This is a genomic window from Bradyrhizobium sp. SEMIA (genome assembly GCF_014844175.1).
In the GTDB taxonomy this organism is placed as follows: Bacteria; Pseudomonadota; Alphaproteobacteria; order Rhizobiales; family Xanthobacteraceae; genus Bradyrhizobium; species Bradyrhizobium arachidis.
In genome coordinates this window covers 8,591,479-8,648,071 of the sequence record NZ_CP046601.1, presented here as the reverse complement: position 1 = coordinate 8,648,071, position 56,593 = coordinate 8,591,479, and the positions used below count along the sequence as shown (strand labels likewise).

Here is a 56,593-nt window from a genome sequence, read left to right as displayed (position 1 = left end):
GCGTTATAATTCGCGTCGAATTTGAGCTTCAGTTGCGGCGGTGCTGCGATGGAACGGGATACCGTACTCGTCGACCTCGCGCTTCAGGGCGGCGGCTCGCACGGCGCCTTCGCCTGGGGCGTGCTCGATCGCCTGCTGGAGGAGAAGTGGCTCAGCATTGCCGCGATCTCCGGAACCTCGGCGGGCGCGATGAATGCGGCGGTGCTGGCGGACGGCTGGACCGCCGGCGGCGCCGAGGGCGCGCGTGAGGCGCTCGAGCAATATTGGCGCCGGGTGTCGAGGGCCGCGGCCTTCAGCCCGCTGCAGCGTTCGCCGCTCGACCGGCTGATGGGGCGCTGGACGCTCGATACCTCGCCGTTCTACATCTTCACCGACCTGATGTCCCGGGTGCTCTCGCCCTACGACCTCAATCCGACCGGGTACAACCCGCTGCGCGCGGTGCTGGCCGAGAGCATCGATTTCGAGCGGCTGGCGCGCTCGCCGATCATGCTGTTCATCACGGCGACGCGGGTGCGCACCGGGCGCGGGCGCATCTTCCGCAACGCCGAGATCACGGCCGACGTGCTGCTCGCATCGGCCTGCCTGCCGACCATGTTCCGCGCCATCGAGATCGATGGCGAGCCCTATTGGGACGGCGGCTTTGCCGGCAATCCGACCATCACGCCGCTGGTGCGCGAAAGCGACGCGCACGACACCATCCTGGTCCAGATCAATCCGACCGAGCGGCCGGAGGCGCCGCGGACGGCCGCGGAGATCCTCAACCGCCTCAATGAAATCTCCTTCAACTCGCCGCTGATGAAAGAGCTGCGCATGATCGCGCTGCTGCGCCAGGCCGCCGATCCCGGCAGCGGCGAGGGCGCGCGCTGGGCCAAGATGCGGACGCACCGGATCAAGAGCGACATGCTCGCAAAGTTCGGCGCGTCGTCCAAGCTCAATGCGGAGTGGGAGTTCGTCTCGATGTTGCGCGCCGAGGGGCGCCTCGCCGCGGAGGCGTTTCTCGATGAGCATGGCGCGGATATCGGCCGGCAATCGACCGCCGATCTCGACGTACTACTGGCGGAGTGCTGAGGCATGGGTCTGCTCGGCCTCCTCGTCGGGCTCGGTCTGCTCGTGCTGTTTGCGTTTCGCGGCTGGAGCGTGCTCCTGCTTGCGCCGTTCGCCGCGCTCGTTGCTGCGCTGTTCGGCGGCGAGCCGCTGCTTGCGAACCTGACCCAGGTCTTCATGGTGAATGCCGGTGGCTTCCTGGCCCAGTTCTTCCTGATCTTCCTGCTCGGCGCCGTGTTCGGCAAGCTGATGGACGACAGCGGTGCGGTCACGTCGGTGGCCGGCTTCATGGCCCAGCGCCTCGGCGAGCGCCGCGTGATCCTCGCGGTCGTGCTGGCCGGCGCGGCCGTGACCTATGGCGGCGTCAGCCTGTTCGTCGCGTTCTTCGTGATTGTCCCGATGGCGCGTTCGCTATTCCGCGCGGCCGCGATTCCGCGCCGTCTGATCCCGGCGGCCATCGTGCTGGGCACGTCCACTTTCACCATGTCGGCGCTGCCGGGCACGCCGTCGATCCAGAATGCGATTCCGATGCCGTTCTTCGGCACCACGCCGTTTGCCGCGCCGGGCCTCGGCATCATCGCGTCCCTCATCATGTTAGGTGCGGGATTGTGGTGGCTGCATCGCGCCGAGGCCGCGGCCAGGCGCGCCGGGGAGGGCTATGGCGATGATGTCGAGGATGCGGCCGAGCGCGCGGCTGCCGACGAGCTCGTGCGCGAGCGCGCGACCACGGCGCGCGAGTTCGATCCGGCGGAATTGAGTCGCGGGCAACGCAGCAGCGGACCCTCACCGGTGGCGAGCGCGATCCTGCCGTTGGTCGTCGTCGTCGTAGTCAATCTCGTGATGTCGCTCGTCGTGCTGCCGCGGCTCGACGTCTCCTACCTCGCCGAGCAACGCTTTGGCGGGACGTCGCTCGCCGCGGTCGCGGGCGTATGGTCGGTCGCGGTCGCGCTGGCCGCGGCCATTGCCACGACGATCGCGCTGAACTGGGCGCGCCTACCGGCATTGCGGCAGACCATGGATGCCGGGGCCAATGCCTCGGTGCTGCCGGCATTCAGCGTCGCCAGCCTCGTTGGGTTCGGCGCGGTGGTCGCCGCGCTGCCGGCCTTCACTATTGTGCGCGACTGGGTGCTTGCGATCGAAGGTGGTCCGCTGGTCTCGCTTGCGGTCGCGACCAACATCCTTGCCGCACTGACCGGGTCGGCGTCAGGCGGCCTGACCATCGCCCTCGACGCGCTCGGCCCGACCTATGTCGAACTCGCCGCGCGCAGCGGTATCGACCTTGCGCTGATGCATCGTGTGGCCGTGATCGGCTCGGGGACCCTCGATATCCTGCCGCACAATGGTGCGGTGGTCAGCCTGCTCGCGATCTGCGGCCTGACGCATCGCGACAGCTATTTCGACATCGTGATGGTCGGCATCGTGACGTCGCTCGTGGCGCTGGTGGCCGTGATTGCACTCGGCAGCGCACTTGGATCGTTCTGAACGAACTGTCTAAGCCGCCAGCCGGTCGAGCAGGGCCAGCATGACCGGCGCGTCGGGCATCGGCAGCACGGCGTCGATCCGCTCTAGCAGGCGCGATTGCAACAGCGCGTTGCGCGCCTTGCCGATGGTGCCGAGCGGACCGCGAAATCCGTGATCCTCCCAGGCCATTTCGAGCAGGCTCTCGCTGATCAGGGCCTCGATGAGGTCGTCGGCCTGGCGCTCGATGCTGATCAGCGGATGGGCCGAGAACACGGTGGGCTGCGGATAGAGGATGACGGGCTTGGCCGGCGCATTAGCCTCGAGCCGTTTCCAGCGGTCGGCGTCCTGGAGCACCCATTCGACCAGCTGGTTCTCGTAGCCGACGATCAGCGGCTGCGCGCCCGCGCCGCCTGCGACATAATCGTCGAACAATTTGCCTGATGACGGCGGCTTGAAGCCCATGCGGCGGAACACGGTGGCGACATCGCCGTCGATTCTGCTTAAAGTCTCGGGCATCACCACGTCGCCGGACAGCAGACTCGCGGCAAGACCGGCGAACATGAAGCCGGAGTTGGACTTGTTCGGATCGGTGCAGACCACGCGGGCGCGACCGAACAGATCGGCGACGCCGATCGCCGACCAGTTCTCGCCGGCGATGATGGCCTTGAGCAGCTTCGACAAATCCACCGTGTAGCGCGGCCCGCCGGCGGGCTGCGCGATGCCGCCCTTGACCAGGCCGTCGGCGATGCGATCCCAGGAATACAGCACGATCGGCGAGTTGAAGATCACCTGGTCGCGCGTGATTTTCACACCCGAGGATCGTGCGACTTCTACGAGCACCGAAGATGACGGCCACAAAAATTGCGGCTTCTGGTCGAGCAGCGCGCGCTCGCGCACCATTTCCACCGAGCCGGCACGGCGGCCGTCGAGGACGAGGCCGAAACGGCGCTCCAGCGTGTTCTTGACCCGGGCGTTGGCCAGAAACCCCTCCTTCTCACCGCCGGCAAAGCCGAACAGCCGCTTGGCTTCGCCGAAGCGGCCGGCAATTTCAGGATGCTCGCGCAGATAAACATAGCCGCCGGTCGCCGCTGCACTCGCAGCGACGAGGCCGATGCCGAAGGCGCGGCGCGAGATAGCCATCAGGGCGTTCCTCTCTTGGTCTCAACTGGAGCTGCCGGCGGCGTCGGGCCGATGTCCTCGTCGAGCGAGCTTTTGAGCAGTTTCAGCTCGATATCAAGCTTGTCGAGGTCGGCGTCCCTCAGATTGGCGGCATAGCGGGTGAAGGCGCCGTCGAGCCGCTCGATCATGTCGCCCGTGGCGGCGAGCCGCGCGGTGTCGGGCACGGCGCTCTTCTCGAGCGAACGGTAGGCCTCTGCGATCTCGGCCGCGCGCGGCAGATAGTAGGTCAGGAACCGGCGCACCCGGTCAAGCCGCAAGGGATCGCTCTCGATCGCCGCAAAAATGTCGCGGGCGATCTGCACGAGATGACGGATGCGATCGGCGACCGCGCGGGTGCGGATCGCGGATGCGGTATATTCCATCCGCTCGGCGAGCGGCTCGGCTTCGGCCAGCAGCTCGTTTGCAAACTCGATCTTGCCGCGCGCAATGCCGCTAGCTTCGAGCGCGGCGAAGCGGTTCCGCGGCGCCAGCGCCACGACGATGCCGCCGCCGGCGACCGCGCTGATCGCGAGTGCGATCAGGAACGGCATGCCGAGCCCGATCGCCAGCGACGGCAACAGCGCTGCGGCTGTCACCCCACCCGCGATCCAGCCAAGCCCGGACGGCATTGCGGCCATTCAGTTGTACCCTCGTACGGCGCGGAACGCGTCGGTGAGACTCTTGCTGCCGTCGAACACGCGGCCTCCGGTCAGCTTCGCCAGATTGTCGAGCTGGCCCCGGTCGACCTCGGAGCCGAACGTCACGCCGAACACCGGCACGCGATGACCGTCCGCACGCCAGGCCGACTCGAATGTCGACATATATCCCTGACTCTTGCCGTCGGTCATGATGACGATGGCCGGCAGATGCTGGCCGTCGGCGAGCCGCGGCTTCATCAAGGCGAGCGCCTGCGCGGCACAGGTATAGAAGTCGGTGCCGCCGCCGGCGCGCAGTTCGAGCGCGCGGGCGAGCAGGCCGGTCTGCTCGTTCTCGTCGCCGGTGGCCCGCGCCGTCCAGAGGATGTGATCGCTGAACGGCAGCACCAGGATCTCGTCCGACTTCGTCCACTGCACCAGCACCTCGCGCGTGCGTGCCGGCGTGAGCAGGAAGCGTATGGCATCGAGCAATTGGGTCTCGCCCGGGCCCTGCATGCTGCCGGAGACGTCGAGGCAGAGCGCGGTCAGCGAGGGCCGGCGCAGCGCTTCCTGGTAGATCAGCAGCGCTTTCTGGATCACCGCCGGCTCCGGCGGACGGATCACGGTCACGGGACGCGACGGATCGAGATTGGTCTTCGGGTCCGCGGCAAGCGGCGTGGCGCGGCCGATCTCGACGCGCCGGCCGGTCTTGGCGATCTTGCCTTGCGTATCGCCATTGAGCAGGAACGCCTGGAGGTCGGTGAAGAAGCTCTCGACCTCCTTGCCGCGGCCACGGTCGACGAAGCCGAGCGGCGAATCGGCGACCGCCACGCCATCGGCGGGATAGATCGCGTAGAGCGGCTCGTGATTGTCGGCGATCAGCTTGTCGTTGGTCTCCTTGATGACCGCCTCATAGTTCCAGATCGCCTGGTAATGCGCGCCGCTGCGCTCGCCGTCGCGGTAGAGGTCGGCGAGCCAGCCGCTGGAGCCGGCGCTGCGCTCGACGCCCTTCAAGAGTCCGCGTGCCGTCGCCAGCACCTCGGGCTTGTCGAGATCGCCGGCCTCGATCAGATCGGGCTTGCCGATCCCCGCCGCGAGCATTGCAAGATAGGCGGCGGCTCCCGAATTCGATTGCGTCGCCGACGTCATCAGGAATTTCAGCTTGCCGGCCTCGACGGCGGCGAGGATGTCCTTGGCGGTCACCTTGGCGCCGATCCAGCCCAGCTCCTGCGCCTTGGAGCGGCGCACGCCGAGAATGACCGGCATCTGCACGATCGACTTGACCATCTTCACGCGCCGCGTGGTGTCGAACATGTCGATCCAGATCGAGGCGGCCGGCCACACGGCATCGGTGCCGGGATCGCCGGCTTTCAGCGCGAGGGCGATGTCGAGCGAACCCTGATAGCGCATGGTGCAGGTCGCGTTGCGCGACTTGCAGAACTCCTGCACCAGCGGCTCGAGGATGTCGTTCTCCGAGCCCGAGAGGATGGTGAATTGCGGCCCCGGCCCGCCGCAGCCCGACAGCAGTGCGGCCATCAAAGGCACGGCGAGCAACGCCAACGAACGCCGCAGGAAACCGAAAATCCTCATGCGCGAGCCTTCATGCAGCAGCCCTTATGCAGAAGCTTCATGGAGAAACCGCTACAACGCACGCATCAAGGCGCAGCCTTCGCGATCGCGGTCTTCAACTCATCCGTCAGCTGCGACATCCGCTGCTCGATCTCGGCGCGCTTGGTGCGGCCCTGCTCCTGCACGGTGAGCACGCCGGAGATGGTGTCGATCAGGTCGCGGTTGGTCTTCTCCAGGGTCTGGATGTCGACGATGCCGCGCTGCGACTGCTTCTCGATCTCGATCGCCTGGGTCTTCATCATCTCGGAAGCTTGGCGCATCATCTCGTTGGTCGCATCCGTGACCGTCTTCTGCAGCTCCAGCGCCGACTTCTGCCGGTTGAGGCCGAGCAGCAGGATCATCTTCTGCTTCCACACCGGGATGGTCAGCTCGGTGGTTGCCTGCAAATTCTCGATCAGCGTCTCGTCGCCGGACTGGACGATGCGGATCTGTGGCAGCTGCTGGATGCCGATCTGGCGCGCCTGCTGCAAATAGAACACGCGCTTCTCGAGCCGGTCGAGCGCCTGGAGCGCATCCTGATAGGTCTGCGCGGCGAGCATGGCATCGCTGCCGGCGCCTTGCGCCTTCGCGTTTCGCTCCATCTCGATGAGCTTGCCGCCGCGGAATTCCTCGGTGAACGCCTTGCCGGCGGCGATGTGCATGTCGAGCTGACCGAGCGCACCCCTTGTCTGCTCGTAGAGATCGTCGAGCAGGGCGATGTCGCGGCGCAGGACCTCCTTGTTGCGGTCGAGCTCGACGCAGACGCGGTCGACCTGCGAGGCGACGTCGTTGAACTGCTCGGTGAAGCGGCGCAACCGCGCCTCCGCCGACGAGAACAGGCGGGTGAGAAAGCCCTTGTCCTTGAGATCGGCCGGATCGAGCCCGCGCGCCTTGCCGAGGATATCAGTCAGCAGCTTGCCGGTGGCGCCGAGCTCGCGGTTCTGGGTCTGGGCGAGGATGCGGTCGGCGAACTCGACCACCGAGCGCTGGGCCCGCTCGCCAAACGTGACGAGGCGCGAGCGATCCGAAATGTCGATCTCGGACTTGATCCGCGCGACCGCGGATGCGTCGGTCGGAAGTGCCGGGACATTGATGGTTTCGCTCACCATTTGCTCCTTGGTTCGTGCCGCAGCCAGGATCTCGACCTGCCGCTTGGGCAGGAAAGCCCGGCTCGTCTGACAGATTGATGACAGCCCTGTGGACTTGGTCGGTGCACAGGCCGTCCGAGTTCGGTGGTGGGACAAAATTTCACATTGGCTTCAATTCGTTAGGACGGCGGCGCGCGCTCCGGTAGGCAGGCCGCGATCTTCCTTGGCGCGATTGGTTCAGGCTGTGGCAATTGACGGGGGGCGGTCAGTTGCATTGAATTGGTCGGCCTATCGGCTGAACGATATCAAGACAGTGGGGATGGAAACGATGGCGCGCAAGATTGCGAAGCTGTGTGCGTGGCTCGCCGGTGCTGCGGCCGTAATGGGTGCAAGCGCCGGCTCGGCGGCGACGCTGGCGGAGGATGCGGACACGGTCTGCAAGGGGCTCACCGGCGGGACGGATGTCGTGAAGATCGATTCCGCGACATCGCTGGCGCCATCGCAGCTCGCCCTGGCCGAGCGCGGACCGACGCCGTCGGGGCGCATCACGCCGGCCAATCCCGCCTTCTGCAAGGTGCTCGGCCGTATCGATCCGGTCGATCCCAAGGCGCCGCCGATCAAATTCCAGGTCAATCTCCCGGTCGAATGGAACGGCCGCTCGCTGCAATATGGCGGCGGCGGCTTCAACGGCGTGCTGATCACGGGCCTCAGCCTGCCGCCGGCCTATCCTTTCGACAAGCCGTCGCCGCTGGCGCGCGGCTTCGTCACCTACGGCACCGATTCAGGCCACGAATCCAAGCCGGGCGAGCCGCCGCAGCTGTTCGCGCTGAACGACGAAGCCTTCGAGAACTTCGCGCACCGCGCCTACAAGAAGGTGCGTGACGCCGCCATCGCGCTGATGCAGCGCGCTTATGGCAAGAAGCCGGAGAAGATGTACTTCATGGGCTCGTCCGAAGGGGGCCGCGAGGGCCTCACCATGGCGCAGCGCTATCCCGACGATTTCGACGGCATCTTTTCGCGCGTGCCCGTCATCAACTGGGTCGGCTTGCAGCATGCCGGCACGCGTTCGGGCCTTGCGACCATGGGCGAGGGCTGGATCAACCCGGCGCAGGTCAAGCTCGTCGCCGATGCGGTGCGGACGGCTTGCGACAAGGCCGATGGCGCTGGCAATGCGCTGGTGCGGGATCCCGTCGCCTGCAAGGCCGCCTTCAAGGTCGAGACGCTGCGCTGTGAGGCCGGCAAGACGGGCGATCAATGCCTCACCGAGCCGCAGGTCAAGGCGGTGCACACGCTGCATGGGACCTACAAATTCCCGTTCGCGCTGGCCAACGAGCTCGACGATTATCCGGGTTGGGGTATCTCAGGCGAGGACACGCCTGCCATCGGGCCGACCGGCGGCTGGACCGCGTGGTGGCTCGGCACCGCGCCGCCGGCACAGCCGCCTGCACCCAACAACGGCATCGCCTGGATCTACGGCGCCGGCGGCATTCAATATGTGTTCGCGCGCGATCCCAAGCTCGACGTCGCGACCTACAAGGTGGAGGACCACAAGGCGCGGCTGCTCGAGGTCTCCAGCCTGATGGACTCGACCGATCCTGATCTGAGCCGCTTTCGCGCGCGGGGCGGCCGGCTGATCATGCTCGAGCACATGGCCGACTACGCGCAGAGTCCCTATGCCGGCATCCGCTATTTCGAGAGCGTCGAGCGCAAGCTCGGCAAGGCCGAGACCGCGGAGTTCGCGCGGCTCTACACCGCGCCCGGCGTCGACCATGTCGGCTCCGGCGCGCCCGCCAATATCGACATGCTGAGCGTGCTGGTCGATTGGGTGGAAAAGGGCAAGGCGCCGGGCGATCTGGAGGTCAGCGAGCAGAAGCTCAAGGCACCGTCATTTGCCGTGCTGCGCGCACTGCCGCTGTGTCGCTGGCCGGCCTGGCCGCAGTACAAGTCCGGCCCGGTGACCGAAGCGGCGAGCTTCACCTGCGCGCCGTAACCCTTCACCTCTCCCCGCTTGCGGGGAGAGGTCGGATCGCTCTTGCGATCCGGGGTGAGGGGGTACGGGTCCCTCGGCGATCTCACGTGTGGAGAGAGGCCCCTCACCCTGATCCTCTCCCCGTAAGAACGGGGAGAGGGGAAAGAAAGAGCCCAGCTCACTTCGCGTAATTCGTCATCCGCCGTCCCGGCAGCAGCTCATACGCCGATTTCCAGCCGGGCAGGGCGGCCATGCGGCCGAGCCAGGCATGGATGGCGGGATGGCTCGCCGCGAAATCAAAGCCGTGCTCGTCGCTCGGATAGTGCAGATAGGCCATCATGGAGATATCGGCGACCGTCGGCTTCGCGCCGATCGCGAAGGCGTTGTGCTGGAGATGGCCGTCGAGAATGCCGAGAAAATCGTCGAGCCGCCGGCGGAAATGCTTCAGCACCTGCGGATCGTTCTTCTCGGTGAAGGCCCGCATGAAGCGATAGGTCGCCATGTAGCCGGTGAGCTTGTGGTTGTCCCAGAACAGCCATCGCAGCAGCTCGAACTTCTCGTCCTCGGTCTCGGCGCCGAAGCGGCCATATTGTTCGGCGAGCATGAGCAGCAGCGGCGCGGTCTGCGTCATCTTCACGCCGTCGATCTCGAGCACGGGAATCTCGCCCATCTCGTTGATGGCCTTGCGCCACTCCGCCGTGCGCGTGACGCCGCCGCCGAAATCGGTCCACACCGGCTCGAACGTCTCGCCACACAGCGTCAGCATCAGCGCCAGCTTGTAGCTGTTGCCGGATTCCGGGAAGTAGTGCAGGCGGTAGTTGGGCATGGGACCTCACGACGAGCGGTGTTGTCGTGAGTATATAGCGAGATCGCTCCACATCGTCATTGCGAGCGCAGCGAAGCAATCCAGCAATGCATCCGCGGAAAGACTCTGGATTGCTTCGTTGCGCTCGCAATGACGGAGTTTGCGGAGACGATGGGGCTAACCCACCGCCCCCGAACCTCGCAGCTCTTTGATCGCCTGCTCGTCGTATCCCGCCCCGCGCAAAATCTCGTCACTGTGCTCGCCGACGGCTGGCGGCTTGCGCGGCTGGACCTTCTTGGCGCCGTCGATCCAGATCGGGCTGGAGATGGTGAGCATGGTGTCGTTCTCGAACGGCACCAGCACCTCGTTGTCGAGCATCTGCTTGTCGTTGGGGATGTCATCGAGAATGCCGACGATGCCGAACACGAGCCCGTTGCCGTCGAGAATTTTTCGCCATTCGGCGAGATCCTTGGTGGCAAAGGTCTCATCAAATATCTTGATCAACTCCACCGAGCGGGCGTGGCGGTCGGGCTTGGTGGCGAAGCGCGGATCGGTGATGAGGTCTTCGCGTCCCAGGCATTTGGCCAAGGTTGGAAACTGCCTCTCCTCGCTCAGCAGCGACAGGATCAGCCAGCGGCCGTCCTTGCATTGATAGTGATTGGCGACCGCGTTGAGCGCTCGCTCGCGTGGCCGTCGCTCGGCGAATTTGGCGCCGCTCAGCTTTGCCTGTGCCAGCACGCTCGCCGCCCAAATGCCGTTTGCCATCAGATTGGAGGCGACATGCGAGCCCTTGCCGGTCTTCTCGCGCTGATAGAGCGCCGTGACGATCGCGCTGTAGAGCGCCATGGCGCAGGGGTGGTCGCCCATGCCGGCGACCGAGCGCGCCGGAGTGGTCTCAGTGTCGGCGCGGACGAGGTCCATCAGGCCGGAGCGCGCCCAATAAGCGTTGCTGTCGAAGCCGGGCTTGTTGGCCTCTTCGCCCTTTTCGCCATAGCCGGTGAAGGAGGCGTAGATCAGCCGGTCGTTGAGATGGGCGAGATGGTCATAGGTGATGCCGAGCTTGGCGCGCACCGGCGGCGGCATGTTGGTGATGAAGACGTCGGCCTCCTCCACCAGCTTGTAGAGCACGGCCTGCGCTTCGGGCTTGGAAAGGTCGAGTGCGATGCTCTTCTTGTTGCGGGCCTCCAGCAGCCAGGCGTAATTGTGCTCGCTGCTTGGATAGCCCGGAATGTTGGGCAGATTGCGATAGGGGTCGCCGGCGCCGGGCGGCTCGATCTTGATGACGTCGGCGCCGAAATCCGACAGCACGGTCGCGGCCGCGGGCGCTGCGATGAAGCTCGCGCAGTCCAGAACCTTCAGGCCCGCAAAAATGCCCTTTTCCATCGCGGCGTTGCTCCCTCGTTCTTGTCGTTTCCCGCGCGCTGGAATTGGCGCGGGCGGATCATGGGAGCATTAGACCGATGTTTCGCCGGGATGCAACGGCGCCAGGCGCAGGGCTTGCTGTGTCCAGCGCGCGTCCGCCACCGACCCGAAACCATCTCCGTCACCCTGAGGTGGCCGCTTCTTCAGCGGCCCTCGCACCTCAGGATGACGGAGCTGCGATTGCGCGCCGATGCGAGCCGTGAATTCAGAAGCGTCCTCACTCCTCCCCCGCGAGCAGCGCCGCATTGCCGCCCGCTGCCGCGGTGTTGATCGTCACGGTCTGCTCGGTCGCAAACCGCGCGAGATAATGCGGGCCGCCGGCCTTGGGGCCGGTTCCGGAAAGGCCATTGCCGCCGAACGGCTGCACGCCGACCACGGCGCCGATCATGTTGCGGTTGACGTAGATGTTGCCGACCTGGACGCGGTCGATGATCGCCTCGATGGTGTCGTCGATGCGCGAGTGGACGCCGAGCGTCAGCCCGTAACCGGTGCGCGCGATCGCCTGCAGCACGCGCTCGAGGTTCTCGGCGCGGTAGCGCACGACATGGAGAATCGGGCCGAACACCTCCTCTTTGAGCTGGCCGGCGTCCTTGAGCTCGAAGATGTGCGGCGCGACGAAGCAGCCTTCGGGCGCCTTGCCGGCAAAGTGCAACTTCGCCTCGCTCTTCATCCGCGCGACGTGCGCATCGAGCCGCTGCTTGGCCTCAAGGTCGATCACCGGTCCGACATGGGTCGCGACATCTGCGGGATCTCCGATCCTCAATTCACGCGCAGCGCCCGCGATCATCTCGATCATGCGGTCGGCGACGTCCTCCTGCACGAACAAGAGCCGCAGCGCCGAGCAGCGCTGGCCGGCGGAGCGGAACGCGGAGGTGACGACGTCGTCGGCGACCTGCTCGGGCAGCGCGGTCGCATCGGCGATCATCGCATTGATGCCGCCGGTCTCCGCGATCAGCGCACGATCGGCCCATCCTTGGCGGCGAGCGTCCGGTTGATCGCCCGCGCGACCTCGGTCGAGCCGGTGAAGACGACGCCTGCGATGTCTTGATGCGCGGTGAGCACTGCGCCGATGCGGCCGTCGCCGGTGACGAGATGCAGTGCGCCCTTGGGAATGCCGGCCTCGTGCAGCAGGGCGACCGCCTCGCGCGCGATGCGCGGCGTCTGCTCGGCCGGCTTTGCCACCACGCAGTTGCCGGCCACCAGCGCCGCCGTGACCTGGCCGAGGAAAATCGCCAGCGGGAAATTCCACGGCGAGATCGCGACGAACACGCCGCGGCCGCGCATGGCGAGCGCATTGCTCTCGCCGGTCGGGCCCGGCATGGCGGCATCAGCACCGAACAGCTTTCGGCCCTGCGCAGCGTAGTAACGGCAGAAATCGGCAGCCTCGCGCAGCTCCGACAGCGCATCGTCGAGCGTCTTGCCGCCCTCGCGCTGCAAAAGCGCGATGAAATGCGTGCTGCGGCTCTCCAGGAGATGCGCAGCCTGCTCCAGCGCCGCCGCGCGCACGGCCGCCGGCGTCCGGCTCCATGCGGCAAAGCCTGCGCTCGCCGCAGTCACCGCTGCGTTGGCCTGCTCCGGCGTGGCATCGGCAATCGGCTTGAGATCAGTCGCCTCAGCTTTGACGTCCGTGAGCAACTGATCGAGTGCGGCACGCGCACCGAACTCGACGCCACGCGAATTGCGCCGCTCCGGTGCGAACAGATCGCCCGGCAGCGGAATCCTGGGATGCGCCGCCGCCTGCGGCCGGACGATGGCATCTGCCGGTCGCTGCAACAGCGCCGGGACCGGCACGCGGTAATCGGCGGCCTGCGCCACGAACGAAGAATTGGCGCCGTTCTCCAGGAGACGTCGGACCAGATAGGCCAGCAGATCGCGATGGCTGCCGACCGGCGCATAGGTGCGGTAGGCGATATCAGGATGGTCCTTGGCGAGCTGCTCGTAGAGCGCCTCGCCCATGCCATGTAGGCGCTGGAATTCGAAGCCGCCGCTGCCATGCGCAAGCTCCAGCACGGTCGCAACCGTCAGTGCGTTGTGGGTGGCGAATTGCGGGAAGATGCGCGGCCGCAAGGCCAGCAGCTTCGAGGCGCAGGCGACGTAGTTCAGATCCGTCATCGCCTTGCGCGTGAACACGGGATAGCCGTCGAGCCCCCGCTCCTGCGCGCGCTTGATCTCGGTGTCCCAATAGGCGCCCTTGACGAGGCGCACCATCAGCTTGCGGTCGTGCGCGCGCGCCAGCGCGTCGACATAGTCGATCACGGCGCTGGCGCGCTTCTGATAGGCCTGGATCGCGAGGCCAAAGCCGTCCCATCCTTTGAGTGAGGGATCGGCGAGCGTCGCCGCGATCACGTCGAGCGACAGTTCCAGCCGGTCGGCTTCCTCGGCATCGACGGTGAAGTTGAGGTCATGGGCCTTGGCGCGTTGCGCGAGATCCAGCAGCAGCGGCACCAGCTCGGCCATGACGCGGTCGCGGCTGATCGCCTCGAAGCGCGGATGCAGCGCCGAGAGTTTTACCGAGATGCCTGGCCGGTCGGGCAGGGGATGATCACCCGCCGCCTTGCCGATGGTTTCAATCGCACTGGCATAGGCGTCGAAATAGCGCTTCGCGTCCGCCGCCGTGCGGGCGCCTTCGCCGAGCATGTCGAAGGAGTAGCGCGGCTTCTGGCCGGAGCGCGGCTTGCCCCGTTCCAGCGCCTGCTCGATCGTCTCGCCCAGCACGAAATGATTGCCCATCAGCCGCATCGCCTGGCGCGTCGCGGTGCGCACCGCGGGCGCGCCAAGCCGCTTCACGAGGCGGCCGATGGTGCCGTCCGGCGTCTCGCCGGGCTGGATCACCCGCGCCGACAGGCCCAGCGCCCAGGCCGAGGCGTTGACCAGGAACGCCGTGGACTTGGTCTCGTGATGGATGAAGTCGCCCTCGCCGAGCTTGTCCTCGATGAACTGGTCGGCGGTGCGCGCGTCGGGCACGCGCAGCAGCGCCTCGGCCAGCACCATCAGCGCCAGCCCTTCCTTGGTCGAGAGCGCGAACTCCCGCAGCATGTCCTCGACGCCGCCGAGCCGGTCGTCGCGCTTGCGGATCGCCTCGATCAGCCGGGTCGCAGTGCGGTCGATGCGCGCCTCCTGCGGCGGGCTCAGATGCGACGCGGGCAGGAGCTTTGCTGCGATCTCGGCATCATCAGGGGCGTAAGGCGCGGTGAAGGGCGGCGGGATGTCTGGCATGGCGTGTCCTGTGGCTCAAACTCAGAATAAGGCCCGCGTGACCGTAGCTCGATAGACAATTTAATAATTTTGCCTTAGAAAATGAAGATCGATGATAAGATAGCCGCAGAAAATATGGAACTCGATCGAATCGACCGGAAAATCCTCTCTGTTTTGCAGCAGGATGGGCGAATCGCCAATGTCGAGCTGGCCGAGCGCATCGGCCTGTCGCCGACCTCGATCGGCGAACGGCTGAAGCGGTTGCAACGTGAGGGCTTTATCGAGGGCTATGGCGCGCGGCTCAATCCGCACCGGCTGGGCCTTGGCCTGCTGGTGTTCGTCGAGGTGCTGCTCGACAAGACCACGCCCGACAATTTCGAGCGCTTCGCGCGCGCGGTGAAACTCGCGCCTGAAGTGCTGGAGTGTCACATGGTTGCAGGCGGCTTCGACTATCTAGTGAAGGCGCGGCTTGCGGACATGACCGCCTATCGACGTTTCCTCGGCGAGACCCTGCTGTCGATGCCGGGCGTGCGCGAGACGCGAACCTATGCGGTGATGGAGGAGATCAAGCGCGACGCACCGTTGCCGGTAGAGTAACGAAGTGCGGTCGCGATTGTCATTGCTGTGGCGTTGAGGATGCGGTTTTCGCGGGAAAAATAGCTCTCCGTGTGCAATCGCAACGCCTGTCGTCGAATGCACTGGCCGTCTTCTGAAATTTTCTTGGCCCCGCTCCCGGATCGATCCGGGAGGCAGCAAAGGCTGGCGGGCTTATACTTTGAGGTTCTCTGCGGAGGTCTTGCCCCGGTTTGCGATCTCTTCGTATTCAACCGTCTGTCCCTCGTTCAGGGTGGACAGGCCGGCTTTCTGCACTGCCGAGATATGCACGAACACATCCTTGCCCCCCGACGCAGGCTGGATAAATCCATAACCCTTCGTCGGGTTGAACCACTTGACCGTACCTTTAGCCATCACGACTTCTCCGCGGGTCTTCCTCCGAGATCGCGAACCGCCAGTCCCCGCCAACCGGCCGGTTCGGTCCTAACAGGATACGCGGATTGTGGCGGGCTTGGTAGCTCAAACCACATCAGCATTTCGCCGAATTCCGCTCAACTTCGCGGCGTTTTTGCCGGTTTTGCCCGTTTGGCGGTCAAATGGCCCGCACCCCGCGTGCCGTCCGTCAATAAGTCGCGGCCAGATAATCGACGATCTTGCCGACATCGGCATCGTCGATCGGTGCGCCATAGACCTTGATCATCTTGGTCACCTCGGCCTGCCAGAAGCCCTTCTTGTCCTTCATCGGCGGCTGTGTGGCGACGTAGTCGGACGAGTGGCAGGCGGTGCAATTGCCCTGCACGACCTCCAGATTGGGCCCGGGCTTGAACGCGGCGACCTCGTCGGGGGTCTTGTAATTGACCGGCGCCGCAAGCGCCGAGCCCAGCAATGCGGCGAAGGCGAGCGAGGCGGCGAAGAGAACGGTGCGCTGCATGATCATTCTCCTCAGGCGACGGTGACGCGCGTGGTTTCGACGACATTGCGCAGATAACCCGCGGGGTTCCAGCGCGGCGTATCCGGCTGGGTCTCGCCGCCATTGCCGGTGGCGCGCACCTTGAGCTCGACCTGGCCGGCCGCAAGCTTCACCGGCAGCTTCCATTCACGGAATGCGTATTTGCCGAGATCCTTGCCGAGCTTGGCGCTCGCCCAAGTCTTGCCGCCGTCGGTGGAGACCTGGACCTCCTTGATGCCCTTGCCGCCGTCGAAGGCGATGCCGCGCAACGTCGTGCGTCCCGCCTTCAGCTTGGCGCCATCAGGCACACTGGTGATGAAGGAGCGGATGGTGAAGCGGTTGATCGGGATCGTCGCCTTCGGCGCGGTGCCCGGCTCGATCGCATTGTTGGGCGTATCGGGAATGCGATAGGCCGACTTCATCCAGAAGCCGTCATAGACGTTGTCGATGACGGTGATCTCGTTGAGGTGCTTGACCCAGTAGGTGCCGTAATAGCCGGGCACGACCAGGCGCAGCGGGAAGCCGTTGAGGAACGGCAGGTCCTCGCCGTTCATGCCATAGGCCAGCATCACCTCGCCGTTGCTGGCGTGGTCGATGTCGAGCGCCTTGATGAAATCGGGCGTCTTGTCGCTGACCGGGCCGTCCATGCCGTTGAACGTGACCTGCTTGGCGCCGGCCTGCACGCCGGCCATCTCCAGCACGGTCTTGAGCGGCACGCCGCGCCAGCGCGCGCAACCCATCGCGCCGTTGGCGAGCTGGCCACCGGCGACGCGCGGCTCGGAAAAGCCGCGGCTGTTGCCGGAGCACTGGTTGACGGCGACGATCTCGGTCGCCTTCATCTTCCTGATGTCCTGGAGCGACAGCTTGAGCGGCTTGTCGACCTTGCCCTTGACCTCAAGCGTGAACTTGTCGGGGTCGAGATTGTAGGGCAGGTCGGAGAGGTGATAGCGCACGAAGAACGCGTTGTTCGGCGTGATCGGGCCGTCGTTGAAGACAGCGAACGGCGTCTCGAGCTGCGGCGGCCGGCTGGTCAGACCGATCATCGGCCGCTTCTGTGGATATTTCACCAGCGGCCGTTCGCCATTGGTGAAGGGCAGCGTGACGGTGTCGAGGGCCAGCGCCTTGGTGGAATTCAGTGTGGCCGCGATAGCGGCAAGTCCCGCTCCTTTGAGCAGGTCGCGTCGATCGAACATGGTGTCTCCTCCCGGAGCTTTTCGTTGGACAGCGGTCATCACCGCGATCCCGCGCTCATCTGTCGCAACGATTTGAATGAAGTCAATTCGTGCTTTCGCAGCAAGCCCATGCCGCTGCGTTGCAGCAAGCCGGTGTTACGTCTGTAACGAGATTGAGCCTGGCTGTAGCGGCGACGATGGTGCGCTCCCTCGCCCCGTTCTTACGGGGAGAGGGTTGGGGTGAGGGGCCTCTCTCCGCACGTGAGGTCGTCGTGAGACCTGTACCCCCTCACCCGGATCGCACCGGACGATGCTTCGCATCGCCGAGGCGATCCGACCTCTCCCCGCAAGCGGGGAGAGGTGAAGAAGAATCAGGCCGCCACGCGCTCGCCGCGATCGACCAGCGCCGCAAGCTCCCTCGCATCCGCAACCACGCGCACGGCCATCGGCTCGTCGCGGCCGCGGATCGCGACTTCCTGCTGCGGCAGCGAATCGTCGCCAAGGCCGGCGGTGCGGCGGACTTCCTCGGAGACGATGGCCTCGCAGGCCAGGGTCTTGGTCATGTCCTGGAGGCGGGCGCGACGTTGACGGCGTCGCCGAGCGCTGTGAACACGATGTGATCGCGATAGCCGATGTCGCCGATGATGACCTCGCCGCCATGGATGCCGATGCCGAACCGGATCGGCTGGCGCAGATCATGGCTGAGGAGGTCGTTGAGCTCGTCGATATTCGCGGCGATGCTGCTGGCCGCCTTCAGCGCCTGCCGGCAGGCTGCTTGCGGATCGGCTGACAGTCCGAACAGCGCGAGCATGCCGTCGCCGACGAACTGGTTCGGCTGGCCGCCATGCTCGATCACCGCCTGCGAGACCGCGCCGAGGAAGCGGTTGACGATGAAGACGGTGTCGAACGGCAGCCGCTTCTCGGCAAGCTGCGTCGAGCCGCGCATGTCCACGAACAGGCTGACGAGATAGCGCTCCTGGCCGATTCGCGTGGGCGTCGAGGCGTGCGCGTTGGCGGACAGAGTGTGCGGCGTGAAGAGCTGGAAGAAGGAGAGGTCGCACTCCGGCCGCAACTGGCAGGCAAGCCGGATCGAGGGATCGGCGGTGCCGACACGGGCGAGCACGAACGCCTCGCGCTGCGACGGCTCGGGCAGGACGGCATGGTCGCCGATGATACGGATGCGGCAGGTCGAGCAGCGGGCGCGGCCGCCGCAGACGCTGGCATGCGGCACGTTGTGGCGCAGGCTCGCCTCCAGCACGGACAGGCCCTTTGGCACCCGCACCGTCTTGCCGTTGCCGTAGGACAGCGCGATCATGCCGCCGCGCCGTTCGCGCAAGGCCCGCACGCCGCGCGCGCCAGCACCAGTCCGAGCAGGCCGACATAGCCGATGGTGAGGGTGTTGGTGATGCGGTCGAGCGTTGCGGCCTCGGCCGTCGAGCCGAGCTGGCGGCGGGTGAGATTGTGCGTGCGCCATTCGCCGTCATCGGCATCGAACATCACGCTGCGGCCGCCCTGATAGACGCCGAGCAGCGACAGCGTCGGGATCAGCACGGCGGCCGCGAGCAGATAGGGCGCCGCGCGCGTGAAGAACGGTTTCAGGCGAAGCCAGAAATAGATGCCGATGCAGCCGTGGATCCAGGCGATGGTGAGCAGGATCGTCATGGTCCAGATGCGGTTCGAAGAGAAGAACAGATAGAGCTCCTGCGGATAGAGCTTCTGGTGCCCGTACAAGGTCTGGCCGAGCCGCACGCCGATCACATGCGCCATGACCAGCGCCGGAATGCTCAATCCCAGCACGAGCTGGAGCGGCTCGATGGTCTTCCAGCGGAACTGCCGGCGCTGATACAGCGCGTAGACGCCGAGCCCCATATGGGTGAGGGCGGCGCCGTAGAACACAATCGCGACGGGCAGGAATTGCCAGAATGCCGTGTGATAATAGACCCCGACCTCCATGGCATCGACCGAGATGTTGCCGAGCGCATGGTTGAGGAAATGGCTGATCACGTAAGCGAACAGGATGATGCCGCAGACCAGCCGCACCTGCCGCACGCCGGTCGCGCGGACGAGTTCGGGCATGTGGACGGGAGCGGTGGCCATGATTCGGTTGTATCAGTTCATCAATGAGAACAGCCAGCCTAGCGTTTAATTCCCGGAGTGGACAGCTCGCCCGATCACATGCGCGATAGTTGCCAAATAAGCTGGTGTCGTCCCGGACAAGCGTAGCGAAGCGGAGCGCCGATCCGGGACCCATAACCACAGGGAGCGGTCGTGTGACGGGCTGGTAACTCCGAGTCTTCGCCAAACTCCGCCCTGTGGTTATGGGTCCCGGGTCTGCGCTTCGCTTGCCCGGGACGACACCGATGTTGGGACCCCCGCATTGACTCCCCCTCCGAGGTTAGCGAAAAGCGCGGCCGTGACGATCGCTCCCGACATCTCTGCGAAGCCAGACGGCGCCGAACGCCGGCTCATCCTCATTGCCGTGCTCGTCATCGCCGCGATGACGGTGCTGCGCATCGTCTACGCCTCGGCGATCGAGCTGCGCACCGACGAGGCCTATTACTGGACCTGGTCGAAGGAGGGCGCGCTCAGCTTTCTCGATCATCCCCCCATGATCGCCTGGCTGATCCGCTTCGGCACCGCTATCTTCGGCGACACCGCGCTCGGCGTGCGCTTCGGCGGCATCGTCGCGATGCTGGTGACACAGCTGCTGCTCGCCGACATCGTCCGCCGTCTCACCCATGATGCGCGCGCGATCGTGTTCGCGGTGCTGATGCCGGAAGCCGCGCTCTATTACGGCCTGCTGATGGCCAAGGTCGCGCCCGACGTCGCCATGATCCCGTTCGCGGTGGCGATGATGTGGTCGCTGGTGCGGCTGGCGCAAAGCGGCGATGGACGCTGGTGGCTCGCGGCCGGACTGTTCGCCGGGCTGTCGCTGCTGTCGAAATTCACAGCGATCATGTTCGCGCCGGCGGTTGCGGCGTTCCTGCTGGTGCCGGATTGGCGCTGGCGCTGGCTGCGCAGCCCGTATCCTTACCTAGCGGCGCTGATCGCCATCGCCGTGTTCTCGCCGGTCTTGATCTGGAACGCGCAGCACGATTGGGCCTCGTTCCGTTTCCAGGGCGTGCGCGCCACCACCAATTACGGCATCTCGCTGCGCACGGTCGGCGACTACATCGGCCTGCAATTCGGTCTCGTCGGCTTCGTCATGCTGCCGGTGGTGCTGACGGGCCTCGCGATGACGGCGTGGCGCGGCTATCGCACGCGGGAGCCGGTCGCGATCCTGCTGTCGACCGCGGTGCTGGTGCCGTTCCTCTATTTCCTCGTGAAGTCGATGACGCTCCGGGTCGGCGATACCTGGCCGATGTTCATGTGGCCGGTCGGCTTCGCCGGTGCCGCCGTCAACCTCGCCGCCCTGTCGCGCGAGGGGTGGTCGGCAAGGCTGATCCGGTCGAGCGTGTTCTGGCTCAACACGGCGGTCGTCTCGGGCATCGCCTTCGTCGTCATTGTGTTCCTGTATTACCTCGCAGCGCCCTGGAATCTGCTCGGCAAGATCGACCCGATCGGCGCCGAGGCGGGCTACGAGCAGGTCGCCGCGCGCGCGCAGGCCGCGCTGGACGAGACCGGCGCAACCTGGATTGCCACCACGGACTACCGCACCTACGCCATGATGCGCTGGCTGTTCCGCGGCCGCGTGCCCGTCATCGAGATCAACGAGCGCGGCCGCTTCCAGGATTTCCGCGATCCCGGCATGGATCGGATCAGGGGCCATGCCGGCATCTATGTCGGCCGCGAGCCGGACAATCGCGCGCCGGTGTGGGATTCGATCCCCGCGCAGCGCCAGCCGCTCGGCGAAGTCGAACGCCGCTGGCGCGGCGTTCTCACGGATACCTATGTGATTGAAAAGCTCACCGGCTGGACCCCGGAGCTGTCCCCGCCGAAGGATTCGCCGCTGTTTTGGTGGAAAGTGCTGGCCTTCCTTTCCCTCTCCCCGCTTGCGGGGAGAGGGGTGGGGTGAGGGGGAGTCTCCGCGGGAACGGTGACAGTTGGTTTCGTGGAGACTCCCCCTCACCCGGAATTCAAGCTGTGCTTGAATTCCGGCCTCTCCCCGCGGGCGGGGAGAGGCGAAGCGCGCTACTCCTCCTCGTCCTTCTTCCGCAGCAGATCCGTCGCGAGGTCCGACAGTTTTGGCGGCGGCAGGGCTGCGAACGGCAGCGGGCGTGTCACGTCGATCGCGGCGAGGCCCAGCCTCGCCGTCAAGAGCCCGTTCAGCACGCCTTCGCCCAGCCGCTGCGACAGCTTCGCCGCAATGCCGTGCCCGAGCATCTGCTGCACCAGGCTGTCGCTCGCGGCCATGCCGCCGGTGATGGCGAGGTGGGCGATGACGTGGCGGAGCAGGCGGATCATGCCGAGCGCGCCGGGGCGGCCGCCATAGAGGAAAGCGAGCTGGCGGATCAGTCGCAACGCGGCGACGAACACGAACAGCACGTCGATCGCCGCGCGGGGCGAGACCGCAGTCACGATCGAGACCTTTTGCGCCGCCGATGACACCAGCCGCCGCGCCTCCGCGTCCAGCGGCGACATCAATTCGCGCTCGGCGAGGCGGATCATGTCGGCGCCATCGATGATCTCGCCGGTGTGGCTCTCCAGCGTGGCGCGGGCGCGCGCCAGCTGCGGATTCTGGTGCGCGATCTTGATGAGATCCTGCACGATGACGCGGCTTTCCTTGCGATCGTCGCTGGCAAGCACCGCGGCCGCGCGCTGATGCAGCTTTTCGATGGTTGCAAGGCGCGCGAGCCCGAACGCCTCGCGCCCGATCACCACTGCAAGCGCGAGCGCGGTGACGAACGCGAAGGCAAGGCCAACGAAGCCGAGGCTTTCGCTGCGCGCAAACAGATCCTCGATCAGATGCACCACGCCGAGCCCGGTGCCGAGCAGCGTCAGCCCGGCAAGGCCGGACCAGAACAGCGTGCCCCAGGGAAAGCCGCGCCGCGCCGGACGTGCTGCCTCGATCGGCACCGGAAACGTCGATGGATCAGGCTCCGGCGTGATCTGGATGGTGGCGCGGCCGAGCCGGCTGGTGTCGTCGGCTTCGGTGACGATGACGCCGGGATCGTCGAGCCGGAACGTCGCCGGGCGCCGCTGCTGGGATCGATCGTTCATGCGAGCTTGTCTCCGATCAGGAACTGCAGGGCACGGTCGAGGCGGATGTGTGGCAGCGCGGGCTCGCTCGTGCCTTCGTGCTCGAGCTTGGGCGGGCGGAAGCGCAGGAAGCGGAAATCGCTCTTCTCCGCTGCCTCTGTGGCGAGGCCGCGGAACGCATCCCTGCCGTCGAACAGCGGTTCGGGATCGAGCGGCAGGTCGCCCGGAAAGGTCGCGACTTCCGTGTTGCCGTCGAAGAACTCGCCGTTGGCGCTTTCGCCCGCGGCCGGTGTTCCCAGGATCGAGGGCAATTTGTCGCGGCCATGCGCGACCTGTGCCTCTCGCGTGGCGCGCACCGCGGCAAGCGCGACGACATCGATCGCAGCGCCTGTATTTTCTGCCCGAGCCACGGCGCGGGTCACGGCGCGGCGCAGCACCGCCTCGAGCCGGTCGTGGCTGGAATGATGCAGATGGTCCGCCTTGGTCGCCGCGAACAGGATGCGGTCGATGCGCGGCCGGAACAGGCTGGAGAGGATGGTGCTGCGGCCGATGTTGAAGCAGTCGAGAATGCCGGCCAGTGCCGCTTCGAGATCGTGCAGCGCCTCGGGGCCGGAATTGAATGCGGCGAGCGCGTCGGCCAGCACGATCTGGCGATCGAGCCGCGCGAAATGATCGCGAAAGAACGGCCGCACCACGACGTCCTTGTAGGCCTCGTAGCGGCGCACCATCATCGCCCACAGCGATCCCTCGCCCGCCTGACCGCCAACGGGTACGTCGAGCGGCGCAAAGGTCAGCGCCGGCGTGTCGGCGAGATTGCCAGGCATCAGGAAGCGGCCGGGCGGCAGCAGGCTCATCGCGAACTGCTCGTCGCGGCAGGCGCGCAAGTAATTGGTGAAGAGCTTTGCCGCCGTCAGCGTCGCCTGCTCGTCCTCGCGTGCTTCGGGCTTGAGTGTAGCAAGATGGGCGTGCCAGTCCGCGGCCAGATGCGCACGCGGCGCGTCGCGCGACAGCGCCAGGCTTTCGGCGGACCATTGCTCGTAGCTCTTCTGCAGCAGCGGCAGGTCGAGCAGCCATTCACCGGGGTAGTCGACGATGTCGAGGGTCAGCGTGCGGTCGGCGCCGTTCGGGCGCTGGTAGTCGATGACGAGGCGCAGCTCGCTGATATCGACCGTCGAGTTCGGCCAGCGCCGCTCCTCGATCAGCGCGCGCAGATGGTTCTCATAGGCAAAGCGCGGCACGGCATCGTCGGGCTGCGGCGCCAGATGCGCCCGCGCGATCCGGCCCGAGGCATAGGCCTCGAACACCGGAAACCGCCCGCCGCGAGTGAGGCCATGGATCAGCGCCGTGATGAATACGGTCTTACCGGCGCGCGACAGGCCCGTGACGCCGAGCCGTACCGTCGGGTTGAAGAAGTGCTCGCCATAGTCGATCAGCGCCCGGGCCGACAGGCGCGCCTCCTCGACCATATCCTGGAAACTGAATGCCATATGAACGTTGAGGGAGCTCGGGCGAGGGATACGCAAAATGGACTAATCACAAAAAGTGGCAACTGCCTGAGGAAAATCAAGCTTTCATACTTCTACCGCCTTTATCGGCAAATCAGCCGTTTGAACGACGTGCCGGCCCCGAAAGACCGATACAAGAGGGCATTGCCTCAAGCTTTCCTGGATTGCCATGACCGTCTTCCAATTGAAACAGTTCGCATCCACCTCCGTCCACGCCGCAGCCGACGTGATCGGCTGGAACTACGATCGCGCCGAGATGATCGCCGACGGAATCATCCACGCGATCGGCGTCCTCGCCGGCCTCATCGCCGCGACCGTGCTGGTGGTGCTGACGGCGATCTATGCGACCGCGATCGACATCGTCGGCGTCTCGATCTACGTCGCCGGCCTGCTCTCGATGCTGGTGCTGTCGGCGACCTATAATCTCTGGCCGGTCTCGCCGGCCAAATGGCTGCTGCGGCGGTTCGACCATTCCGCGATCTACCTGCTGATCGCCGCGACCTACACGCCGTTCATCCTGGAAGTGAAGGACAGCGTGTTCGCGCTCGTGCTCCTTGCCGGCGTCTGGTGCGTCGCCATCCTCGGCATCGTGCTCAAGCTGTTTTACCCCGGCCGGTTCGACCGCGTCTCGGTCGGCATCTATCTCGCCATGGGCTGGAGCGGCCTCATGCTCTACGACGCGGTGGTCCAGGCGCTGCCTGCGCTGGTGCTGGGTTTCATCCTCGCGGGCGGCCTGCTCTACAGTTTCGGCGTGATCTTCCACGCCTGGCGGCGGCTGCGCTTCCAGAACGCGATCTGGCACGGCTTTGTCTTGGCCGGCGCGGCATGCCATTATACCGCGGTGCTCGACCTCGTGTTGAGCTGAGCAGGATCCGCGACGCGGAATAAGCGGCGCGGTATAAGCGGTACAAGACAAGAGGAGACGTCGCATGCAGGTGACCGGCAAGGTCGTGGTTGTCACGGGCGGCGCAAACGGCATCGGCAAGGCGCTGTGCGAGGCCTTTCACAAAGCGGGTGCCGCCAAGGTCGTCGTCGCCGACATGGATGCCGGCAATGCAAGGGCGGTCGCGGCCACGGTCAATGGCGCGGCGTTCAAATGCGACGTCGCGCAGGAAAAGGACATCACGCACGTCATCGAGGAGACCGAGCGGCAGTTCGGCCCCATTGATCTCTTCTGCTCCAATGCCGGCATCGGCGGCGGTTTCGATCCGATGTCGGAAAATGCCGGCGGCGCCTCCGACGAGCCGTGGCAGCGCAGCTGGGCGATCCATGTCATGGCCCATGTCTATGCCGCGCGGCATCTGATCCCCCGCATGAAGGCGCGCGGCGGCGGCTATTTCCTCAACACCATCTCGGCCGCGGGCCTCTTGTCGCAGGTCGGTAGCCCGGCTTATTCGACGACAAAACACGCCGCGGTCGGCTTTGCCGAGAACCTCGCGATCTCGCACAAGGCGCACAACATCAAGGTCTCGATCCTCTGCCCGCAGGGCGTCGACACCAACATGCTGCGCTCGATCCCCAAGGGCCCGCAATCCGGCGACGGCGATCTCACGCCCGAGCAGGTGGCGCGGGACGTGCTCGCCGGCCTCGAGCAGGAGACATTCCTGATCCTGCCGCACCCCCAGGTGCTCGGCTACATGCGCAAGAAGACCGAGAATTACGACCGCTGGATCGGCGGCATGGCGAAGATCCAGGCCAAGATGCGGGAGGAGTTCGGGAAGTAGCCGACCGGGCGTTTGACGCACGACTCGAACCAAATACTCGCAGTCGTCCCCGCGAACGCGGGGACCCATAACCACAGGGAGAAATTTGGCGAGGGCTGGTAGTTTCTCTTTCGCGCGGTACTGACCCCTCGGCTTTACCGATAGATCACGCGGTATGGGTCCCCGCGTTCGCGGGGACGACAGCGGTGGTTATGCGACCGTCTCCGCCTCACCCTCCACCCGGCTCGCCCGCAGCGCCCGCGCGTAGAGCATCATCCCCTCGCGCACGGTGCGCTGCTCCGCCACCGTCAACGCCGCCAGCGCGCCGCTTACCTGCTGCCGGCCGAATGCGTGCAGCGCCTCCAGCGTGCGCCGTCCCTTCGGCGTCAGTGACAGCAGCTTGCTGCGGGCATCCGTCTCATCCGGCGTCTCCCGCAGCTCCCCGCAGTCGATCAGCTTGCGCACCAGGCGGCTGACGCTGGATTTCTCCAGCCGCAGGAAATCGCCGAGCTCGCCTGAATTCATCGGGCCGCGGATGCCGATCTCCAGAATGGTATGGACCGCCGACGGCGGATAGTCCGAGGCCGCCACCGTCGCATCCATGAAGCCGAGCTCCCGCACCATCAACCGCGAGGCGGCGCGGATGTCGTCGATCAGCGAAAGCTCGGCCATCTTGACTCCCTGCATATAGTTGTATCATACAACTATATGCACGCAACGAAGCGTGCAAGCGTTTTGGAGTGTGCCATGAGCGGAACTTTGCCATCGGGAATGCGGATGCGAGGCAAGGTCTGCCTCGTGACAGGTGGCGGCAGCGGCATCGGCCGCGCCACGGCCTTGCGGATGGCCTCCGAAGGCGCGGAAGCGATCCTTGTCGCGGGCCGGCGCGAGGCCGAGATCGATGCGACCGCCGCGGCGTGCCGCGAACTCGGTGTAGAAGCGATCCCCCTCAAGACCGACATCACGAAAGAAGAGGACGTCGCGCGGCTGGTCCGTGCGGCCATCGAGCGCTGCGGCCGGCTCGACGTCGCCTTCAACAATGCCGGTTTTCAGGAGCGCCGCGCGCCGCTGGAAGAGCAGGGCACCGACATCTACGACAGCGTGTTCGACACCAATGTCCGCGCGCTGTTTTTGTGCCTGCGCCATCAACTGCCGGCGATGCTAAAGCAGGGGCGTGGCAGCATCGTGGTCAATGCCTCGGTCAGCGGCGTGCGTAATCCCAATCCCGGCTTCTCGCTCTATTCGGCCTCGAAGGCCGCCGCGATCTCGCTGACGCGCTCTGCGGCGATGGAGAACGCACCGCGCGGCATTCGCATCAACGCCATCGCGCCCGGCCGCGTCGTCACCGACATGATGCTGCGCGCCGGCGTCGGCGATGTCGCAACGGTCAGCGCAGGCCTGCCGCTGCGGCGGATGGGCAATCCGGAGGAAGTCGCGGAGGCCGTGGTGTGGCTGTCGTCAGATGCGTCATCCTATGTCGTCGGGCACGTGCTGGCGGCGGACGGGGGATTTTTGGCGTCGTGATGGGCGGAGCGGTCGTGCCAAATATTCAGTGTCGGCCCCGCGAACGCGGGGACCCATAACCACAGGGAGGACTTTGGCGAAGACAGGTAGTTGTTCTATCCTGCGGTATTAACACCTGCGCTTATCGATAGATCACGCGGTATGGGTCCCTGCGTTCGCAGGGACGACAAAGCTAATGCTTCTGCCCGTACAGCACCGGCACCGCGGAATCCACGATCACCTCGACAAGGCTCGTGCCTTCATGCGCCATCCCGCGCTTCAGCGCCTCGCCGAGCTCCGCGGCCTTGCTCACCCGCACCGCGTGGCAGCCCATGCCTTCGGTAAGCCGCACGAAATCGATCCCCGGCAGCTCCAGCCCGGGCACGTTGCGGACCTGCATCACCTGGCTGAACGAGCGCATCGCGCCGTAGCCGGAATTGTTGATGACGACGACGGTCAGCGGCAACTTGCGCTGCGCCGCGGTCCAGAGTGCCTGGATCGAATACATCGCCGAGCCGTCGCCGATCAGGCAGACGGTCCGCTGCTTCGGCTTGCCCAGCGCCATGCCGACGGCGGCGGGTAGCGAATAGCCGAGGCCGCCGCTCGCCATGGTGTAAAAACTGTCCTGCCCGCGCATCGGCAGGAATTTCTGCATCGCCGGCCGGTGCGAGGGCACTTCCTCGACCAGCGAGGCGCCATCTGGCATTGCCTGCGACAGCGAGTGCAGCAGGAACTCCACCGGTAGCGGATCGGCGGCCTGCGGTGCCGGCGGCAGCGTGCGGCCCTTCGGCGTCGGCCGCTTGCTCTCGGGGAGCATGTCGAGCAGCAGGCTCAGCGCCGGCTTCATCGTCGCGATGATGCTGGTGCCGACCGGCGTCACCGCCGCCGCATCGGGATCATCAGTGATCTGGAAGATCGTCGCGCCACCGTCGAAGATCGCGGCATGGCCCTCGACATGGAAGGTGAACACCGGCGCGCCGATCACGACGACGAGGTCGTGCTCGCGCAGCGCATCGGAGAGCTGCGCCGGCGAGGCGTGCAGGAAGCCCGCGAATTGCGGATGCCGCTCGGGAAACGAGCAGCGCGCCGAGAACGGGCTGACCCAGACGCTGGCCTTGGCCTTCTCGGCCACGCGGACCATCAGGTCGACGGCGCCGGCGCGGTCGACACCGGGGCCGACCACGAGGGCAGGGTGCTTTGCCGAGCCGAGCGCCGCGACAAGTGCCTTCATGGCGTCAGGCTCGGGGCCGGTCTCGCGGCTGACCTTGCGCGCCTCGACCGGCGCGCAGGCATGGGCCCAGTCGTCGATCGGGATGACACGAAGGTCGGCCCGCACGGCGGCTGCATCGCGGTGTAATAGGCCCGCGCGATCGCGGCCGGCACGTCCTCGGGCCGCGCCGGCTCGACGCTGTATTTGACGTAAGGCCGCGGAAATTCCGAGGCGCGCTCGGCGTAGAGAAACGCTTGCAGCGGCAGGATCGAGCGGGCCTGCTGGCCCGCGGTGATCACGAGCGGGGTCTGGTTGCGATGCGCAGTGTAGATGTTGCCGAGCGCGTTGCCGACGCCGGCCGCCGAATGCAGATTGACGAAGCCGGCATTGCGCGTCGCCTGCGCGTAGCCGTCGGCCATACCGACCGCGGAGGCTTCCTGCAGCGCCAGCACATAATCGATGTCGTCGGGCCAGTCGCTCAGGAACGGCAGCTCGGTCGAGCCGGGATTGCCGAACACCTTTTTGATGCCGAAGGAGCGCAGCAGGTCGAGCGTCGCCTGCTTCACGGTGACGGACTTGCTGCCGGTCTTGCCGTTCTTGGACATTGTTTCCGTCCCTATCAATTCCTCATCCTGAGGAGCGCGGAACGCGCGTCTCGAAGGATGAAGGCCCGGCTGGTGGCCTCGCCCTTCGAGACGCGCGCGAAGGGCGCGCTCCTCAGGGTGAGGGTCTAACTTCCTACATCGCCGCTATATTCGCAATGACGAGGAGAGCGTTACCACACCGCCGTGCCCTTCATCGTCGGCTGCCCTTCCGCATTCGCGGTCCAAAGCTCCATGTTCTCGCTGTTGTCGTTGGCGTTGATCGAGAACTCGGTCCCCTCGAACAGCGGCTGCAGGCCGCGATAGGTAAACTTCTTCGGCGCTTTGCCGCCACGCAGCTTCGCCGCCATCTCGATGATCAGCGCGGCCTGCAAGGGCCCGTGGAAGATCAGGCCCGGATAACCCTCGACCTTGGTGACGTAATCGCGGTCGTAATGGATGCGGTGGCCGTTGAAGGTCAGTGCGGAATAGCGGAACAGCAGCACGGGATCGGACACATGCGTCTCGCGGTGCTGCGCCTTCGGCGGCGGAGGCGGCGCCTTGGCGCTCGCCGGCGCGCTGCTCGTCATCTCGCGATAGACGATGTCCTGCCGCTCGCGGATGGCGGTGCCGCGTGGGGAGGAGATGCTGTGCTCGACCGAGACGAAGCACAGCGTGCCGGTCGAGCCCGTTTTCACCTGCACATCGGCAATGCGCGAGGTCCGCGTCGATTCATCGCCGACCTGTAGTGGCTGCAAGAACTCGATCTCGCCGCCGGCCCACATCCGGCGCGGCAGCGGCACCGGCGGCAGGAAGCCGCCGCGGGTGGGGTGGCCGTCGGGCCCGAGCATCGACATCGGAAACACCGGCTGCGCCAGGCACCAATGCACCGTAAACGGTGCGGCGTCACCCTTTTGGGGCTCGCCGACCTCCTGGAACAGCGTCGCGCGCAGGCCCTTCACGAGTTGCGCGGTGACGATGTCGGTCGCCTCCGTGCTGCGGCCGATCCATTGCCGCAAGTGGTCGATGTCGAGCTTCTCGGTCATGACGCCTCGCCCTGTTACTTCTTCTGGGGATTTTCGCCGATCGCGGGCACGGCGCCGTAAGCGCGGGTCTCGCCGACGATGATCGGCGCCGGCGCGGGATAGCTGACGCGGCCGTTCGGCGTGTCGACCTCGATGCGGCGCAGATGCGGATGGGTGGTGAGGTCGGCCATGGTGTTGACCTCGGCAAAGGCGATGTCGGCGTCCGACAGCCGCTTGAGCAGCTCGTTGCGCGTCAGGCTGCCGAAACTGTCCGCGACCGTCTTGTCGGTGAAGTCGCGGTTGCGCACGCGCTCGACGCCGTTGGCGACGCGGGGATCGGCCGGAAGATCCGGCTGATCCAGCACCTTTACGCACAGCGTCTTCCACTCGCGCTCGCTCTGGATCGAGATCAGGATGTCCTTGCCGTCCTTCGAGGTGAACACGCCGTAGGGCGCGATCGAGGGATGGCGCAGGCCCATGCGCTTGGGCGGATTGCCGGCTTCGGAGTTGAGCAGCGGCACAGTGCACCAGTCTGCCATCACGTCGAACATGGAGATGCGGATGTCCGCACCTTTGCCGGTGCGCCCGCGCCCGATCAGCGCCTCCAAAATCGCCGCATGCGCGGTGGCGCCGGTCGCGACATCCACGATCGACATGCCGACGCGGGAGGCGCCATCGGGATTGCCGGTGATCGAGGCAAGGCCGCTCTCGGCCTGGATCAGGAGGTCATAGGCCTTGCGATGGGCGTAGGGGCCTTCGTCGCCGTAACCGGTGATCGTGCACGAGATCAGCTTTGGATAATCCTTCAGCAGCCGCTCGCGCGAAAAGCCGAGCTTGTCCATCGAGCCCGGCTTCAAGTTCTGGATCAGCACGTCCGCGCTCGCGATCAGCTTCTCCAACTCGGCGCAGCCTTCCTTCGTGGCGAGATCAACCACCGCCGATTGCTTGCCGCGGTTGAGCCACACAAAGTAGCTGCTCTGGCCCTTGGCCGCCGCGTCATAGCCGCGGGCGAAATCGCCCTCGGGCCGCTCGATCTTGATCACCTCCGCGCCGGCATCCGCCAGCCGTGACGAGCAGAACGGCGCCGCCACCGCCTGCTCGACCGCAATCACCCTGATCCCGTCAAGTGCTCCCATGGCGTGACCTCAGTACGAGCGCGGCATGCCGAGCACATGCTCGGCGACGAAGGACAGCACCAGGTTGGTCGAGATCGGCGCCACTTGATAAAGCCGCGTCTCGCGGAACTTGCGCTCGACGTCGTATTCCTCCGCGAAGCCGAAGCCGCCATGGGTCTGGATGCAGGCATTGGCCGCTTCCCAGGACGCATCGGCCGCGAGCATCTTGGCCATGTTGGCCTCCGCGCCGCAGTCGAGCCCGGCCTCGTATTTGCGCGTCGCTTCCTTCACCATCAGCTCGGCCGCGCGCATCGAGGCGTAGGCCTTGGCGATCGGGAACTGGATGCCTTGATTTTGGCCGATCGGACGGCCGAACACGCTGCGCTCCTTGGCATAGTTCGTGGCCTTGGCGATGAACCATTTGGCGTCGCCGACGCATTCGGCGGCGATCAGGATGCGCTCGGCATTCATGCCGGAGAGGATGTAGCGGAAACCCTTGCCTTCCTCGCCGATCAGATTCTCCGCCGGCACCTTCATGTCGGTAAAGAACACTTCGGTAGTGGCGTGGTTCATCATGGTGCGGATCGGGCGGATCTCGAGGCCATTGTTCTTGGCCTCGCGCATGTCGACGATGAACACGGACAGGCCATCGGTGCGCTTCTTGACCTGCTCCTTCGGCGTGGTGCGCGCCAGCAGCACCATCAGATCGGAATGCTCGGCGCGGCTGGTCCAGATCTTCTGGCCGTTGACGATGTAGCTGTCGTTGCCTTCCTTGCGCGCAAAGGTCTTGAGCGAGGAGGTGTCGGTGCCGCTGGTCGGCTCGGTGACGCCGAACGCCTGTAGCCGCAATTCGCCGCTCGCGATCTTCGGCAGGTATTTTGCCTTCTGCTCGGCATTGCCGTGCCGCAGCACGGTGCCCATCGTGTACATCTGTGCATGGCAGCCGCCGCCGTTGCAGCCGGCGCGCTGGATCTCTTCCAGGATGGCTGCGGCCGCCGAAAGCTTCAGGCCCGCGCCGCCATATTCCTCGGGGATCAGCACCGAGAGATAGCCGGCCTCGGTCAGCGCATCGACGAAGGCCTTCGGGTAGGCCATCTCGCGATCGAGCTTGCGCCAATATTCGCCGGGAAACTGCGCGCAGAGCTTGGCGACGGCTTCGCGGATGTCGGCGTGATCCTCAAGGTGGTGTTCTTCACTCATGGCGTTTCCCATTGGTAGCGGCAGTCAAGATAACGCCGGCCGATCCTCTGGCGTTGTGAAAACATCGCCAGCCCCCTATGCTCATTTGCTATAGCGTATGGAGTAGCCTTCCAGGATTGGCAAGCATGGATTTCCGGCAGCTCAGGACCTTCAGTTGCGTGGCGGAGCTCGGCAGCCTCTCGAAGGCATCCGACACGCTGCGCGTGGCGCAGCCGGCGCTCTCCAGGCAGATCAAGCTCTTGGAACACGAGCTGCGCACCGAGCTGTTCACCCGCAACGGCCGCGGCATGGTGCTGACCGAGGCCGGTCATTTGTTGCTGGCGCGCACCTCCGGCATCGTGCGGCAACTTGACCAGATCCGCGACGACATCCAGTCGGCCAAGGGACCGCCGTCCGGGCAGGTCGTGCTCGGCCTGGTTCCGACCGTGAGCTGCGTGCTGTCGGCGCGCTTTGCGCGGCGCTGCGTCGAAAAATTCCCCGGCATCTCGCTGCGCATCGTCGAGAGCTACAGCGGCCATCTCGTCGAATGGCTGCATCGCGGCGAGATGGATCTCGCCATCCTCTATGGCCGCTCCGCCGATCTTCATCTCAACGTGCAGAGCCTGGGGCGCGACAACATCGTCGCGGTCGGCCCGCGCGGATGCGGGCTCGCGCGCAGGAAGAACGTCGACACTCGGCTGGCTGCTGCGCCAGCGCCTGGTGCTGCCCAGTCATTCCCATGGCCTCCGCGCGCTGATCGAGCACGGCCGCCGCCCAGCGCAAGATCAAGCTCGACGTCCAGCTCGAAGCAGATTCGTTCCGCGTGCTGACAAGCCTGGTCGAGGAAGGCCTCGGCTTCGCGCTGCTGCCGCCCTCGTCGGTCCACGGCGAGGTCGCTGACGGGCGGCTGGAAACCACCGCCGTCTCGAAGCCGATGACACGCGAGCTCATTTTCGCTTCTCCGATCGACCGCCCGGCCTCGACGGCCTCGCTGGCCGTCACCGCGCTCCTGCGCGAGGAGGTCGCCGCCTGCCGCAAGGAAGGCGTGTGGGACATCAAATTGAGTTGAATGCTTTCAATGCGGTTTAGGACACAAGTGCGCGCCCGGCCCTTCGCATATTGAGCGAGCTGTCATGCCGGAATTTTATAGCTGGGCTAGGGCCTGCTGAGTGTCAGGGACCGTGCGCTCTCTTCGCTCCACTCTCGGTGTCATTGCCCGCGAAAGCGGGCAATCCAGTATTCCAGAGGCCGGGCGGCTAGAACCGAGAGGCCGCGGCGTACTGGATGCCCCGCCTTCGCGGGGCATGACGGTTGGGCCTACCCCGGAATCCTCACCGGCAACGTCTCATAGCCCTTGATGAAGCTCGAATAGATCCGCTTGGGGTCGCCGACCACCTCGATGCGGTCGAAGCGCTTGAGCATCTCCTCCCAGACGATCCGCAGCTGGAGCTCGGCGAGGCGCATACCGACGCAGCGGTGGATGCCGAAGCCGAAGGAGAGATGCGTGCGCGGGCGCGGGCGGTCGATGATGAAATCGTTCGGCCTCTCGAACATCTCCTCGTCGCGGTTGCCCGATACGTACCACATCACGACGCGGTCGCCCTTTCTGATGTGCTTGCCGCCGATCTCGGTGTCTTGCAAAGCCGTGCGCCGCATATGTGCGAGCGGCGTCTGCCAGCGGATCACCTCGGGCACCATGGAATCGATCAGCGCGGGATTTTCGCGCAGCTTGTCGTACTGGTCGGGGTTCTCGTTCAGCGCCAGCACCGAGCCGGTCATGGTGTTGCGCGTGGTGTCGTTGCCGCCGACGATGAGCAGGATGATGTTGCCCATGAGGTTGTCGGGGTCCATGAAGCGCGTGGCGTCGTTGTGCGCCATCAGCGACAGCAGATCGTTGCGCGGCGCCGAGTTGACGCGCTCGTTCCAGAGCTTGGACATGTAGGCGTAGCACTCGTCCATCTCGCGGCGGCGCTCCTCGGCCGAGGCGACGATGCCGCTCTTGGGCAGCGCGGTCGAGACGTCGGACCAGCGCGTCAGCTTGCGCCGCTCCTCCCAGGGGAAATCGAACAGCGTCGCCAGCATCTGCGTCGTCAGCTCGATCGAGACGCGCTCGACGAAGTTGAAGGTCTCGTTGCGGGGCAGATTGTCCAGCACGGTTTGCGAGCGCTGCCGGATCAGCTTGGTCAGCTCGTCCAGATGGGTCGGGGTGAACATCGGCGAGACCGTCTTGCGCTGCGCCGAATGGCGGGGCTGGTCCATCGCGATGAAGCTCGGCCAGTCATAGCCTTCCGGCACGTCGCGGATCGAAATGCCGCCGAGTGTCGAGTCCGAGGAGAAGATGCCGTGATTGGTGTCGACATGCATGATGTCGTTGTATTTCACCACCGACCAGTACGGATCGATCGGCGCATTGGTGCAGTAATGCACCGGCTCCTCCTTGCGCAGCCGCTCGAACCACGGCCACAGCGTGTCGTCCTGGAATAGCCTGGGCGCGCCGGGATGGAACTGAGCCAGCGGCGTCGCATAGGCCTCCTCGCGCGCCCTGCGCATGCGTTCGGCCCTGTCCACTTTAACCGGCGCTTGGATGTTCATGGTGGTAACTCCAGTGCTTCTCTTTCTTCGCCTCTCTCCCCGCCTGCGGGGAGAGGCCGGATTGCATCGAAGATGCAATCCGGGTGAGGGGGACTCTCCGCGAATCCGTCTCTCAGCGTGTTCGCGGAGAGAGCCCCTCACCCCGACCCTCTCCCGTAAGAACGGGGAGAGGGAGATTTTCTACGCCGCAATCTTCACCGGCAACGTCTCCAGTCCCTTCACGAAACTCGAATAGACCCGCCTGGGTTCGCCGACCACATCAATATGGTCGAAACGGCTAAGGATCTCTTCCCAAATAATCTTGAGCTGGAGTTCGGCAAGCCGCAATCCGACGCAGCGGTGGATGCCGAAGCCGAAGGACAGATGCGTGCGCGGGCGGGCGCGGTCGATGATGAAATCGTAGGGCTTTTCGATCGCCTCCTCGTCGCGGTTGCCCGAGACGTACCACATCACAACCTTGTCACCCTTCTTGATCTGCTTGCCGCGGAACTCGAAATCGGAGAGCGCGGTGCGTCGCATATGCGCGAGCGGCGTCTGCCAGCGGATCACCTCCGGCACGAAGCTGTCGAGCAGCGCGGGGTTTTCGCGCAGCTTGCGATACTGCTCCGGGTGCTGGCTCAACGCGAGAAGCGAGCCCGACATCGTGTTGCGCGTAGTGTCGTTGCCGCCGACGATCAACAAGACGAGATTGCCGAGGAAGTTCTTGGCATCCATGTCGCGGGTCGCCGCGCCATGCGCCATCATCGACAGGAGGTCGCTCTTCGGCGGCTGCTCGATGCGCTCCTTCCAGAGGCGGGAGAAATAGGCCGCGCATTCCGTCAGCTCGGCCTGCCGTTCGTCCTCGGTCGCGACGAGGCCGTCAGGCCCGGGAATGGTGGTGGCGATGTCGGACCAGCGCGTCAGCTTTCGGCGGTCTTCCCATGGGAAGTCGAACAGCACCGCGAGCATCTGTGTGGTGAGCTCGATCGAGACCTGGTCGACCCAGTCGAACACCTCGCCGCGCGGCAGATTGTCCAGGCATTCGGCCGAGCGTTTGCGGATGTTGATGGCGAGATTGTCCAGATGCGTCGGCGTGAACATCGGCGCCACGGTCTTGCGCTGCGCGGCATGGCGCGGCGGGTCCATCGAGATGAAGCTCTCGCGGCGCAGGTCGGGATCGATGTCGCGGATGGTGATGCCGCCGAGCGCCGAGGCCGAGGAGAACACCGAATGGTTGGTCTCGATCTCCATGATGTCGTTGTAGCGCGTCACCGACCAGTACGGCCCGAACATCGAGTCCTTGCAATAGTGCACGGGATCCTCGCGGCGCAGGCGGTCGAAATAGGGCCAGAACGTATCGGTCCTGAACAGCTCGGGATCGCCCGGATCGAACTGCTCCAGCGGCAGTGATGACGCGCGCTCGCGCAATGCGTCGAGCTTGGACGCGCTCTCCATGGTCCCATGCATGACTGGTCTCCCTGGCATTCCTCGCGCGCCTTTTTATGAATTCTGCGCTGCGGCATTTGATTTGCAATTACAGCCGGTTGTCTGCGCCGGAGCAAGGGAGAGTTTTGCCACATCCAACCTTTGCGAGAGGGATTGGGCGGATGTCACGTGGATGTGTCAACGTGATCTCCCGCACGCCGCTGCCCGCCGAATCCTGCGAGAACTCGACTGGAATCGAGGTAAATCGAACCCCGTCATCTTGGGGATCGACTAATCTTGTGATCTATAGTTTGGCCTTGCACCCCGAGGTTGTCGCCGTGAACGACATGCAATGGACCCCGATCGGGTCCGAACCCTTACCGCCGCCGCTGCCGCCGACGCGGGTCGATTTCACAGGCAATCGCACCGAGTTCCGGAAAATGGTCACCAAGGGTGCCATGCTGGAGCTCGTCACCTTCGGCTTCTACCGGTTCTGGCTGGTCACGGACATCCGCCGTCATCTGTGGTCGAACACCGCGATCGACGGCGACGCCGCCGAATACACCGGGCGGGGCAAGGAGCTTTTGATCGGCTTCCTGTTTGCACTCGCGATCCTGGTGCCGATCTATCTCGCCTATTTCCTCATCGGCATCGAGTTCGAGCGCTGGCAGGGCTTCGCCTCGACGCCGCTGTTCATCAGCTTCTACGCCTTCGGCCAGTTCGCGATCTTTCGCGCGCGGCGCTATCGGCTGACGCGCACGGTCTGGCGCGGCGTGCGGTTCTGGATGGACGGCTCGGGCTGGGCCTATTCGTTCCGCGCCATGGCGTGGGGCCTGCTGGTATTCCTCACGCTCGGCCTGGCGCTGCCCTGGCGCGAGGCTTCGCTCGAACGCTACAAGATGCGGCACACCCATTACGGCGATTTGCAAGGCGACTTCGAAGGCAACGGCTGGGAGTTCTTCAAGCGCGGCTGGTGGCTGTGGCTGCTCAGCCCGATCGCGCTCATCATCTTCCCGCTTGCCCCGTTCTTCTATGCCGAGTTCAAGGCGCGCGAATGGCGCTGGTGGCTGGACGGCATCCGCATCGGCGGCGTCAGCGTGTCCTCGGAGTTGCCGCACGATGCGTTCTACGGCCTCTACTGGAAAGTGATCGGCTGGTGGATGCTGCTCTCGACCATCTTCGGCTTCTACCTCGGCGGAGCCACCATGCTCCTCGTCAAGCTGAGCGGCCTGCCGCCCGAGCAGGCGTTCGGGCCCGACAATGCCACCAGGAGCATCCCGATGATGGTGGCAATGGTCATCGGCTATCTCGCGCTGGCGCTTGCGATCAACATCGTCATGCGGGTGTATCTGCAGCGCGACATCTGGGCCAAGGTGCTGGAAACCGTCGAGGTGCACAACATCGGCGCGGCCTCGGATGTGCGCGGCACCGGCGAGCTTGCCAGCGCCCTCGGCGAAGGCTTTGCCGACGGCCTCGATGTCGCGGGATTCTGATCTGTGAGTGAGCTGTCCACCGAGTCTCCGGCGCAGTCGGCAAAGCCGACCATCTTCTTCGACGGCGTATCGAGCCGCAGGCGGCAGGTGACGCTGGCGCTCGGCGATGCGCTCGAGATCGTCGAGGAGGGCGCAGCGCCGGTGCGCTGGGCCTATGCCGACATCCGCCGCGCCGACAGTCCGGCCGGCATCTTGCGGCTTTCCTGCACGACCGCGCCGCCGCTAGCGCGGCTCGAGGTCCGCGACGTCGCGCTGGCCACGCAGGTGATGGTCCGCTGTGCGCGGCTCGACGAGCACCAGACCTCGCGCCGCGGGCTGGCAAAAATCGTCGGCTGGTCGGTGGCCGCCGCCGTCTCCATCGTCTGCGTCGTGCTGTTCGGCGTGCCGCTCGCCGCCGACCGGCTCGCGCCGCTGGTGCCGAAGCCGATCGAACGCCGCATCGGCGATGCCTCGGAAGTCCAGGTGAAGACCATCTTCGGCCGCAGCGTCTGCGAAGACCCCGCGGGCAAGGCTGCGTTCACCAAGCTCGTCAACCGCCTGCGCGATGCCGCCGGCCTCGACGACGACGCCATGACCGCCGGCGTGCTGCCGACCCCGGTGCCGAATGCGTTCGCGCTGCCGGGCGGCAAGGTCTACGTGCTGAGGGGGCTGCTCGACAAGGCGCAAAACCCCGACGAGCTCGCCGGCATCCTCGCCCACGAGCTCGGCCATCTCAAGCATTACGACAACATGCGCGGGCTGATCTACAACGGCGGCACCTCGTTCCTGATCGGCCTCTTGTTCGGCGACGTCACCGGCTCGAGCGCCGTGATCTTCGCCTCGCGCAGCGTGGTCGAAGCCTCCTATTCGCGCGAGGCCGAGACCGGCGCCGACACCTTCGCGATCGAGATCATGCACAAGCTCGGTCGCTCGCCAAAGCCCGCGGCCGAGCTGATGTTCCGCATCACCGGCAAGGAAGGCGGCAGCGGCTTCACGATCCTCGCCAGCCACCCGCTGACCGAGGACCGCCTTGCCCGCATGACGAAAGAGGATCGCCCCGCCAGCGGCCCGCCGCTGCTGACGGACAAGGAATGGCAGGCGCTGAAAGGGATCTGCGGCAGCGGCAAGATCTGAGCTGCGCTGCCTAGCGCGTGCCGTAAGTGCGGTCGCCGGCGTCGCCGAGGCCCGGCAGGATGAAACCGTTCTCGTCGAGGCCTTCGTCGACTGCGGCGGTCCAGATCGGCACGTCCGGATGCAGTCCGCGCAGTCGCTCCAGTCCTTCCGGCGCTGCGATCAAGCAGGCGAGGCGGATATCCTTGGCGCCGCGTTCCTTCAGCCGGTCGACGGCGGCGACGGCCGTGTTGGCGGTGGCGACGACAGGCGTCACCACGATGGCGAGGCGCTCGCCGAGATCGGACGGCGATTTGAAGAAGTACTCGACGGCGGCAAAGCTGTGCGGCTCGCGATAGAGGCCGATATGGGCGACGCGCGCGGTCGGGACCAGGTCCATCATGCCGTCGACGAAGGTGGTGCCGGCGCGCAGCATCGGCACGAACACCAGCTTCTTGCCGGCGATCTTTGCCGAATGCATCGTCGCCATCGGCGTCTCGATCACGGTATCAGTGAGCGGCAAATCGCGCGTCACCTCGTAGCACAAGAGCATGCCGATCTCCTTGATCAGCTCGCGAAACGATTTGGTCGAGATCGATTTGTCCCGCACCAGCGTCAGCTTGTGCTGCACCAGCGGATGATCGACGATCGTGACGCCTTCCATGATCGTATGCTCCTGAAATTCATCAAGTGAGTGCGTGAGCGACAATAAGGGTCAGAAAACCGTGCCGTCGCTGATCACCTTGAGCGGCGGCGAACCATCTGGGCGGCGCGCAAACGCGATGGCCCGGCCCGCGGCCCAGCTGCCGCCTTCCAGAATGCTGGCGAGCGGCAAGGTCTCGGGCGGGCGGCCAAGTTTTGCGCGAACCAATTCGGCGAGCCGGTCGAGCAACGCGACGGTCAGCGCGCGCCACTCGACCACGAGCAGCGAATCCACCGCATGCGCACGCTCGGCATCGGCAGCGTCGCGCAGGCGCAACACCCCGTGATCGACGAACAGGCCGCCATTGCGGTACTCGGCAAGCCCGGTCAGGCCGTCGATGTCGGTGACATTAAATCCCGCGCGCTGGAGCGGCTCGATCAGCGAATAGCTCAGCCATTGCGACAGCTTGTGCAGCGGCACGAGGCCCGCGGTTGCGTCATCCGTCTTGAGCGCCGGGTGGCGCCAGCAGTCGCCGAGCGGGACGCCCGCGAGCTCGAGCCGCGATGGCCAGATCGGCCCGAGCTGGTTCAGCACCGCGGAGAGGATTGCGGGCGCGGCGACGGCACCGCCCTTTGCCTGCGCTGTGATGTGATCGAACAGGCCGCCGGGCCGCGGCGTGTCTTGCAGGCCGAAAATGTCCGCACGCTCGGCAACCAGCTTGCCCAGACGCCGCAGCAGATCGGTCCGTCCCTCAAGCCCGAGCAGCGGATTGGCATCGTTCACCTGGAACGCCGACGTGAGTGCCGGGAGCGGAAGTTGCGCCAGCACGCCCGCATCGGCCCTGAACGGCGCGCTGGCATTGCCGGAGAAGAGTCCGGCTGCAAACATGTCGAGGCTCGCGATCGCGAGCCCCTCGGACCGCCCGATGCTTTCCCCCGTCACCGCGTCACGATAGCGCCACGCAGCGCCCGCGCCGGCATCCAGCAGCACGCTGACGATGGCGAGATCGAACTCGGCGCGCGCCCGTGCCGCGCGATCCGGCCACGATGCGGCATCGGCGAGCCGCGCCCAGCGATCGACGCCGCCAAGCACGAAATGCCGCCAGCGCGCATGGAAGGGGACGTCCAGCGTCGGATAGGCTTTTCGCGTCACCGCAAGCACCGCCTCCGCAACGCCGTCCATGCGGTCGAGATCGATCGTGAAGTGGCTCAAGCCGCCGGCGAGGCCGGTCTCGAGCATCTGCCCGGCCCGCGCGCGCACCGCTGTCGCGGTGAGCAGCGAGCGGGCCTGTCGTTCCAAAGCGTCCGCCATCGCGCGATCAGTATTTTTCCAGCGAACGCCCGACCACGCCGTCCACGTCCTTCTCCGGCGCGATGTCGGTCGAGTAATAGCCGGCGGCCTTTTTGGCGGCGATCTCGACATGAGCGTCGGCCGGGATCAGCTCGGGCGGGATCGGCACGCGCTCGACGATGTCGATGCCCTGCGAGGTCAGCGCGTCGTACTTCATGTCGCTCATCGACAGGAAGCGGTCGATGCGCTTCAGGCCCAGCCAGTGGATCGTGTCCGGCATCAGCTGCTGAAAGCGTGCGTCCTGGACGCCGGCGACGCATTCGGTGCGCTCGAAATAGGCTGCGGCCGCATCGCCATCCTCCTGCCGCTTGCGCGCATTGTAGACCAGGAATTTGGTGACCTCGCCGAGCGCGCGGCCTTCCTTCCGGTTGTAGACGACGAGCCCGAGCCCGCCCTCCTGCGCGCCGCGCGCGGATTCCTCGATGCCGTGGATCAGATAGGGCCGGCAGGTGCAGATGTCCGAGCCGAACACGTCGGAGCCGTTGCACTCGTCATGCACGCGGCAGGTGATCTTGGTGCGATGGTCCGGCAGTTTTGTCACATCGCCGAACATGTAGACGGTGGTACCGCCGATCGGCGGCAAGAACACCTTCAGGTCCGGCCGGGTGACAAGCTCGGGGAACATGCCGGCGGTCTGCTCGAACAGCGTGCGCCGCAGCTCGGTCTCGTTGGTGCCGAACCGCGTCGCAAGGCCGGGCAGGTACCAGACCGGATCGATTGCGATCTTCACCACCGAGACGCTGCCATTGGCGTGCACGACCTCGCCGTCGGCGCGCAGCCGCTTTGCGGCCAGCGCCTCGCGGATCTCCGGCAGATCGAGCCGCGCGCGTGTCACCGCGATGCTCGGGCGGATATCGACGCCCTCGGCGATGTCCTTGCCGAAATTCTCGGCGACGAGGTGCCCCCATGGGTCGAGCGCGACGATCTTTGCGGGATCGCGCCATTGCTCGAACGGGCCGATGGTCGCGGCCGGGAAGGTGTTGGTGAGATCGGGGCGCTTGATCGGGTCGAGCGCGCCGGCGGACACCGCAAGCGCGCGGTACATCGCATAGGAGCCGCCATGGCTGCCGATCACGTTGCGATCGCCGGAGCGCGACACCGTGCCGATGATCGGCCCGCGGGCGCGCGCATCTGCGGCACCCCAATGGATCGGATAGGCGGCTTTCTTGCCCGGCTCCGGATGGGAGGTCAGGCGGATATGCTCGGTACGGTTCGCGCGGCTCATGTCCAGGCTCCCAAAAAGCCAACGGCCCGCCGCTTGGACGGGCCTGGCTCACCTGCATCGCCCATGCGGAGCACCGACGACGCAAGCTCAATCCAACATATTGTAGCGGCGAGCCACGACAGACAAGTTAATCGTACCGTCGGGGCGGGCCGTTTGCGGCCAAATTCCCGTCATCGGCGGGCCTAAGTTGCCTCTGATCTGGACAAAACGTATATAATTAGACATATTGTATGGATCAATACCGCCCGGAGACCACCATGCCTGCCGCCAGCTACATCGACCCCCGCACCGGACAGCTCTATCCGCTGGACCAGCCGCGCTGGTGCTCGGACGAGCGCACGCCGCTGCTGGTGACGCCGGGGGCAGGGATCTCGCGCGAGGACATCGACAGCGGCACGCGGTCGCTCTGGCGCTACAGGGCAGCGCTGCCCGTCGAGATCGGAAAGCCTGTCACGCTCGGCGAAGGCTGCACGCCGCTGGTTCAGCAGGATTGGGGCGACCTGCGCCCGTTCTTCAAGCACGAATGGTTCAACCCGACCGGCAGCTTCAAGGATCGCGGCTCTTCCGTGATGCTGTCCTTCCTGCGGCAGATCGGCGTCGACGCGATCCTGGAGGACTCCTCCGGCAATGGCGGCTCGTCGATGGCCGGGCTGGGTGCCGCCGGCGGCATGCGCGTGAAGATTCTGGCGCCGGCCTCGACATCGCCGGCGAAGATCGCGCAGGTGCGCGCCTATGGCGCTGCGGTGCAACTCGTCGAGGGGCCCCGTGAAGAGTCGGAAGCCGAGGCCATCCGCCAGTCGAGCCAGACGTTTTATGCCAGCCACAACTGGCAGCCGTTCTTTCTCGAGGGCACCAAATCGCTGGCCTATGAGATATGGGAAGACCTCGGCTTCCGCGCGCCCGATAACGTCATCGTCCCCGTCGGCGCCGGCAGCAGCCTGCTCGGCTGCGCCTTCGGCTTCCGCGAGCTTTTGAAGTCCGGCCAGATTACAAAGCTGCCGCGCCTGTTTGCGGCGCAGCCGCTGAATTGCTCGCCGATCGATGCGAGCTTCAAGGCCGGCGTCGATACGCCCGTCGCGCGCGAGGTGAACAAGACCATTGCAGAGGGCACCGCGATCAAGAACCCGCTGCGCCTGCGCGAGATCATCGCCGCCTTGCGCGAGAGCGGCGGGGGCACCATCGCGCTCACCGAGGACGAGATCGTCGCTGCCCTGCGGCGTCTTGCACGGCAGGGTCTGTTCGCCGAGCCGACCAGCGCCAGCGCGGCCGCCGCATTGGAAAAGCTCTCTGCTGCCGGATCGATCAGGACGAACGAGACCACGGTCGCGGTGCTCACAGGCACGGGCCTCAAGGCCGCGACCACCGTTGCCGATCTCGTGCAGTAGGGCCGGGCGATGAGCCGCAGCAAATCAGCAGCTCCGAGCAAGTCCGCAGCCGAGCGAAAACTGCTGTTCGATCAGTTGCAGCAGATCGCGCTAGGATTGGGAGAGACCCTGGCCCCGTTCTGCGAGGTCGTGCTGCACGATCTCACCGACCCCAAACAGGCGATCGTCGCCATTCACAACAATCTGTCGGGACGCAAGGTCGGCCAGCCCGCAACCGAGCTTGGCCTTGCCCGCATCGCCGACCCTGATTATGCGCAGGTGATTTCGAACTACGCCAACAGCTTTGCCGACGGACGGCAGGCCAAGAGCACCTCCATCGGTATCAAGGGTGCGGATGGTTCTTACGTTGCTGCGCTCTGCCTCAACGTCGACCTGACACTGTTCCAGGGCTTGCAGAGCGCCATCGGCCAGTTCGTCAGCGTCGATGCCAACAACAACCCGCGCGAGTCCCTGAGCCCCATCGGCGCGGACGCCATCCGTGCCCATATCGACCAGTTCGCCGCGCGCGCGCCACCACGCCCCGCGCGCTCAACACTGACGATCGCCGCGCGCTGCTGCGCGAATTGCGCGACGCCGGCTGCATGCAGGTACGTCGATCCTCGGACATCATTGCGGCCCATCTCGGAGTGTCGCGCGCCACGGTGTATGCCGATGCCAGGTGATACCGACCTGTCGAACCTGCAAACGCCCTGCCTGCTGCTCGACGAGCAGCGGCTTCGCGCCAATGTCGCGCGGATGAAGGCGCACCTCGCCGGTCTCGGCGTGGCCTTCCGCCCGCATCTGAAGACCGCAAAATCACTGGACGTCGCGCGTATCGCGATGACCTCGGCCACGGGGCCGGCAACGGTCTCGACGCTGCGCGAGGCCGAATATTTCGCGGCCGGCGGCGTCCGCGACATGATCTACGCCGTCGGCATCGCGCCCGCGAAGCTCGCGCGCGTCTCTGCCATCCGCACGACCGGTGCCGATCTCGCCGTGATCCTCGACAGCATCGAACAAGCCGAGGCCGTGGCCGCGCATGCCGCTCGCAGCGGCGACGCGGTTCCGGCGCTGATCGAGGTCGACGCGGATGGCCATCGCTCCGGTGTCGCGCCGACCGATGCGGCAACGCTGATCGCGATCGGCAAGCGCCTGGTCTCGGGTGGCGCGACCTTGCGCGGCGTGCTGCTGCACGCCGGTGACAGCTACGCAATGGACGATCCGGCAGCCATCGCGGATGCGGCGGAAGCGGAACGCATCGCTGCCGTGACTGCGGCCAACGCGTTGCGCAGCGCAGGTCTGCCCTGTCCCGTCGTCAGCGTCGGCGCGACACCGACCGCGCGCTATGTGCGCGACCTCACTGGCGTCACTGAAGTGCGCGCCGGCGTCTTCATGTTCGGCGACCTTTATCAGGCCGGCGTCAGCTCCGTGGGGATGGGCGACCTCGTGCTCTCCGTGCTTGCCACCGTGATCGGTCACCAGAAGGCGAAGGGCTGGATCATCGTCGACGCCGGCTGGATGGCGCTGTCGCGCGACCGCAGCACGGCGAAACAGGCGCTCGATCAGGGTTATGGCATGGTCTGCGATCTCGCTGGAAAACCGTACCCGGAGCTCATCGTCACCGATGCCAACCAGGAGCACGGCATCATCGGCTTGCGCAAGGGCTCGAATGCCGCGCTGCCCGACCTGCCCATCGGCTCCCGCGTCCGCATCCTCACCAACCACGCCTGCGCGACCGGCGCGCAATATGATCGCTATCAGGTGCTGGATGGTGAAGGCGGCGTCAGCGTGGTCTGGCCGCGGATCAATGGGTGGTAGGACAGGCCTGACGTTTGGAGGAGGCGCGCTTATCCTCCAGGGGAGGGTAAGAGCTCACTCCTTCAGATCATTCACCTGCTTCACCCAGGCGCGCACGTCCGCGAGCACTTGCGGCAGCACGGCCTTGACCTCCGGCACGGTCATTCCGGCCTTGATGCGGGGGTCGTAGAGCAGATTGAGGATGTACTGGTCGTAGACGTCGAAATAGCCCATCGAGACGTTGTCGTTGAACATGGTCCAGGGCACGCTCGTGGTGTCGTTGATCGGGCCGAGCGATTGCAGCAGCTCCTCATAGGCGCAGTCGAGGAAGGTGAAGTCGCCATTGTCGACGGTGAGGATGACGTCGGAGTGCTCGATTTCGAAATTGTCGTTCTTGCGGAAGCCGGACAGGCATTGCGGATCGAGCGAGGTGCGGATCTCGCGCGCCTTGTCCACGCCATAGAAGGTCGCGATGGTGCGGAAGAGATCGCGGTCGCGCACGAGCTTGACCCGCACGTTCGCAGCTTCACTGGTGGCGGTCATGGCGATGTCGAGATGCTGCACGCGCTTGCCGATGTCGGCGACGACTTTTGCGAGCTGCGCCTTGCGGTCGGCGCGGTCGCTCTCGGCGTAGACGCGCACCGGCCCGTCGAACTTGCGGATGCGGTCGACGCGGCCGGCGAGGTGGTATTCGGCGCCGAATGCCGTCTTCAGGAAACCTTCGACGATCTCGGCGTCGGTAAAGCTCTTCTTCTCGCTGCGCTGTCGCGAGGCGATCGCGGGCGGTTCGCCCGCGGCGGCGATGGTAGCGGTGTCAGGCACGGATGTGAGTGCAGCAAACGCCAGCAGGGCGAGGCGGACGGCAGCCGAGGGCTGGTTGAATGCGCTCATCGTCGCGCAACGCTGCCGTATTCGCCGCGCGCGCACAAGACCGCAAATGCACGCGTCAGGCGGGTTCCTGCTGTGGCTCATTATCCACGCGCAGCTGCGTAGGGTGGGCAAAGCGAAGCGTGCCCACCACCTTTATCCAATCTGCAGACAGTTGGTGGGCACAGCGCAAGTGCGCCTTTGCCCACCCTACGGAAGCTCGCCCGCCCGGCTTAGTTGTTCAGCACGACCACGGTGGTGCCGACCGAGACCCGGCCGTAGAGGTCGGTGACGTCGTCGTTGGTCATGCGGAAGCAGCCCGAGGACACCGCCTGGCCGATCGTCTCCGGCTCGTTGGAGCCGTGGATGCGGTACAGCGTCGAGCCGAGATACATCGCGCGCGCGCCGAGCGGGTTCTCGATGCCGCCCTTCATGTGGCGCGGCAGGTCGGGGCGGCGGGCCAGCATCTGCGAGGGCGGCGTCCAAGCCGGCCATTCCTTCTTGGCGGTGATCCTGTGCACCCCGCCCCAGCGGAAGCCGTCGCGGCCGACGCCGATACCGTAGCGGAGCGCCTGGCCGTTCTGGAGCACCAGATAGAGCCGGCGCTCGGCCGTGTTCACCACGATCGTGCCGGGGGCATAGTTGCCGTTATACATGACGGTGGTGCGGGGGATCGGGCTGGAGCCGCCGCGAAAGAAGTTCGGGCCGCCGCCCATGATATCGCGCGAGTCGAACTCTTCGGCGAACGCGCCTGCCGCGGTGGCGGTCAGCAGTGCGATGGCGGCAATCGGCGCGGCGAAAAACCGAATCATTGGTACCCCCAGCAAAAAATCTCTTCAACAAAGGTCAGAGTCCATATTTGCGGGCTTTTCGCAAGCCACGGCCCCGTGAGGGGCGCCATGCTTAACGATTGGCGTTACCAAATCGGCAACCCCGCCAGTTTGCCGGAAAGCATGAGAGCGTTTTCAAGCGAAGTGGATACCGGTTCGCATCAAGAAAACGCGTCAAAACAAGACTCTAACGCCCCGTTCCGATTCCATCGGAACGGGGCGTTAGCCAAGCCCGCGTATTGCCGCGCGGGGCAGGGCCGCAATGGCCGCTCTTGCTTTGACGGCACGCGCGAACAATGATTGATCGCAGGGATCACTGGAAATCGCCGGTTGCGGGAGCAGACAGAATGAACGGTGCGGAAAGCCTGGTGCGGACGATGGTCAAGGGCGGGGTGGACGTCTGCTTCACCAACCCGGGCACCTCCGAGATGCATTTTGTCGCGGCGCTCGACCGCGTTCCCGGCATGCGCTGCGTGCTCGGGCTGTTCGAGGGCGTGGTGACGGGCGCCGCCGACGGCTATTTCCGCATGAAGGGCGCGCCGGCCTCGACCCTGCTGCATCTCGGCCCGGGCCTCGCCAACGGCCTTGCCAATCTGCACAACGCCAAGAAGGCCAATTCCGGCATCGTCAACATCGTCGGCCAGCACGCCGTCTACCACATCGGCTACAATGCGCCGCTGACCTCCGACATCGAGGGCCTGGCCCGGCCGATGTCGTCCTGGGTCCGCACCTCCCCGGATTCCAAATCGGTCGCCGCCGACGGCGCCGCGGCGATTGCGGCTGCGAAAAGCGCCCCGCCGCAGATCGCGACCCTGATCCTGCCCGCCGACACCGCCTGGAACGAGGCCGACGGCCTCGCCGAGGTGCCCGCCGAGCAGCAGCGCGCGAGCTATTCGCCGCAGGCGGTCGAGCGGGCCGCGAAGATCTTGCACGGGGACGGCGAAGGCACGCTCTTGCTGATGACCGGCAGCGCGCTGAGCGAGCAGGGCCTGGCGCTGGCCGAGCGCATCGCCGGCAAGACCGGCTGCACCGTGATGGGTCCGACCTTCCGCCCGAAGATGGCGCGCGGCCGCGGCCGCTTCTCGATCGACCGCATCCATTACGTGATCGAGAACGCGCTGCCGATGCTGGAGAAGTTCCGCCACATCGTGCTGGTCGAATCCGACGATCCCGTGGCGTTCTTCGCCTATCCGAACAAGCCGAGCATGCTCAAGCCCCAGGGCTGCGAGGTGCATCGCATGACCTCCTGGGGCGAGAATTCGGTCGCAGCGCTCGAAGCGCTGGCCGGCGCCGTCAAGGCGAGCGCCAAGGACGTCAAGCCGCAGGCGTTGGCCGAGCTGGTCAAGCCGACCGGCGCGCTGACCTTCGCCACGATCGCGCAGGCGATCGCCTGCGCCATCCCCGAGAATGCGATCATGGTCGACGAATCGCTCACCACCGGCCGCGGCTTTTTCCCGCCGACAGCGGCGGCGGCGCCGCACGACTGGCTCCAGAACATGGGCGGCTCGATCGGCTTCTCGACGCCGCTGTCGATCGGTGCCGCGATTGCCTGCCCGGACCGCAAGGTGATCACCATGGTCGGCGACGGCAGCGCGATGTACACGATCCAGTCGCTGTGGACGCAGGCGCGCGAGAACCTCAACATCGTCACCATCGTGTTCGCCAACCGCATCTACCAGATCCTGCGCGGCGAGTTCGACAATGTCGGCGCCGGCGAGCCCGGCCAGCGCGCCAACGATATGCTCCGCCTCGACCGCCCGACGCTCGATTTCGTCGCGCTGGCCAAGGGCATGGGCGTGCCCGGCCGCGCCGTCACCAATGCCGACGAGTTCAACAAGGCGCTGGCGGAGGCCGTCGCCGAGCCCGGGCCGCGGCTGATCGAAGTGCAGATGTAGGGCGCACCAACCGAGAGCGCCGAGGGCCCGGAGGCACGATGCAGGCCGAGCTGAACAAGGTGATCGCGGCGCTCCGGGACTTCTACGCGCACGAAGCATTTTTGTTCGAGAAGGACATCGGCGAGCGTGCGATCACGCATCGCTTCGCCGTTTACCTGGAGCGGCAGTTCTCGGGCTGGGCGGTCGACTGCAATTACGACCGGCTCGGCGAGCGCACGCTGCATCTGCCGCACGGCACCATCATCTCGACCGACGATCATCTCGGCAAGTCGATCTATCCCGACGTCGTGGTGCATCAGCGCGAGATCCCGAACAACCTGCTCGCTGTGGAGATCCGCAAGGCGAGCAACCACACCCCGCTCGATCACGACCAGCACAAGCTGATGGCGATGACCGATGCGCATATCTGGTTCGCCTATTGGATCGGCGTGCTGCTGGTGCTGGACAGGCGCGGGGTGACGACGTCGGAGGTCTATGTCGGCGGCCTCGTCGAGCAGCCGCTGTCGCGCTGGTTCGCGACGCGGCTTGGCGAGAGCGGTCTTGGGGCGGCGCGCTAGTGCGCGTGTGTTCATCTTGGCCCAACAGCGCCTGATTGTGACCCTTCTCGGACATCAGCCCTCCGGCACTCCCGCCAGCCGCATGCCTTGATAGACGCGCTCGCGTTTGGCGAGATAAACAGGGTTATCACTGCAAGCGCCGTCCCGGAAGCGGCGGATGGTGAAGTCTGGAACGAGCGCAAATAGCGCCTTTGCAGCGGCTTTCGCCTCATTCAGTGAGCCAAGTAGCGCGAGCGCGGCGGCCAGCCCAAAATGCGCGTTGACATCATTTCGGTTGGCTTCGATGCTGCGGCGGAACCACCGGACTGCTTCAGCATCCGCGTCAACCTGCATCTTGGCAAAGCCGGTTATCATGAACCAGCGATGGGCGAAGATATCGCGAGGAGAGAGGCGAAGTGCTTCGTTGACATGGGCCTCAGTCTCGGCTCCGCGACCCATATACAACTTAGCGCTGCCAGTCTGCGCGTGCGCTTCAGCCAAATTGCGATCCAGTGCCAACGCTCTCTCGAATTCCGCGATGCCCTGAACCGCGCGGTTCGTGCATATTAGTGCGCAGCCCAAAATCAAGTGTGCATAGGCATGGTTGGGCGCGAGAGACAGCGCCCTTATTGATGTCGCCTCGGCCACTGCGAAATGCTCGCTCGTGGCGTCATCCAAGTAGCTCGCTCCAAGTATCAGATCGACGCCAGCCATCCACACCATCGCGTCGACATTCTTGGGGTCAAGGGTCAACGCCCGTTCAAACATCGCGCGCGCCTGTGGCACGCCTTCCGACGTCCACCCCTTGTGCAACAAAGCTTTGCCTCGGAAATACAAGTCCATCGAATTGGGATGCGGAGATCGTTCTGATCGCCGAGCCTCTTGTTCAGTGAGTTGGGCGTCCAGCGTGTTGGCGAGGCGCGATACGATCTCGTCTTGCATATCAAAAAGATCGGCGACGAGTTTGTCGAAGCGGTCGGCCCACAGATGCGCGCTGGTTTCCGCGTCCACGAGCTGGACGTTTACGCGAAGTCGATCGCCGGCTCCCTGCATGGAACCCTCTAGCACGTAGCGAACATTCAGCTCGCGGCCAATCTGCTTGAGATCGATCGCTTTGCCCTTGTACGTGAATGCGGTATGTCGGCCGATGACGAACGAGCCGGAGATGCGCGACAAATCCGTGGTCAAGCTCTCGGTCACACCATCAACGAAATATTCTCGCTCGGGATCTTCGCTGAGATTGGCGAATGGCAGCACAACGATTGAAAGGCGAGGGGCTGAAGACGGCGTCTCCTCCGTCTCTCCAGGATACGTCGTCGAAGCGGCCTGCTCGATCGGGCTTCCCTGCCATTCTTCCCGCACGACGCCGACGAAGCGGAAACCTTTGCGCGGCAGCGTCTTGATGAGACGCTGTTGTTCACCGCTGTCGCCGATGGCGCTTCGTACGGCATTCAAACGGGTCGTGAGCGCGGCATCGGATACCGCGCGTCCGTTCCAGATCGCACTGATCAGCTCATCCTTGCTGACGACGCGTTCCCGGTGACCTATCAGGTACGCGAGCAGGTCAAATACTTGCGGCGCCACGAGCAACGCATCCGGTCCGCGACGAAGCTCGCGCCGGTCGGTGTCCAATGCATGGCCCTCGAAGAGATAGCGCAAGATCCCTCCCGTCTGGCATCAGGAATGTAGCATAGGATGCAACGCGAAAAATAAGCCGCTGGTGAGGAAAATGTGAGCCCGGTGTCAAGCGCGCTCCGATCTGCCTTGGCAAGGTCGCCCGGTGGGTAGTCATCTCCCGGGAGAGAGCGATGAGCACGATTTATACTGCGGCGGGATCGGCGCAGACGTCCGTGTCGACGCGGCGATCCCCAAACTTTCTCAAGAGGTATTTTGACGCTTATTGTGCTTGGTGTATCCGCCAGACCTTGCGCGCGACGTTGGAGGACCTGAGCGACCTGGAGCTCAGGGACATCGGGGTTGCGAGGGGCGAGATCGATTATCTCGTTCGAGCTGATCCTTCGATCGACCCACGCGGCTTCTAAACCGGAGTGCGCTCTGGTTGTACTGACGCGGCCTCGGGGCGCGGTTCACCTATCCGAGTACAGGAAAGGCCGCCCGCGTGACGCGAGCGGCCTTTCATCGTTCGTAGCAAGCTCAGTGCAGCGGATCGCCCTCTCCCAGCGCGTAGTTGACGAGGTCCTTCAGCGCGAAGCCGGGTCCGGTTACCGGCGCCCATTGCGGGTCGAGCGACAGCACGGAGGAACTGTCGCCGAACATCAAGCCGAGGAAGACCTCGGCGACGATGCGGCCACCCACGGGGCCGAGCTGCGGCGTCTTGACGGTGCCCGGTCCGCCGGTGACGGGAATTGGGACGTCCGCCTTGAAGTGCCGGGCCTCGGCCAGGATATAGGTCCAGAGCGGGCAGTTGCCGGCAAACACGCCGTTTGCGATGGTCGCGATTGGAGTCTGCGGATCGCCCTCCTCGGGCTCGTCGACGGCCTTGCCGATGATGATCTGATCGTCGTTCAGCGGGTTCAGCTGCATCGCCCTGGCGATGGCCTGGCCGGAGGGCAGGCCGAGCCGCCAGCCGCGCTCGAGATTGCGCAGCGCCAGCGAGGCCGGATTGGAGGCGACTTCCGGCGGCAGCTTGCGCAGCGGATCGACCAGCGAGGTGTCGATGCGATAGGCGAACTGAAGCCGCCGCTTGTTGTCGGGATTGCTCTCGTCGTTCTCGTCCCCAAAGGGGCGCGTGTCGATGTCGATGAAGCGGCCCCAGTCGATGGCGCGTCCCGGGCCCATGGCGCGGAAGCCGGTCAGCGCGTTCTTGTCGGGATTGTTGGGGTCGGGGAAGATCTGCAGCAGCATGTTGTCCGCGTCGTTGAGCCGGTAGCCCGGGCGGATCATGGAATGCCCGAGCCGGTAGGCGGCGACGGAGAACTCCACCGGCATGAACGGGTAATTGTGCCAGTGATAGTGGGCGAGCTTGCTGCGGTCATAGCTGCCTGCGGTCTTCAGCGCGTTCAGAACGTCGGCGTGGACGATGCGCGGCAGGAAGTCGTTCAGCACGACATATTGATAGTGGAAGCGGACGCGCTGCTGCACCTCCTCGAACGTCAGGCTGTCGTTGTCGTCGACCATGCGGTTGTGAAAGCGCAGCATCAGGCCCTGGAACTGCGAGACGATGCTGTTCTCGTCGTTGCGGGGATCGCCGATCAGCGCGCGGCCCTTGAAGCGCGGCAGGTCGTTGGCGTCGTCGACGCCCGCACCGGTCAGCTTCTCGCCGAGCAGGAACTTGATGCCGTCATACATGTAGGGCTGGTCGTTCGGGCCGCGGCCGTAGAGATTGTCCAGATCGAACGAGGGCGTGCGGAAATCGACCAGTCCGTCCGGATCCTGCTGCTTGGTCAGCGAGCTGACCGGATCGAAGGTGATGTCGTGATCGACGAACTGGCTGAAATAGGTGTAGAGCGCGGGAATGCCGCTCTCTTCCGCGTCCGGCGAGTCTTTCGGCGCATCGAAGCTGCCGATCATCCTGTCGGCGAGCGCCGACAGGTTGGCGATATTGTCGGGTTCGGTGGCTCCGAATTGGGCCGGGGTGAGGCTGGGCTTGCGGAACATGCGGCCGAAGCGGCCTTGCGACAGCGGCGAGCGGATATTGTTCAATCCGCGCGGAAGAATTGCGTGGCGGCTGCTCATTTCAAATTCCTCCCTGAAAAGTCACACCGAAAAAGACTAAAGTTAAAGTTGTTCGCTACAGAATATGCAGTCGACGCTAGATCAGGGATTCTTGCGCCACAAGCGGTCGCTTCACACAGTTCGCGATATCGATGCTGTTCCGGGGGAGGGCGCTGCGCGCAAGCTGCGGCCGTGCTTTGCAAATTTATCCCGAAGCGATGACGGATAACATTCTCGTCATCGACGGGCGCAAGCGGCTTTGCGCGCGCGAGTTCGCCGGAGTGTCGGCGAGGCAGAAAGTCTTCACGTGAAGATTGTGGCGGCGCGCGCCTCGAGCGCACGCCGCCGCAATGTCGTCAGTAATAGCGCTGCTGCGAGTACGCGTAGCGCGGATTGATGCCGCAATAGGCCGACGTGCCGGATGCGCTGGCCTGGCACTGCTGATAGCTCGCGAACTGGCAGTTGCCGGGATAGCCCCACATGCGGCCTTGCAGGCAATACCGGTCGTTTGCGGCGTGAGCCTGGGCCGCCGGGAAAGTCGCGGCGATCAGCGCTGCAAACGATGCGAGGGTGAGGATGGTGCGACGCATTTCAAACTCCTTCGAGAACGAGTGGATGAGGAACCGCAAGCTGCATCTGCGTGTTCCCGGCCTTGGCCGACACTTTGTCGTGCCCGTCTTGGTCTGCGCAGTGGGCACTGCGTTCGACATGGGTCTATGATGCGGCGTGAGCCGCGGTCAGCAATGTGATCTCGGCCACAGTTTGGCGGCCGGCTTCGCGCCTATCCTGGGCGGACCTGCATGCGCCGATCCAGGGAAGCCGCTGCTTCGTCTCGTTCGGATCAGGACATTTTGGAGGCTTTGATGCAAAGGTCATATTTGCTGGCTGCGACAGCAGCGCTGGCGCTTCTTGCGCAAACACCGCTCGCGCTGGCGCAGAACGCGCCGGCCGCAGGTGAAACCGCAGCGCCCGCGACCACCGCTGCGCCGGCGGCTACGACAGCGCCCGCGGCGACAACGACAGCGCCCGCGGCGGCAACAACAACGCCGGCCACAACCACCGACACCTCCAGCCAGCCATCCGACTCCAAGAAGAGCGCCTCGAAGAAGCCGGCGAAGAAGAAGATGACGCGGCAGCAGGAGATCGATCATTCGATCGACAGCGGCACGGTTCCGGCGCGCTATCGCAGCTCGGTGCCCAAGCAGTACCAGCAATATATTCCGTTCGATAAGCGGTGATCCATCGTACGGCGGCGCAGCGCGACTTGGCGTCGCGCCGCCGTAGCACTGGTCCCGCCGGCCGGAATCGGGCGATACATCCCTTGTGGCGGCCTGTCCGAGCGGTGCTAGAGTAGGCCGAAGCCCGGGGGGAGTAATGAGCGACGACGTCAAGGATGCTGGCCTTGTGGCCATGATCAGCAGCATCCTGGGAGGCAACAAGCGCACGGACAGCGTCGCGCCACCGCCACTTGCGGAGGTTCCGCCAACCGCGCCGTCGAACGGATTTGATGCGGTTGCCGCAATCGTCCCCGAAGCAAGCCCGGTTAAGCGAGAGGATGCACCCGCGCCGGCCGCGCCGCCCCCGAAAATCACGAGGACCGCGGACGGCAGGCAATTGCTGCCGGCGGAAGGGATCGCCGAGCTCGTGCTCGGCGAGCTGCGCAAGCTGGAAGACTTTCCGGCAACCGGCGCCTCTGTCACGGTCTACGGCTACCGCCACTGGAACGCCATGATCACCTTCGCGCCGTTCTCGACCAGCTTCCAGAACGCGACGCGGTTCCGCCAGGCCATGCCGGATCTCGTCTTCAAGCTCCGTCGTTTCGTCGCACTTGAGATATAAAGCGTTTTCAAGCGGAGTAGATTCCGGTTCGCGCGAAGAAAACGCGCCGGACCAAAGAAGCGAGAGACCCGTTCCATCGGAACGGGACTCTCGTCAGGCAAATCGCCCGCGGCAAACGCGCCGCAATCAGCCAGACAAGTCGACAGGATTCTTGAATTGAGCGTCGCCTTTACCAAGGAAGAAAGCGCCGAGACCGCGTCCGAGACGCTGCTCCCGGATCGCCCGATCTCGCCGCATCCCAATCTCGTGACGGAAGCCGGCTTGCAGGCGTTGCAGCAGCAGCTCGGCGAAGCGCGCGAGGCCTATGAGACTGCGCAGGCCATCGACGACGTCAACGAGAAGCGCCGGCAGTCGGCGGTGCCGTTGCGCGACGTTCGCTATCTCACCGAGAGGCTGCGCACGGCGCAAATTGTCGCGAAGCCCGAGTCATCAGATACGGTCGCCTTCGGCAGCACCGTGACCTTCAGCCGCACTGACGGCCGCGTGCAGACCTATCGCATCGTCGGCGAGGACGAAGCCGATCCCAAGGCCGGATCGATCTCGTTCGTCGCGCCGGTCGCGAGATCGCTGATGGGAAAGGCGGTCGGCGACGTCGTGGGTTCGGGCGCGCAGGAGATCGAGATCCTGTCGATCGCGTAGCGCGTGGTGGGCATATTTTCGTGGCAGGGTTATCGCGTATGACCCAAGAACTTGGGGCACTGAAGTTTCCACAACGTCATGGCCGGGCTTGTCCCGGCCATCCACGCCTCGCCGAGTGGCACAAAGAACGTGGATGCCCGGGACAAGCCCGGGCATGACGTGCTGCGTGAACTAAGCGCGCTTCAACCTGAAGCCATTCCGCTCTAGACCTGCGGCAATTCAACCCCCGTCAGCCTGCCTAACTTCTCGATGAGCTCGTCCTGAAACTCCGGATCGGCGGCCTCGCTGGCCGGCTGCTGCTGCGCGAGATGATGCCAGTAGCGTCCGCTGAGCTGACCAGAGCAGCGGGGTCCTCGCTCACCGCCAGCCAGGCCTGGGTCCGTTGCCCGGTGTCGAGATCGACCGGCGCGCCCGCGCCGCCCATCTTGGTGCGGACCCAGCCGGGATCGACGGCGTTGCTCAGGACCTTGGGCCAGCGTCTTGCCAGCGAGAAGGCCAGTGCGACGACGTGCAGCTTGCTCTCGGCATAGGCCTTGGCCGAATCCCACGCCCGCTTTTTCCAGTCGAGGTCATCGAGCGAGCCCTCGCCACCCCGGTGCAATCCGCTGCTGAGATACACCAATCGGCCGGGCCGCTCGATCAGCGCCGTCAGCATGTACGGTGCAAGCGTGTTGATGGCGAGCGTTTCGGCATGGCCCTCCGGCGTCGCGCCACGGCCCGGCCGCGTGTAGACGCCGGCATTGTGGATGATCGCATCCATCCGTCCGATCGCGTTGACCTGATCTGCAATGCTCCTCACATCTGCACCTCGCGCGAGATCGCCGATCACGATCCCGGCAGATCGCGATGCGAGCTCGCCGATCGCGCCGGTGCGACCCGCCGATCGCGCGTGCAGCACCACGCGGTGCCCCTGACCGGCGAGCGATTGCGCCGCCGCCCGGCCGAGACCGTCGGTGCTGCCGGTGATGAAGATGGTCGCCATGCGCTGCTCCTCGAAAAGGTTTCTGCACGCACTCTACAACGCGCGCTCATAGCTTCCGATACTGTTCGTCCTTCACTTTCTCCATCCAGTCCACGTTCTTGCCGCCCAGGGATTCCTGGATGGCGATATGGGTCATCGCCGTCGTCGGTGACGCGCCGTGCCAGTGCTTTAGTCCCGGCGGAAACCACACGACGTCGCCGGGCCGGATCTCCTCGATGGCTCCGCCCTCGCGCTGCACCCAGCCCAGTCCCGCGGTGACGATGAGCGTCTGCCCGAGCGGATGTGTGTGCCAGGCGGTGCGGGCACCCGGCTCGAAGGTGACCTGGCCCGCGCCCACGCGGGCCGGATCAGG

The 56,593-nt window shown here is 65.3% G+C and carries 46 protein-coding genes and 6 pseudogenes (1 of these 52 cut by a window edge); 22 read left to right on the top strand and 30 right to left on the bottom strand.

The annotated features are described in order from the left end of the window. Positions 1–48 precede the first annotated feature (48 nt). The gene (locus FOM02_RS41390; RefSeq protein ID WP_027561510.1) at positions 49–1,068 is read left to right on the top strand and encodes a patatin-like phospholipase family protein; all 1,020 of its coding nucleotides are present in this window, start codon (positions 49–51) and stop codon (positions 1,066–1,068) included. A 3-nt stretch (positions 1,069–1,071) separates the two neighbouring features. After that, a complete protein-coding gene (locus FOM02_RS41385; RefSeq protein ID WP_027561509.1) occupies positions 1,072–2,526 on the top strand; it encodes a GntP family permease in 1,455 nt (484 codons plus the stop codon). A gap of 9 nt (positions 2,527–2,535) precedes the next feature. Here the strand turns inward: FOM02_RS41385 and FOM02_RS41380 are convergent, their stop codons facing one another. The 4 genes from FOM02_RS41380 to FOM02_RS41365 form a co-directional block, all read right to left on the bottom strand. Then, positions 2,536–3,645, bottom strand: coding sequence for a hypothetical protein (locus FOM02_RS41380; protein ID WP_027561508.1), 1,110 nt, complete (start codon positions 3,643–3,645; stop codon positions 2,536–2,538). After that, the gene (locus tag FOM02_RS41375; RefSeq protein ID WP_027561507.1) at positions 3,645–4,301 is read right to left on the bottom strand and encodes a 5-bromo-4-chloroindolyl phosphate hydrolysis family protein; all 657 of its coding nucleotides are present in this window, start codon (positions 4,299–4,301) and stop codon (positions 3,645–3,647) included. Before FOM02_RS41375 ends, FOM02_RS41380 begins: the two co-directional genes overlap by 1 nt. Then, positions 4,302–5,888, bottom strand: a complete 1,587-nt coding sequence (locus FOM02_RS41370; RefSeq protein ID WP_035730456.1) for a vWA domain-containing protein — start codon at positions 5,886–5,888, stop codon at positions 4,302–4,304. It abuts the gene before it with no gap. 65 nt (positions 5,889–5,953) lie between these two features. Then, positions 5,954–7,012 (bottom strand): toxic anion resistance protein, encoded by a 1,059-nt coding sequence (locus FOM02_RS41365; RefSeq protein WP_027561505.1) that lies wholly within the window; start codon positions 7,010–7,012, stop codon positions 5,954–5,956. Positions 7,013–7,322: 310 nt separating this feature from the next. Between FOM02_RS41365 and FOM02_RS41360 the strand changes: the two genes are divergently transcribed. Then, the gene (locus tag FOM02_RS41360; protein ID WP_027561504.1) at positions 7,323–8,984 is read left to right on the top strand and encodes a tannase/feruloyl esterase family alpha/beta hydrolase; all 1,662 of its coding nucleotides are present in this window, start codon (positions 7,323–7,325) and stop codon (positions 8,982–8,984) included. Between the two features lie 157 nt (positions 8,985–9,141). Here the strand turns inward: FOM02_RS41360 and FOM02_RS41355 are convergent, their stop codons facing one another. From FOM02_RS41355 to putA, 3 genes and pseudogenes are all read right to left on the bottom strand, one after another. Then, positions 9,142–9,789, bottom strand: a complete 648-nt coding sequence (locus FOM02_RS41355) for a glutathione S-transferase family protein (RefSeq protein ID WP_027563825.1) — start codon at positions 9,787–9,789, stop codon at positions 9,142–9,144. 156 nt (positions 9,790–9,945) lie between these two features. Beyond that, positions 9,946–11,151: a CaiB/BaiF CoA transferase family protein gene (locus FOM02_RS41350; RefSeq protein WP_027563826.1), complete on the bottom strand. Its 1,206-nt coding sequence runs from the start codon at positions 11,149–11,151 to the stop codon at positions 9,946–9,948. Positions 11,152–11,407: 256 nt separating this feature from the next. After that, positions 11,408–14,406 (bottom strand): annotated as a pseudogene (gene putA / locus FOM02_RS41345) (bifunctional proline dehydrogenase/L-glutamate gamma-semialdehyde dehydrogenase PutA). A 114-nt stretch (positions 14,407–14,520) separates the two neighbouring features. On the opposite strand from putA, the gene FOM02_RS41340 reads away from it, so the two are divergent. After that, entirely contained in the window at positions 14,521–14,982 is a 462-nt protein-coding gene (locus FOM02_RS41340; RefSeq protein ID WP_027563828.1) for an Lrp/AsnC ligand binding domain-containing protein, read from the top strand. Positions 14,983–15,153: 171 nt separating this feature from the next. Here FOM02_RS41340 and FOM02_RS41335 read toward each other — a convergent pair whose 3' ends face one another. The 4 genes and pseudogenes from FOM02_RS41335 to FOM02_RS41320 form a co-directional block, all read right to left on the bottom strand. Next, complete coding sequence (locus FOM02_RS41335; protein ID WP_008563500.1) at positions 15,154–15,354, bottom strand: cold-shock protein; 201 nt, start codon at positions 15,352–15,354, stop codon at positions 15,154–15,156. A gap of 208 nt (positions 15,355–15,562) precedes the next feature. Next, positions 15,563–15,871 carry a sulfite:cytochrome C oxidoreductase subunit B gene (locus FOM02_RS41330; RefSeq protein ID WP_027563829.1) on the bottom strand — a complete coding sequence of 103 codons (309 nt, stop codon included), beginning with the start codon at positions 15,869–15,871 and terminating at the stop codon, positions 15,563–15,565. A gap of 11 nt (positions 15,872–15,882) precedes the next feature. Next, on the bottom strand, positions 15,883–17,082 hold the full coding sequence (locus tag FOM02_RS41325; RefSeq protein WP_027563830.1) for a molybdopterin-dependent oxidoreductase: 1,200 nt from the start codon (positions 17,080–17,082) through the stop codon (positions 15,883–15,885). Positions 17,083–17,432: 350 nt separating this feature from the next. Continuing rightward, positions 17,433–19,158, bottom strand: a pseudogene (locus tag FOM02_RS41320) (adenylate/guanylate cyclase domain-containing protein). A gap of 400 nt (positions 19,159–19,558) precedes the next feature. Between FOM02_RS41320 and FOM02_RS41315 the strand changes: the two are divergent. Further along, complete coding sequence (locus FOM02_RS41315) at positions 19,559–21,076, top strand: glycosyltransferase family 39 protein (RefSeq protein ID WP_051378617.1); 1,518 nt, start codon at positions 19,559–19,561, stop codon at positions 21,074–21,076. A gap of 116 nt (positions 21,077–21,192) precedes the next feature. Here FOM02_RS41315 and FOM02_RS41310 read toward each other — a convergent pair whose 3' ends face one another. Together FOM02_RS41310 and FOM02_RS41305 are read right to left on the bottom strand one after the other, a co-directional pair. After that, positions 21,193–22,221, bottom strand: a complete 1,029-nt coding sequence (locus FOM02_RS41310) for a YcjF family protein (RefSeq protein WP_027563832.1) — start codon at positions 22,219–22,221, stop codon at positions 21,193–21,195. Then, positions 22,218–23,687 (bottom strand): YcjX family protein, encoded by a 1,470-nt coding sequence (locus FOM02_RS41305; protein WP_027563833.1) that lies wholly within the window; start codon positions 23,685–23,687, stop codon positions 22,218–22,220. Before FOM02_RS41305 ends, FOM02_RS41310 begins: the two co-directional genes overlap by 4 nt. Positions 23,688–23,874: 187 nt before the next feature. On the opposite strand from FOM02_RS41305, the gene trhA reads away from it, so the two are divergent. Next, complete coding sequence (trhA, locus tag FOM02_RS41300) at positions 23,875–24,570, top strand: PAQR family membrane homeostasis protein TrhA (protein WP_027563834.1); 696 nt, start codon at positions 23,875–23,877, stop codon at positions 24,568–24,570. A 64-nt stretch (positions 24,571–24,634) separates the two neighbouring features. Then, complete coding sequence (locus FOM02_RS41295; protein ID WP_027563835.1) at positions 24,635–25,429, top strand: SDR family oxidoreductase; 795 nt, start codon at positions 24,635–24,637, stop codon at positions 25,427–25,429. Positions 25,430–25,618: 189 nt separating this feature from the next. Here the strand turns inward: FOM02_RS41295 and FOM02_RS41290 are convergent, their stop codons facing one another. Then, positions 25,619–26,080, bottom strand: a complete 462-nt coding sequence (locus FOM02_RS41290) for a MarR family winged helix-turn-helix transcriptional regulator (RefSeq protein WP_084334926.1) — start codon at positions 26,078–26,080, stop codon at positions 25,619–25,621. A 75-nt stretch (positions 26,081–26,155) separates the two neighbouring features. Between FOM02_RS41290 and FOM02_RS41285 the strand changes: the two genes are divergently transcribed. Then, a complete protein-coding gene (locus FOM02_RS41285) occupies positions 26,156–26,932 on the top strand; it encodes an SDR family NAD(P)-dependent oxidoreductase (RefSeq protein WP_027563836.1) in 777 nt (258 codons plus the stop codon). A 172-nt stretch (positions 26,933–27,104) separates the two neighbouring features. On the opposite strand, the pseudogene mdlC reads toward FOM02_RS41285, so the two are convergent. From mdlC to FOM02_RS41265, 4 genes and pseudogenes are all read right to left on the bottom strand, one after another. Then, a pseudogene (gene mdlC / locus FOM02_RS41280) lies at positions 27,105–28,726 on the bottom strand (benzoylformate decarboxylase). 170 nt (positions 28,727–28,896) lie between these two features. After that, a complete protein-coding gene (locus FOM02_RS41275; protein ID WP_027563838.1) occupies positions 28,897–29,748 on the bottom strand; it encodes an FAS1-like dehydratase domain-containing protein in 852 nt (283 codons plus the stop codon). 14 nt (positions 29,749–29,762) lie between these two features. Further along, entirely contained in the window at positions 29,763–30,863 is a 1,101-nt protein-coding gene (locus FOM02_RS41270; protein ID WP_027563839.1) for a CaiB/BaiF CoA transferase family protein, read from the bottom strand. A gap of 9 nt (positions 30,864–30,872) precedes the next feature. After that, positions 30,873–32,042 (bottom strand): acyl-CoA dehydrogenase family protein, encoded by a 1,170-nt coding sequence (locus FOM02_RS41265; protein ID WP_027563840.1) that lies wholly within the window; start codon positions 32,040–32,042, stop codon positions 30,873–30,875. Between the two features lie 125 nt (positions 32,043–32,167). On the opposite strand from FOM02_RS41265, the pseudogene FOM02_RS41260 reads away from it, so the two are divergent. Continuing rightward, positions 32,168–33,090 (top strand): annotated as a pseudogene (locus tag FOM02_RS41260) (LysR substrate-binding domain-containing protein). A gap of 248 nt (positions 33,091–33,338) precedes the next feature. Here the strand turns inward: FOM02_RS41260 and FOM02_RS41250 are convergent. Beyond that, positions 33,339–34,613 carry a cytochrome P450 gene (locus FOM02_RS41250; protein ID WP_027563842.1) on the bottom strand — a complete coding sequence of 425 codons (1,275 nt, stop codon included), beginning with the start codon at positions 34,611–34,613 and terminating at the stop codon, positions 33,339–33,341. A gap of 180 nt (positions 34,614–34,793) precedes the next feature. Continuing rightward, the gene (locus FOM02_RS41245) at positions 34,794–36,059 is read right to left on the bottom strand and encodes a cytochrome P450 (RefSeq protein WP_027563843.1); all 1,266 of its coding nucleotides are present in this window, start codon (positions 36,057–36,059) and stop codon (positions 34,794–34,796) included. A gap of 305 nt (positions 36,060–36,364) precedes the next feature. On the opposite strand from FOM02_RS41245, the gene FOM02_RS41240 reads away from it, so the two are divergent. Next, a complete protein-coding gene (locus FOM02_RS41240; RefSeq protein WP_194483055.1) occupies positions 36,365–37,510 on the top strand; it encodes a YjgN family protein in 1,146 nt (381 codons plus the stop codon). A 3-nt stretch (positions 37,511–37,513) separates the two neighbouring features. Beyond that, on the top strand, positions 37,514–38,623 hold the full coding sequence (locus FOM02_RS41235) for a M48 family metallopeptidase (RefSeq protein WP_027563845.1): 1,110 nt from the start codon (positions 37,514–37,516) through the stop codon (positions 38,621–38,623). A gap of 10 nt (positions 38,624–38,633) precedes the next feature. On the opposite strand, the gene upp is transcribed toward FOM02_RS41235, so the two are convergent. Genes upp through FOM02_RS41220 form a run of 3 tightly spaced genes read right to left on the bottom strand, consistent with a single transcriptional unit; the run spans position 38,634 to position 41,817 of the window. After that, a complete protein-coding gene (upp, locus tag FOM02_RS41230) occupies positions 38,634–39,263 on the bottom strand; it encodes a uracil phosphoribosyltransferase (protein ID WP_027563846.1) in 630 nt (209 codons plus the stop codon). 51 nt (positions 39,264–39,314) lie between these two features. Next, positions 39,315–40,553 (bottom strand): URC4/urg3 family protein, encoded by a 1,239-nt coding sequence (locus tag FOM02_RS41225; RefSeq protein ID WP_027563847.1) that lies wholly within the window; start codon positions 40,551–40,553, stop codon positions 39,315–39,317. A 7-nt stretch (positions 40,554–40,560) separates the two neighbouring features. Then, entirely contained in the window at positions 40,561–41,817 is a 1,257-nt protein-coding gene (locus FOM02_RS41220) for a GTP cyclohydrolase II (RefSeq protein ID WP_027563848.1), read from the bottom strand. Between the two features lie 257 nt (positions 41,818–42,074). On the opposite strand from FOM02_RS41220, the gene FOM02_RS41215 reads away from it, so the two are divergent. The 4 genes and pseudogenes from FOM02_RS41215 to FOM02_RS41200 all read left to right on the top strand — a co-directional run bounded on the left by FOM02_RS41215 (position 42,075) and on the right by FOM02_RS41200 (position 44,999). Then, a complete protein-coding gene (locus tag FOM02_RS41215; RefSeq protein WP_027563849.1) occupies positions 42,075–43,202 on the top strand; it encodes a threonine synthase in 1,128 nt (375 codons plus the stop codon). Between the two features lie 9 nt (positions 43,203–43,211). After that, positions 43,212–43,538 (top strand): annotated as a pseudogene (locus tag FOM02_RS41210) (PAS domain-containing protein); the annotation flags it as partial. Between the two features lie 20 nt (positions 43,539–43,558). Further along, positions 43,559–43,864 (top strand): helix-turn-helix domain-containing protein, encoded by a 306-nt coding sequence (locus FOM02_RS47010; protein ID WP_322597001.1) that lies wholly within the window; start codon positions 43,559–43,561, stop codon positions 43,862–43,864. Next, the gene (locus FOM02_RS41200; protein WP_027563851.1) at positions 43,848–44,999 is read left to right on the top strand and encodes an alanine racemase; all 1,152 of its coding nucleotides are present in this window, start codon (positions 43,848–43,850) and stop codon (positions 44,997–44,999) included. Before FOM02_RS47010 ends, FOM02_RS41200 begins: the two co-directional genes overlap by 17 nt. Positions 45,000–45,053: 54 nt before the next feature. On the opposite strand, the gene FOM02_RS41195 is transcribed toward FOM02_RS41200, so the two are convergent. Next, positions 45,054–45,869: a DUF2927 domain-containing protein gene (locus tag FOM02_RS41195; RefSeq protein WP_027563852.1), complete on the bottom strand. Its 816-nt coding sequence runs from the start codon at positions 45,867–45,869 to the stop codon at positions 45,054–45,056. Positions 45,870–46,078: 209 nt separating this feature from the next. Next, the gene (locus FOM02_RS41190) at positions 46,079–46,657 is read right to left on the bottom strand and encodes a L,D-transpeptidase (RefSeq protein WP_027563853.1); all 579 of its coding nucleotides are present in this window, start codon (positions 46,655–46,657) and stop codon (positions 46,079–46,081) included. Between the two features lie 365 nt (positions 46,658–47,022). Here FOM02_RS41190 and FOM02_RS41185 point away from each other — a divergent pair, with 365 nt between their 5' ends. Continuing rightward, complete coding sequence (locus tag FOM02_RS41185) at positions 47,023–48,570, top strand: acetolactate synthase large subunit (protein ID WP_027563854.1); 1,548 nt, start codon at positions 47,023–47,025, stop codon at positions 48,568–48,570. A gap of 38 nt (positions 48,571–48,608) precedes the next feature. Next, positions 48,609–49,127, top strand: a complete 519-nt coding sequence (locus FOM02_RS41180; RefSeq protein WP_027563855.1) for a hypothetical protein — start codon at positions 48,609–48,611, stop codon at positions 49,125–49,127. A gap of 54 nt (positions 49,128–49,181) precedes the next feature. Here the strand turns inward: FOM02_RS41180 and FOM02_RS41175 are convergent, their stop codons facing one another. Continuing rightward, positions 49,182–50,765, bottom strand: a complete 1,584-nt coding sequence (locus FOM02_RS41175; RefSeq protein WP_027563856.1) for a winged helix-turn-helix domain-containing tetratricopeptide repeat protein — start codon at positions 50,763–50,765, stop codon at positions 49,182–49,184. Positions 50,766–50,914: 149 nt separating this feature from the next. Between FOM02_RS41175 and FOM02_RS41170 the strand changes: the two genes are divergently transcribed. Next, positions 50,915–51,148, top strand: a complete 234-nt coding sequence (locus tag FOM02_RS41170) for a DUF1127 domain-containing protein (protein ID WP_027563857.1) — start codon at positions 50,915–50,917, stop codon at positions 51,146–51,148. Between the two features lie 112 nt (positions 51,149–51,260). Here the strand turns inward: FOM02_RS41170 and FOM02_RS41165 are convergent, their stop codons facing one another. Next, entirely contained in the window at positions 51,261–52,802 is a 1,542-nt protein-coding gene (locus tag FOM02_RS41165; RefSeq protein ID WP_027563858.1) for a peroxidase family protein, read from the bottom strand. 131 nt (positions 52,803–52,933) lie between these two features. Here FOM02_RS41165 and FOM02_RS41160 point away from each other — a divergent pair, with 131 nt between their 5' ends. Beyond that, positions 52,934–53,092 (top strand): hypothetical protein, encoded by a 159-nt coding sequence (locus FOM02_RS41160; protein WP_156950915.1) that lies wholly within the window; start codon positions 52,934–52,936, stop codon positions 53,090–53,092. Positions 53,093–53,137: 45 nt separating this feature from the next. Here the strand turns inward: FOM02_RS41160 and FOM02_RS41155 are convergent, their stop codons facing one another. Continuing rightward, a complete protein-coding gene (locus tag FOM02_RS41155) occupies positions 53,138–53,371 on the bottom strand; it encodes a DUF3551 domain-containing protein (protein ID WP_027563859.1) in 234 nt (77 codons plus the stop codon). Positions 53,372–53,644: 273 nt separating this feature from the next. On the opposite strand from FOM02_RS41155, the gene FOM02_RS41150 reads away from it, so the two are divergent. From FOM02_RS41150 to greA, 3 genes are all read left to right on the top strand, one after another. Further along, a complete protein-coding gene (locus FOM02_RS41150) occupies positions 53,645–54,019 on the top strand; it encodes a hypothetical protein (protein WP_027563860.1) in 375 nt (124 codons plus the stop codon). 136 nt (positions 54,020–54,155) lie between these two features. After that, a complete protein-coding gene (locus tag FOM02_RS41145) occupies positions 54,156–54,620 on the top strand; it encodes a hypothetical protein (protein ID WP_027563861.1) in 465 nt (154 codons plus the stop codon). 156 nt (positions 54,621–54,776) lie between these two features. Next, positions 54,777–55,259, top strand: a complete 483-nt coding sequence (greA, locus tag FOM02_RS41140) for a transcription elongation factor GreA (protein WP_027563862.1) — start codon at positions 54,777–54,779, stop codon at positions 55,257–55,259. A 203-nt stretch (positions 55,260–55,462) separates the two neighbouring features. Here the strand turns inward: greA and FOM02_RS41135 are convergent. Further along, positions 55,463–56,241: pseudogene (locus tag FOM02_RS41135) on the bottom strand (SDR family NAD(P)-dependent oxidoreductase). Positions 56,242–56,287: 46 nt separating this feature from the next. Continuing rightward, on the bottom strand, positions 56,288–56,593 hold the 3' portion of the coding sequence (locus FOM02_RS41130; protein ID WP_199820261.1) for a cupin domain-containing protein. The gene runs 93 nt beyond the window's last position; 306 of the gene's 399 nt are visible here — the last part of the coding sequence; its start codon lies beyond the right edge, outside the window; it ends in the stop codon at positions 56,288–56,290.

Bases quoted from the DNA above. Each gene is read 5' to 3' on its own strand.
- FOM02_RS41390 (WP_027561510.1), top strand. From the start codon at position 49: ATGGAACGGGATACCGTACTCGTCGACCTCGCGCTTCAGGGCGGCGGC.
- FOM02_RS41385 (WP_027561509.1), top strand. From the start codon at position 1,072: ATGGGTCTGCTCGGCCTCCTCGTCGGGCTCGGTCTGCTCGTGCTGTTT.
- FOM02_RS41380 (WP_027561508.1), bottom strand. From the start codon at position 3,645: ATGGCTATCTCGCGCCGCGCCTTCGGCATCGGCCTCGTCGCTGCGAGT.
- FOM02_RS41375 (WP_027561507.1), bottom strand. From the start codon at position 4,301: ATGGCCGCAATGCCGTCCGGGCTTGGCTGGATCGCGGGTGGGGTGACA.
- FOM02_RS41370 (WP_035730456.1), bottom strand. From the start codon at position 5,888: ATGAGGATTTTCGGTTTCCTGCGGCGTTCGTTGGCGTTGCTCGCCGTG.
- FOM02_RS41360 (WP_027561504.1), top strand. From the start codon at position 7,323: ATGGCGCGCAAGATTGCGAAGCTGTGTGCGTGGCTCGCCGGTGCTGCG.
- FOM02_RS41355 (WP_027563825.1), bottom strand. From the start codon at position 9,789: ATGCCCAACTACCGCCTGCACTACTTCCCGGAATCCGGCAACAGCTAC.
- FOM02_RS41350 (WP_027563826.1), bottom strand. From the start codon at position 11,151: ATGGAAAAGGGCATTTTTGCGGGCCTGAAGGTTCTGGACTGCGCGAGC.
- FOM02_RS41340 (WP_027563828.1), top strand. From the start codon at position 14,521: ATGGAACTCGATCGAATCGACCGGAAAATCCTCTCTGTTTTGCAGCAG.
- FOM02_RS41335 (WP_008563500.1), bottom strand. From the start codon at position 15,354: ATGGCTAAAGGTACGGTCAAGTGGTTCAACCCGACGAAGGGTTATGGA.
- FOM02_RS41330 (WP_027563829.1), bottom strand. From the start codon at position 15,871: ATGCAGCGCACCGTTCTCTTCGCCGCCTCGCTCGCCTTCGCCGCATTG.
- FOM02_RS41325 (WP_027563830.1), bottom strand. From the start codon at position 17,082: ATGTTCGATCGACGCGACCTGCTCAAAGGAGCGGGACTTGCCGCTATC.
- FOM02_RS41315 (WP_051378617.1), top strand. From the start codon at position 19,559: ATGACGGTGCTGCGCATCGTCTACGCCTCGGCGATCGAGCTGCGCACC.
- FOM02_RS41310 (WP_027563832.1), bottom strand. From the start codon at position 22,221: ATGAACGATCGATCCCAGCAGCGGCGCCCGGCGACGTTCCGGCTCGAC.
- FOM02_RS41305 (WP_027563833.1), bottom strand. From the start codon at position 23,687: ATGGCATTCAGTTTCCAGGATATGGTCGAGGAGGCGCGCCTGTCGGCC.
- trhA (WP_027563834.1), top strand. From the start codon at position 23,875: ATGACCGTCTTCCAATTGAAACAGTTCGCATCCACCTCCGTCCACGCC.
- FOM02_RS41295 (WP_027563835.1), top strand. From the start codon at position 24,635: ATGCAGGTGACCGGCAAGGTCGTGGTTGTCACGGGCGGCGCAAACGGC.
- FOM02_RS41290 (WP_084334926.1), bottom strand. From the start codon at position 26,080: ATGGCCGAGCTTTCGCTGATCGACGACATCCGCGCCGCCTCGCGGTTG.
- FOM02_RS41285 (WP_027563836.1), top strand. From the start codon at position 26,156: ATGAGCGGAACTTTGCCATCGGGAATGCGGATGCGAGGCAAGGTCTGC.
- FOM02_RS41275 (WP_027563838.1), bottom strand. From the start codon at position 29,748: ATGACCGAGAAGCTCGACATCGACCACTTGCGGCAATGGATCGGCCGC.
- FOM02_RS41270 (WP_027563839.1), bottom strand. From the start codon at position 30,863: ATGGGAGCACTTGACGGGATCAGGGTGATTGCGGTCGAGCAGGCGGTG.
- FOM02_RS41265 (WP_027563840.1), bottom strand. From the start codon at position 32,042: ATGAGTGAAGAACACCACCTTGAGGATCACGCCGACATCCGCGAAGCC.
- FOM02_RS41250 (WP_027563842.1), bottom strand. From the start codon at position 34,613: ATGAACATCCAAGCGCCGGTTAAAGTGGACAGGGCCGAACGCATGCGC.
- FOM02_RS41245 (WP_027563843.1), bottom strand. From the start codon at position 36,059: ATGCATGGGACCATGGAGAGCGCGTCCAAGCTCGACGCATTGCGCGAG.
- FOM02_RS41240 (WP_194483055.1), top strand. From the start codon at position 36,365: ATGCAATGGACCCCGATCGGGTCCGAACCCTTACCGCCGCCGCTGCCG.
- upp (WP_027563846.1), bottom strand. From the start codon at position 39,263: ATGGAAGGCGTCACGATCGTCGATCATCCGCTGGTGCAGCACAAGCTG.
- FOM02_RS41225 (WP_027563847.1), bottom strand. From the start codon at position 40,553: ATGGCGGACGCTTTGGAACGACAGGCCCGCTCGCTGCTCACCGCGACA.
- FOM02_RS41220 (WP_027563848.1), bottom strand. From the start codon at position 41,817: ATGAGCCGCGCGAACCGTACCGAGCATATCCGCCTGACCTCCCATCCG.
- FOM02_RS41215 (WP_027563849.1), top strand. From the start codon at position 42,075: ATGCCTGCCGCCAGCTACATCGACCCCCGCACCGGACAGCTCTATCCG.
- FOM02_RS41200 (WP_027563851.1), top strand. From the start codon at position 43,848: ATGCCGATGCCAGGTGATACCGACCTGTCGAACCTGCAAACGCCCTGC.
- FOM02_RS41195 (WP_027563852.1), bottom strand. From the start codon at position 45,869: ATGAGCGCATTCAACCAGCCCTCGGCTGCCGTCCGCCTCGCCCTGCTG.
- FOM02_RS41190 (WP_027563853.1), bottom strand. From the start codon at position 46,657: ATGATTCGGTTTTTCGCCGCGCCGATTGCCGCCATCGCACTGCTGACC.
- FOM02_RS41185 (WP_027563854.1), top strand. From the start codon at position 47,023: ATGAACGGTGCGGAAAGCCTGGTGCGGACGATGGTCAAGGGCGGGGTG.
- FOM02_RS41180 (WP_027563855.1), top strand. From the start codon at position 48,609: ATGCAGGCCGAGCTGAACAAGGTGATCGCGGCGCTCCGGGACTTCTAC.
- FOM02_RS41170 (WP_027563857.1), top strand. From the start codon at position 50,915: ATGAGCACGATTTATACTGCGGCGGGATCGGCGCAGACGTCCGTGTCG.
- FOM02_RS41165 (WP_027563858.1), bottom strand. From the start codon at position 52,802: ATGAGCAGCCGCCACGCAATTCTTCCGCGCGGATTGAACAATATCCGC.
- FOM02_RS41160 (WP_156950915.1), top strand. From the start codon at position 52,934: ATGCTGTTCCGGGGGAGGGCGCTGCGCGCAAGCTGCGGCCGTGCTTTG.
- FOM02_RS41155 (WP_027563859.1), bottom strand. From the start codon at position 53,371: ATGCGTCGCACCATCCTCACCCTCGCATCGTTTGCAGCGCTGATCGCC.
- FOM02_RS41150 (WP_027563860.1), top strand. From the start codon at position 53,645: ATGCAAAGGTCATATTTGCTGGCTGCGACAGCAGCGCTGGCGCTTCTT.
- FOM02_RS41145 (WP_027563861.1), top strand. From the start codon at position 54,156: ATGAGCGACGACGTCAAGGATGCTGGCCTTGTGGCCATGATCAGCAGC.